We start from the raw sequence: 56,406 nt of genomic DNA, 5'->3' as shown, positions 1-56,406 counted from the left end.
CCGGCGCCCTGATCGGGACCTTCGCCCCGCGCGGTCGGGACGCCGGGCGGACCGTCCGGCTCTGGCCCCGCGGGGCGCCGCCAGACGATCGTGGTGGGGCGGCCGGCGAGCCGCGCGAGGAGGAAGGGGAGACCATGACCGAGAACGGCGCCCGGCAGGGTGTCATCGTCTGCGGGATCGACGGGTCGAGCGGCTCGCGACGCGCCCTGCAGGAGGCGATCCGGACCGCGATGCGCCGGGGCGACCGCGTGCGAGCGGTGGCCGTCTACGACCCGCCCGAGGTGTGGGCGGCGTGGAGCTACGGGGCCTCCGCGGGCATTCCGCTGCCCGACCCGGACGCGCTGCGCGAGGAGGAGTACACCGCGGCTCGGCAGATGGTGGACGAGGTCCTCGCCGAGACGGCCTGGGACGGGACGCCGCCGGAGGTCTCGGTCGAGGCCCTGCCCGGCCGGCCGGCCGAGGTGCTGGTCGACATCTCGCGGGAGGCCGACGAGCTCGTCGTGGGACACCGCGGACGCGGCGCGTTCGGCAGCGTCGTGCTCGGCTCGGTGGGCCTGGGCTGCGTCCTGCACGCGACGTGCCCGGTCACCGTGGTCCCCGAGCCCGTCGCGGCCTGAGGAGCCGAGGTGTCGGACACGACGACGCTGGAGGACGCCGTGCCCGCGATCGACCTCGACGCGCCGGTGGACACCGTCGCCCGGCCGGCGACCACGCTCGCCGAGTCGGCCCCGCTGCCGGAGGCCTGGGCGCGGCTGCACCAGGACCAGGACCACGTCGGGGTGGTCGTGCGCGACGGGAGGCCCCTCGCGGTCGTGACGGCCGGGGCGCTCGCCGAGCGCTGGCCGGCCGGTGGGCCCCTCGTCCAGCACCGCTGGACCGTGCACGACGTCCTGGACCGACCCTGTGGGGTCGACGTGCTCGCCGCCGACGACTCCCTGCGCCACGCGGGTCACCGGCTGCTCGGTACGGGACTGCCCGCCCTGCCGGTGCGGGCACGCCACGGCGCGCTGCTGCGGGTCGTGACCACCACCGGCCTGCTCGCGGCGCTCCTCTCGGGAGGGCCGCGGGCATGACCGCGGCGTCGGGCGTCGTCGTCGGCGTCGACGGATCGACGACGGCGGCCGGCGCACTGGTGGCGGCCGTCGAGGAGGCCGCCCGCCGCGGCGTGGGGGTCACGGCGATGCTGGCCTACGCCGCCCCGGGGTCGTGGGCGGAGGGGGACGGGGACGCCGACGTCCTCGAGCCGGACCGGATGGCGGCCGCGGTGCTCGAGCAGGCGCAGCGGTATGTCGCCGAGGCGACCCTGCACCTCTCGGAGGCCCTGCGCGGCGTCCCGCTCGAGGTCCGGGTCCGGGCGGGGTCGCCCGCGCCGGTGCTCGCCGACGCCGCGCGCGGGGCGGAGCTCCTGGTCGTCGGCCACCGCGGGCGCGGGATGGTCGGGCGCGCGGTGCTCGGCTCCACCGGCGTGCGCCTGCTCGCCCTGGCGCCGTGCCCGGTGCTGGTGGTGCGTCCCCGGGCGGCCGGGCCCGACGGCCCCGTCGTCGTCGGGATCGACCGGTCGGAGAACTCCGCGGCCGCCCTGCGCTACGCGCTGGCCGATGCGCTGCGCCGCCGGGTCGACGTCGTCGCGGTCACCGGAGCTGCGCCACCACCCTCGACGGTCGGGTTCCGCCCCCTCCCGGCGACGACGCTGACGGCCGTCCGCGAGAGCCTGCGACCGCGGGTCGAGCAGTTCGTCGGCGGGGTCGTGGGCGAGTACGGGCGCCGCCACCCCGTCCCGTCGATCGAGGTGGTGGTGCGGGCGGAGGACCCGACCCTGGCGGTGGTGGACGTCGCCGAGCAGATCGCGGCCCCGGTCGTCGTGGTCGGGCGTACGGGTCACGGGGCGTTCGCGCGGTGGCTGCTCGGCTCGGTCGCCCACGGCGCCGTGCTGCGCGCGCCGTGCCCGGTGGTCGTCGTCCCCGGCGACGCGACACCGGGCCACCCGGACGAGACGGAGGGATACGGAGATGACTGACCAACGACCGGTCGTGCTCGTGGGCGTGGACGGTTCGACCGACGCCGACGCCGCGCTGCGGTACGCCGTGGAGGAGGCGCGCCGGCGCGGTGGCCGGGTCCTGGCGATCGCGGCCGCCGAGCCCCCGGCGATCGGCGCCCTCGACGTCGAGTCGATGCCGGTGAATCCCGAGGCGGTGCGTCAGAGGACCGCCCGGGGGACCCGGGAGCACGTCGACGAGGTGCTGGCGGGCGTCGAGGGCGACCGGGTGTCGGTCGAGGTCCGGGCGCGGCTCGGCCGGCCGACCTCGGTGCTGGTGCACGCGGCCCGCGACGCCGACCTGCTGGTGGTCGGGCACCGCGGCCGCGGGCCCGTCGCCTCGGCCCTGCTCGGTTCGGTCGGCCTCGGCTGCGTCCTGCACGCGCCGTGCCCGGTGACGGTGGTGCGGGCGAGGCCGACCGCGGCGAGCGTCCTGCAGGACCGGGCGGCGACGGCGGCCGCCCCGTGAGCGGCGGCCCGGCGATCGTGGTCGGTGTCGACGGCTCCGACGGGTCCCGCGCCGCGCTGCACCACGCCCTCGCGGAGGCGGCGCGACGGCACGTGGGCGTCCGCGTCGTGGTCGCCTACGTGCCGACGGACTACTGGGCGGAGCTGTTCGCGCTCGAGCGGCGGCCGGCGCCGCCCGACCCGGGTCCCGGGGCGACGGCGCGCGCTCGCGGCCTGGTGGACGAGGTGGTCGCCGCCCGGCGCGCGGTGGCGGCCCCGGTGCCGGAGGCGGCGATCGAGGTCGTCGCGGTCGGGGGACCGCCGGTCGACGTGCTCGTGGACGCCGCCGAGGGCGCCGACCTCCTCGTCGTGGGGCACCGTGGCCGCGGCGCCGCCCACGGTCGCCTGACCGGTCCCGTCGCGATCGGCTGCGTCCTGCGGGGCCGCTGCCCGGTCACGGTCGTCCCCCCGGACCGCGCCCATCGCGCGGCAGTGCCCCGATCCACATCGGCGTAGATCCGATCGGCCCGCCGCCGTGGTGATGGCGGCTGTCGTGGGCCGGCTCGCGCGTCCTCGGTCGCGCCCCACGTGAGGAGGGGATCGTTATCGTTCTGTGATCCGGGCGGGGGTCTGGAGGGCCGCGCAGCGGCGGTCGGTGTCGGGGGGTGGGCCTAGCGTCATCGACATGGGTATCGATCAGCGCGTGCGGCCCGGCCCGGCGGCCGGGCTGGACGCGCTGTCGCCGGGCCCGGAGCTGGTCGCGGCGCTCGAGCGGCTGTCGCCGGCCGCGTTGACCGGAGAGGATCTGGCCGCCTATGTGCGGGGGTGCGCGCGGGTGCAGAACCGGGGCACCGCGCGGCTGCTCGAGGGGATGCACCACCTGGGGCGCGCGCAGGACGGGCGCACCGAGCGGCGCCCGGGGCTCGACGAGTTCTCCGGCGACGAGGTGTGCGCGGTGCTGGGGTGGTCGCGGGCGATGGCCGGCCGCAAGCTCGACCTGGCCGACGACCTGATCGACCGGCTGCCCGCGGTGGGCGAGGCGCTGTGGGAGGGCCGGCTCGACGAGCCCAAGGCGGTGCGGTTGTGTGAGTGGACCCGGGATCTGGCCGAGGACCACGCCCGCCACGTGTGTCAGGTGCTGCTGCCCGAGGCCCCGACGCTGCCGGTGGGGGAGCTGATCCGGCGCATCGAGCAGGTCGCGACCGCGCTGGATCCGCAATGGGCCGCGCGGCGGGCGCGGCGGGCGGAGAAGAACGCGCGGGTGATCCTGTCGCCCAAACCCGTCGGGCACCGCGACGCTGTCGGTCTGCGACGTCGCGGTCCCGACGGGGCTGGCCATGCGCGATCGGGTCGATGCCCTGACCGCGGCGGTGCGCCACCTCGGGGTGCTCACCCCGGTCGGCGCGCTGCGCGCCGCGGTCGCGGCTCGCCTGCTCGACGGCTCGGTGGCCGGGCTCGACGACCGCGCCGTCGCGGTGGTCCTGGCCACCGAGTACCACAACGCCGGGCACGAGAGCCCCGGGCCCGACCACGGGCCCGACGACCCACCCGCCGGCCCCACCGACCCCGACCCCGACGACGGGCCCGACGACGACCCGAACGGCGGGCCGGGCGGCGGGCCGGACGACGGGCCGGACGACGGGCCGGACGACGGGCCGGACGACGGGCCGGACGACGGGCCGGACGACGGGCCGGACGACGGGCCGGACGACGATGGCGGCCCCGGCGACGGGCCGGCCACCGGCTCGAGGCGCGGCGGCGGCGGTGACGGCGGCCGCGGGGACGCCGCGCCAGGTGACGGTGGCGCCGCCGGCGACGACCATCGCCCCGGCGAGACCGGGTACCACGACCCCGACCACGAGGAGAAGGACCCGGCCGAGCACGGGTCCGGCGATGACGCCGCGAACGACGACGCCGACGACGACGCGGCGGGCGACGACATGGCCGAGGCCGACACCGAGGCCGACACCGAGGCCGACATCGAGGCCGAGACCGACACAGAGACCGACACCGAGACCGACACCGAGACCGACACCGAGACGGACCCGGCGGTCGAGCAACAGGGAGTCCTGGACCTGCCCGGTCTTCCCGAGCCCGATCTTTCTGAGCCCGATCTGTCGGAGCCCGATCTTGCTGAGTCCGGTCTGCCGCCGATGATCGAGGGGCCCGATCCCCGCCCGGGGCGGATCCGCGACGGGACCTCGGAGCTGCGCCTGCGGCTGTCCACCGCGCTCGGGCTCGACCAGTACCCGGCCACCGTGCCCGGCTACGGCAACGTCCTGGCCCACCACGCCCGCACCATGCTCCACGCACGCCGCGACGGCGAGTGGCGCATCGTGCTCACCGACGACCACGGACGCCTCCACCACGTCCTGCTCGCCCACCGCCGACCCGGACCCCACCCACCCGGACCCCGCCGGCCCCGCCGAGACCGGCGCCCTCCCGACCGGGCCGGCCCACCGGACGCGCCGTGTCGTGCCATCGTCGAGCTCCAGGGCCCCACGACGCTGCTGGCCGCCCTCGACCCCGACGAGCACGGCCCGTGGGCTCCCCTGCTCACCGAGCTCCACCACCGACTCGCCGGCCTCGGAGCCCGCCTCGGCGCGCCGCCACCCGAGACCGCCGACGACCACGCCCGCCGGCGCCCACGCGCCGAGACCGACCGGTGGGTCCGGGTCCGCGATCGCCACTGCGTGGCGCCCGCCTGCCGGCGCCCCGCCCACCGCGCCGAGCTCGACCACACCCACGACCGCGCCCGCGGCGGCCCCACCGCGCACTGGAACCTCGGCGTGTTCGACCGCCACCACCACAAGGCCAAACACCACGGCGGCTGGCGGGTCCGCCAACCCCGACCCGGACACTTCCAGATCCGCACCCGCGCCGGGGTCAAGCACACCACCACTCCCAAGCCGATCATCGAACCGCTCCCCGCGCCCCGCCCCGCCGCCCACCCCCGGCCCCTGCCCGACGACGGCTGGGGCCCCGACACCCCCAGCGACCGAACCGACGGCACCACCGCAACCCGCTGGACCGACCCCGAGCGAGCCGAAACCGAGCGGGCCGCAGCCGAAGCCCCCGAACGGTGGCCCACCACCGCCACCGGCCGACCCAGACCACGCCCGAGCAACACCACCAGACGCCGACCCCCACCCCCCACCACCGACGACACCACCGACGACCCCCCGCCGTTCTGAGTGGAGGCGCGTCGACGCGACGCGCGGTCAGCCCGGTAGCCGCGGGTTGCTCACCGCGTGACCGGGCGGGCATCGCCCCGCACGATGGTCATGAGCTGCGGCGCTGCGCCGCCAGTTCCTCCCGCAGGCGCCCGAGCTCCTCCTCGAGGTGGGCGAGACGACGCTCCAGATCGCCCTCCGACCGGTCCCGGTCCGGCGGCGGGTACGGCGCGGCCGGGTAGACCGGCATCGGGTAGGCGTAGCCGTAGTGGTGCCACGGGCCGTGGCCGCACCAGCAGGACATGGTGGACCTCCTCACGTCTCGTCCCCCGCAGTCGAGGACCGGAGGCACGCGCCCGACAGGGTCGGAGGTCCCGGCGGGCCGCGGCGCACGATCGCGGCGCACCGATCCCCCGGGCCCGGTGGACGAGGGCCTGCGGCCGCTCCCGGGCCGGCAGTGGACCGTGTTTCGCTCGTCCGAGAGGACCCTGGAGCGGAGGCACGCGATGAACGAGCAGGAACACCCCGGCCCCATCGTCGTCGGGATCGACGGCTCCGTCCGCAGCGTGGAAGCCCTGCGCTGGGCGGCGGACATGGCCAGGCTCACCGGGGCCGAGGTGCACGCGGTGACCGCCTGGGAGGTCCCCGTCACGATCATGCTCGTACCCAGCTACACCGAGGCCGACTACGCCCGCGAGGCCCGCGCCGTCCTCGACCGCGCCGTCGCCGAGGTCCAGGAGTCCGCGGCCGACGTGAAGATCGAGAAGCATCTGGTGCAGCAACGCCCGGCGCTCGTCCTGGGTGAACGGGCCGAGAACGCGCAGATGCTCGTCCTCGGCAGCCACGGACGCGGCGACCTGCCCGGGATGCACCTCGGCTCGACGGCGTCCTACTGCGTCCACCACGCACCCTGCCCCGTGGTCGTCGTCCGCGGTCGCCCCGCCTGACGAGAGGGGCTGGCGCTGCCGTCGACCGGCAGCCTCACCCTCGCGTCCTGACGGGCGAGTGCGCTACCGGCGCCCCGCGCGCCGGGTCTCGCGGCGCAGGCGCCGGCCGGTCAGTCGCTCCGCCGGAAGCCGGAGCAGTACCAGCTCCCCGTCGGGGTCGGGCCACGGCTCGGGGCGAGCGGTGACCGTCGCCGGGGCGCCGTGCAGCGTCCCGACCGCCACCACCGACCAGCCGGTCCGCCGGACCGGGTCGATCTCGTCGACCTCGAACGCGACCGTCTGCCCGACCGCGGCCCGGGCCCCGCTGCCGGTGCCGACGGCGATGACGATCGCGGTGTCCTCAGCCGTGTCCTCCAAGGCGAACGCGAACGGCTCCACGGTGGGTCCGTGACCGTCGATGAACGCGAGCCGCCCGAACTCGGCGGTCATCAACAGCGCCCGCGCCTCGGCGGTGCCGAGCTGGTCGACGACCGCGTGCTCGACGGCGCTCACGACCGGCGCCCCTCGGTGTCGGGGACGACGACCGCGCGCCCGGTGATCGTGCCCTGCTCGAGCTCCCGGTAGGCGTCGAGTGCCCCCTCGAGCGGGAAGGTCGTGATCTCGGTGTGGATCAGGCCGCGCGCGGCCAGGTCGAGCACCTCGACCAGCTCGGGCCGAGTGCCCCAATAGGTCGTCTGCACCGAGAGCTCGTAGGGCACGCCGAAGAACCCCACGGGCAGCGTGCCGCCGGCGAGTCCGATGATCGTGAGGTCGCCGAGGGTCCGTCCCACCGCGGCCCCGAGGGCCAGGGTGGCGTCGGAACCGACACAGTCGAACACGGCGTCCGCACCCCGCCCGGAGGTGAAGCGCCGGATCGCGTCGGCGGTGTCCCCGTCGCCCAGCAGCGCCAGGTCGGCCCCTGCCGTCCGCGCCAGCTCCAAGGCCTCCGGTCGGGTGTCGACGGCGACCACGCGGGCCGCGGTGGTGGCCGCGAGGATCTGCAGCGCCATGTGCCCGAGGCCCCCGATCCCGATGACCAGGGCAGTGCTGCCGGGAGTCAGCTTCGGCCAGGAACGGCGGATGGAGTGGTAGGGGGTGAGGGCGGCGTCGGTGAGCGGCGCGGCCGCCGCGGGCTCGAGCCCGTCGGGCAGCGGGACGACGTGTCGCGCGGCCGGTACCAGCATGAACTCGGCCATCCCGCCGTCGAGCCCGAGCCCGCCCCCGCCGCCGGGGACCGGCGCGGAGGCGAGGTCCTCGCAGTAGGTCTCGGCGCCGGCGCGGCAGCGCTCGCACCGCCCGCAGCCCCACGGTCCGTAGACGGCCACCGGCCGGCCGGGCTCGAGGTCCACGCCGTCCCCCACGCCCGGGCCGAGCTCCTCGACCCACCCCGCCACCTCGTGGCCGAGGGTGAAGGGCGGCCCCCAGGGCAGGATGCCGGGGCCGAACTCGTGCATGAGGTGCAGGTCGGAGTGGCACGCCCCGGAGCCGCCGACGCGGACGAGCACCTCGCCGGTCGCGGGCCGTGGCCGCTCGACGTCGACGAGGACGGGGTCGGACTTCCAATCGTTCAGACGCCAGGCCTTCACGGCGTCCTCCTCTCGGGTGCGGGTGCGGGTGCGGGTGTCGAGGGGGGCGGGGAGGTGGGCGCGGAGGTAGCCGCGGAGGTGGGCGGGGAGGTGGGCGCGGAGGTGGGCGCGGACCGGCGGCGGCGCCACCGGTCGAGCTCGTCGACGCCCCAGACCACCGGGGCGCAGCACAGCAGCAGGGCGACCGTCGCCGCGTCGAGCGGAGCCGTGCCGACGATCTGCTGGCCCACCGGCAGGTAGACCACGGCGGCGGTCACGAGCAGTTCGAAGGCGATGCCCCACCACAGGAGCGGGTTGCTGCCCAGGCCGACCGACCGCAGCGAGGCGTGTTCGGTGCGGGCGGCGAGGGCGGTGCCGATCTGGCAGGCGACGATGCCGACGAACGTGGCGGTGGTCGCCTCGAGGTAGAGCGGGTGCAGGGCGGTGCCGGGACCGGTCGGCGCACCCGGCGTCCAGCCGCCGCGCAGGAGGACGAGCAGGAAGGCGCCGGTGGTCAGCACCGCGGAGGTGATGCCCAGCAGCCCCCACGCCCGCCAGAGCATGCGGGGGCGGATGACGCCTTCGGAGCGGGGCCGCGGGCGACGCTCCATCAGCCCGGGCTCGGCGGGCTCGCGGCCCAGCGCGAGCGCCGGGAGCGTCTCGGTGCCGAGGTCGATCGCGAGGATCTGCAGCACGGTCAGCCCGAGGGGGATCGCGCCCCCCGAGAGCGCGAAGAGCAGGAACGGCACGATCTCCGGCACGGCGTGGGCGAAGATGTAGACCACGAACTTGCGCACGTTCTCGTACACCCGCCGGCCCGCGGCCACGGCGCGCTCGATGGTCGCGAAGTCGTCGTCGGTGAGCACCATCGTGGCCGCCTCACGAGCGACGTCGGTGCCGGACGCGCCCATGGCCACGCCGATGTCGGCGCGGCGCAGGGCGGGCGCGTCGTTGACGCCGTCGCCGGTCACCGCGACCACCTCGCCGAGGTGCTCGAGCGCCTCGACGATGCGCAGCTTCTGCTCGGGGGCGACGCGGGCGAACACGATCTCGTCGCCGGCGGCGAGCAGGGCGTCGAGCTCGTTCTCGCGCAGGCCGGCCAGCTCCGCGCCGCCGACGACACGCAGGCCGCCGACCCCGATGCCCACCGAGCGGGCCACCGCCGCGGCGGTGACGGGGTGGTCGCCGGTGACGACGTGCACCGTGATCCCGGCGGCGTGACAGCGGGCGACCGCGGGGGCGACGGAGGCACGGGGCGGGTCGACGAGACCGACCAGCCCCTCGAGCACGAGGCCGGACTCGACCTCCTCGCGCGGTGCGGTGGGATCGGCCGCCGTCGCGGGCCGGGAGGCCAGGGCGAGGACCCGCAGCCCGTCGGCGGCCAGCTCGCCCGTGGCCGCCAGGACCTCACGGCGGCCGGCCGCGTCGAGCGGAGCCGCCGAGCCGGCGCGGCGCACCCTGGTGCAGCGGGGGAGGACCGCCTCGACGGCGCCCTTGGTGTGCACCGCGAGGCCCTCGGGCGTGTCGTCCACCGTCGACATACGGGTGAGCACCGGGTCGAAGGGGTGCATGGCGCGCCGGTCGCGCTGCCGGGTGCCGGCGCGGGTGTCCAGCCCGGCCGCGGCGGCGAGGGCGAGCAGCGCGAGCTCGGTCGGGTCTCCCGAGCCGGCGCCCCGCCCGGGGTCGGGCAGGTCGGCCTCGCTGCAGCGCTGCGCGACCCGGGCCAGCGCGGGGGAGAGCCCGGCGTCACCGAGAGGGTCGCGCCGCCCGCTCGCCGCGGTCCAGAACGCCTGCGGACGCATCCGGTTCTCGGTCAGCGTCCCGGTCTTGTCGGTGCAGATCACGGTCGTGGAGCCCAGCGTCTCGACCGCGGAGAGCCGCCGGACGACGGCGCCGTGACGGGCCAGCGAGCGCACCCCGGCGGCGAGGGCAAGCGTGATCGTCGGCAGCAGCCCCTCGGGCACGTTGGCCACGAGCAGCCCGATCGCGAAGACCAGCGCGGCCGTGAACGACAGCCCCGCGAGCAGCCCGATCGGCAGGAACGCCGCCCCCGTGCCGACGGCGACGGCGGCGATGAGCCACGCGACGCGTCGCACCTGCCGCTCGAGCGGGCTCTCGTGGTGGCCGACGTGCCCGGTGAGGGCGGCGATCCGCCCGATCTCGGTGTGGGCCCCGGTGCCGGTGACCACGGCGCGGGCGGAGCCGACGGTGCAGGTGGTGCCACGGAACACCAGGTCCGGGGCCTCGAGCAGCGGAGCGGGCGGGTGCGTCCCCGCGCGCCGGGGGACCGGCACCGACTCCCCGGTCAGCGCGCTCATGTCGACCTCGACCGCGCCGGTCACCAGACGCCCGTCGGCCGGGACGGCGGCGCCCTCGGTGAGGAGCACGACGTCCCCGCGCACCACCTCGGCTGCCGGGACCTCCCGCGCGACGCCGCCGCGCAGCACCCGGGTGCGTGCGGGGAGGTAGGCCTCGAGGGCGGCGACGGCGTGCTCGGCGTGCTGCTCCTGCCAGAATGCGAGCCCCGCGTTGAGCACGACCACGACGGCGACCGCCGCCGCGAGGACGGGGGTGCCGGCCAGCAGCGCCAGGCCCGCCGCGGCCCAGAGCAGCAGGGCCAGGGGGTGGACGAGCTGGCGGGCGAGCGCGCGCGGCCACGACGCCCGGCCGCGGGCGGGCAGGGCGTTCGGCCCCTGCACCTCGAGGCGTCGCGCGGCGTCGCGCTCGTCCAGGCCCTCGGGGCCCGAGCGCAGCTCGTGCCAGAGACGGTCGAGCGGGGCGTCGAGGTCGACCGCCTCGTCGAGCGGCCCCCCGTCGACCTCCGCGACGTGACGGCCCAGGTCCTTCACCAGGCCGACGACCGGACGGAGGTCACCGCGCGTACCCGGACGACGGGGGCCGGCCGAGGTCGCGTGCCGCCACGCGCAGGGCGGCGTCGAGGCGCACGTCGTCGTGCTCGCCGCCGTCGATCGCGCGCAGGACCCACGTCAGGGTGCGGCGCACGTCGCGGTGGGGCTCGTGGTGCAGCGACGTCCATGCCTGGTCCTGCGCGGCCAGCAGCGTCACCCGCGGCACCCCCCGGCGGCGGAGGGCGACGACCCGGGTCACGAGGTCGAAGGTCTCGGTGGGTCGACGCTCGGGCACGGTGTCCATGACGGCTCCTCTCCGGGCTCCAGCCCAGCGGGCGGAGCGGCCCCGCGGCGAGGGCCGGAGGTCACCCGCCTCGCGCCGGACGTCCCTCCCCGTCGGGGCCTGCGCCCCTGCCCCCGCGCGGCCCCGGAGGGCACGGTCGGAGCCGTTCCGGCCGGACGCGCGGAGGTGGGTCGTGACCCGTGGTGTGGTGGTCGTCGGGGTCGGGTTCGTGCCCGACGAGCGCGCGGTGCGCTGGGCCGCGACCGAGGCGCGGGACGGCGACCTCGGGCTGCGGCTGGTGCACGCCCTGGTGCTGCCGGTCGGTCACCACCCCGGGTGGGGGCTGACCGTCCCCCCGGCGTTGCGTGGCCGCGGCCGGGACGCGCTGCTCGCCGCGACGGCGATCGCGCGGGACGTCGCGCCGGACCTGGAGATCGAGACCCGGGTGATCCGCGGGAGCCCGGTGCCGGTGCTGCGGGCGCAGGCCCGGGACGCGGATCTGGTCGTCCTCGGCAGCGACGGGCTCGGCCGGGTGGGCGACCGCCTGCTCGGCGGCGTCGTCCGCGGGCTGACCGGTCACATCGACGTCCCCCTGGTCGTCGTGCCCGTCGACTACGACCCCTTCGGTCCCCACGGGGACCACGCGCCGGTGATCGTCGGCGATGACGGCACGCCCGGCTGCGAGGGCGCGTGGCGCTACGCCGCCGACCGCGCGCAGCGACGGGGCGTGGCGCTGGGCGCGGTCCGGGTCGTCGCTGAGGACCACGTCGACCGCGCGCTGGTCGACCGGGCCCGTGGGGCCGAGGTCCTCGTGCTCGGCGTCGACCACGCGTGGTTCCACCACCGGATCACCCCCGACGTGGTCCGCCACGCCGTGTGCCCCGTGGTGGTCGTGCCACCGATCCCGCTGGCCGGCGTCGGCGCCGAGCGGGCGGCCACGGCCCGGCGGGAGCACTGACGGTGGAGTCCATGGCGGTCGTCGAGCGCGCCGGCGCCACCGACCTCGCCTTCCTCGCGATGGACACGGGCCCGGTGCCCCAGCAGTTCGGCGTCGTCCTCGAGGTCGGCACCGCAGGCAGCACCCCCGTCGGCACCCCCGTCGGCACCCCGATCGGCACCGCGCTCGACACCGGAACGGTCCGCGAGCTGGTCGTCCGGCGCCTGCCCGCGGTGCCGCGGCTGCGGCAGCGCCTCCGGGCGGCCCCGCCGGGCTGCGGGACGCCGCTGTGGGTCGACGACCCCGCGTTCGACGTGCGTCGCCATGTCCAGGAGCTGACGTGCGCCCCGCCCGGCGACGAGGCCGCGGTGGTGGACACCGCCCTGTCCGCGATCATGACCCCCCTCCCACGCGACGCGCCCCTCTGGCGGGTCGTCGTCCTCCGGACGCCTGCCGGTGGCGGCGTCGGGCTCGTCGTCGTGCTGCACCACGCCCTCGCCGACGGTCTCGGCGGCCTCGGCCTGCTCGCGGCGCTGCTCGAGCCGGAGCCCGAGCTCGAGCCCGCCGAGCACGACGGCGGGTTCCCGCGACCGCGTCCCGCGGCCCCGCTGCTCCTCCGCGACGCGCTCGCGCGGCGCCTGCGGGGCGTCGGGCGGGTGGCGTCGGCCTGGCGGGCGCTGCGCACGGGTCTGGGCGCCGCCGGCGGGCTCCGACCGGCCCGCGCGGCCCCGTGCTCGTTGCTCGCCCCGACCGGCCGGCGGCGGGCCGTGGCGGTGGTGCGGGTCGAGCGCGAGCCGTTGCGCGCGCACGCCCACCGGCACGGGGCGACGACCAACGACGCCCTGCTGGCCGCCGTCGGCGGCGCCCTCGGCCGGGTCCTCACCGACCGCGGCGAGGCGGCGCCCGCCACCGTGCAGGTCGCGGTGCCCGTCTCCGCGCGCCGGTCGGCGGCGGGAGCGCCGGGCGGCAACGCCGTCAGCCCGATGGTCGTGGCCGTGCCGACAGCCGGCGACCCGGCCACCCGCCTGGCCGCCGTCGCGATGCGGAGCCGGGAGCTGCGGTCGGGCGCGGCCGCCGGACCACCGCCGATCGCGGTGCTCTCCGGCCTCTTCCGCCTGGTCGCGACCCTCGGGGGCTACCGTCGGTACCTCGCCCACCAGCACCGGATGCACACCCTGGTCACCCACGTCCGCGGGCCGGGGACGGCGGTCACCGTGGCGGGCGCGACGGTCCGCGCCGTGGTCCCGCTGGCGGTCGGGGAGAGCGGGAACGTCACCGTGTCCTTCGAGGCCCTGTCCTACGCCGGCACACTGACGGTCGCCGTCGTGGTCGACCCGGACGCCGTCGGCGACCCCGGGGGCCTCGCGGACGCCCTGCGCGGGGAGCTCCACCGGATGTCCGGTGTCCCGGTGTCGATCGTCGTGGGTAACCGGTGACCGTGGCGATGAGCGGCGACTGTGATTCCGACGACCTGACCCTGCTCGACGCGTGGTGGCGCGCGGCGAACTACCTGGCGGTGGGCCAGATCTACCTGCGCGACAACCCGTTGCTGCGCGAGCCCCTGGCGCCCGAGCACGTGAAGCCGCGGCTGCTGGGGCACTGGGGGACGACGCCCGGGCAGACCTTCCTGTGGGCCCACCTCAACCGTGTGGCCCGCCGCGGCGAGTTCGACCCGCTGTTCGTGTCGGGGCCGGGGCACGGCGGTCCGGCGGTGGTGGCCGCCGCCTACCTCGAGGGCACCTACACCGAGCGGTACTCCCACGTCACGGCGGACGCCGACGGGCTGCGGACGCTGTTCCGCCAGTTCTCCTACCCCGGCGGGATCCCCAGCCACGTCGCGCCGGAGACCCCCGGCTCGATCCACGAGGGCGGTGAGCTGGGCTACTCGCTGGCCCACGCCTACGGTGCCGTCTTCGACAACCCCGACCTGCTGGTGGCGTGCGTGGTCGGCGACGGCGAGGCCGAGACCGGGCCGCTCGCCACCGCGTGGCACGCGAACAAGTTCTGCCACCCGGTCCACGACGGCACCGTGCTGCCGGTCCTGCACCTCAACGGCTACAAGATCGCGAACCCGACGGTGCTGGCGCGGATCCCGGACGACGAGCTGCTCGCGCTGTTCACCGGCTACGGGTACCGGCCCTACGTCGTCGAGGCCGGCCTCGACTCCGACCACGCCGCGGTGCACCGGCGGATGGCCGACACCATGGACGAGATCGTCGACGAGATCGCCGCGCTGCGCCGCGAGGCCGCCGAGGCCGCCGAGGACGGGGCCGCGGGCCGTGCGGTGCCGCGCCCGCGCTGGCCGATGCTGATCCTGCGGACGCCGAAGGGCTGGACCGGGCCCCGCGAGGTCGACGGGCAGCAGGTGGAGGGCACCTACCGCGCGCACCAGGTGCCGCTGGCCGGCACCCGTGACAACGCGGAGCACCGGGCCCAGCTCGAGGAGTGGATGCGCTCCTACCGGCCCGAGGAGCTCTTCGACGACGGCGGCAAGCTGCGTCCCGACCTCGCGGCGCTGCACCCCGGGGGCGACCGGCGGATGAGCGCCACCCCCCACGCCAACGGCGGCGAGCTGCTGCGCGCCCTGCGGCTGCCCGACTTCCGCGACCACGCCGTCGCCGTCGACCGCCCCGGTGGACCCGTCGCGGAGGCCACCCGCGTGTTGGGTGGCTGGGTCCGGGAGGTGGTGCGGCAGAACCCCGACAACTTCCGCCTCTTCGGGCCCGACGAGATCGCCTCGAACCGGCTGCAGGACGTCTTCGCGGTGACCGACCGGCAGTTCGACGGGGAGATCGTCGACGGTGACGACCACCTGGCCCCGGCGGGCCGCGCCGTGGAGATGCTCTCGGAGCACATGTGCCAGGGCTGGCTGGAGGGCTACCTGCTCACCGGCCGGCACGGGCTGTTCACCTGCTACGAGGCGTTCATCCACATCGTCGACTCGATGCTCAACCAGCACGCCAAATGGCTCAAGGTCACCCGCGACATCCCGTGGCGGCGCCCGATCGGCTCGCTGAACTACCTGCTCACCTCGCACGTGTGGCGCCAGGACCACAACGGCTTCTCCCACCAGGACCCCGGCTTCATCGACCACGTCGTGAACAAGAAGGCCGAGCTGGTGCGGGTGTACCTGCCGCCGGACGCGAACACCCTGCTCTCCACCGCCGACCACTGCCTGCGCACCCGGGACTACGTCAACGTCATCGTCGCCGGCAAGCAGCCCGCGCCGCAGTGGCTGGGGATGGAGGAGGCGGTTGCGCACTGCACCCGCGGGCTCGGGGTGTGGGAGTGGGCCAGCAACGACGACTCCGCCGAGCCCGACGTCGTGCTGGCGTGCGCCGGGGACGTCCCGACGCTGGAGACCCTGGCCGCGGTCGACCTGCTGCGCCGCCACCTGCCCGACCTCAGGGTCCGCGTGGTCAACGTCGTGGACCTGATGCGGCTCGAGGACCCGACGGAGCACCCGCACGGGCTGCCGGACCGCGAGTTCGACGCCCTGTTCACGCCGGACAAGCCGATCATCTTCGCCTACCACGGCTACCCCTGGCTGATCCACCGGCTGACCTACCGGCGCACCGGCCACCCCAACCTGCACGTGCGCGGCTACAAGGAGGAGGGCACGACCACCACGCCCTTCGACATGGTGATGCTCAACGACCTCGACCGCTTCCACCTCGTGATGGACGTGATCGACCGTGTCCCGGGGCTGGGGGTGCGCCACGCCGGGCTGCGCCAGCGGATGGCCGACGAGCGGCTCGCCTGCCGCGAGTACACCCGGCGTCACGGGGAGGACCGGCCCGACGTGCGGGACTGGGTGTGGACCGACTCCGGGGAACCGGACGGGCGGGCGGGGCGGCCCGGCGCCGCCGCGGACACCGCCTCCGACTTCCCCGACGACGTGCGCACCGGGCCCGACCAGCACGACCCCATGGCCGACGTCCGCTGATGCGCGTCCTGGTCCTCAACGCGGGGTCCAGCAGCGTCAAGCTGCGGGTGGTGGAGCCCGACGACACGGTCGCCCACCGGGTGGACCTCGATGCACCGCGGGGCCGACCCGCCGCCGGGGAGCTGGAGGAGGCCGCGGCGCGGCTGGCCCACGAGGCCGGCGGGGTGGACGCGGTCGGCCACCGGGTGGTGCACGGGGGCGCCGACTTCACCGGTCCGGTGGTGGTCGGCGCCGACGTCGTGGGTCGGATCGACCGGCTCATCGTGCTCGCGCCGCTGCACCAGCCCCCGGCCGTCGCCGGCCTGCGGGCGATGACCGAGGCGCTGCCCGACGTGCCGTCGGTGGCCTGCTTCGACACCGCCTTCCACGCCACGATGCCGGCGGCGGCCAGCACCTATGCCGTACCGGCGCGGTGGCGCACCGAGTACGGCCTGCGCCGCTACGGCTTCCACGGGCTGGCGCACGCGTGGGCGTCGGCCCGCGCGGCGGAGATCGTCGGCCGGCCGCTCGAGGAGCTGCGGGTGGTCGTGGCCCACCTCGGCTCGGGCGCCTCGGCGTGCGCGGTGTCCGGCGGCCGGTCGGTGGACACGACGATGGGGTTCACGCCCACCGCCGGGCTGGTCATGGCGACCCGCTGCGGGGACCTCGACCCCTCCGCGGTGGCCTGGCTCAGCGTGCACGCGGGCGTGCCGCCCGCCGAGGTCGAGCACGCGCTGGACCACGCCTCGGGCCTGGCGGCGCTCGCCGGCGACCCCGACATGCGCCATGTGCTCGCGGCGGCCGACGCCGGCGACCCGGATGCGGTCCTCGCCGTCGACGTCTGGGTGCACCGGGCGTGCGCGCAGCTCGCCGCGATGGCCGCGGCGGCCGGCGGCGTGGACGTGCTCGCGTTCAGCGGCGGGGTGGGGGAGAACGCCCCGGCGCTGCGGCAGCGGGTCGTCGGGGGCCTGCGCTTCCTCGGGCTCGCGGTCGACCCGCACGCCGACGCGGCGGCGGTCGGCGGTGCCGAGGGCGACGTCTCCGCCCCCGACGCCGGCGCCCGCACCGTCGTCGTGCACGCCCGGGAGGACCTCGTCATCGCCCGTGAGGTGCGGGCGGTGCTGGGCTGAGCCCCTCGGACGGGCCGGACGGGGCCCAACGGGTCGGGCGCCGGGGTCTTCGGCCCCTCACGAGCGAGGGGCCCGCGCGGCGACGCTGCGTCCGCCCAGCTCGCAAGCCAGGAGGCAGCGCCATGGACGATCCCCGCCCGCCCGCCGTCGACGCGCCGGGCCCCGACGACGTGCGGACCGAGCAAGGGGGCGCAGCTCCTCGGGCCGCGGGCCCGTCACGGCTGGTCCGCAGCCGCCGGGACCGGATCGTCGGTGGCGTGTGCGGGGGCCTGGGGCGCTACCTCGGGGTCGACCCGGTCCTGGTCCGCATCGTCACGGTCGCGCTCATGCTCTCGGTCGGCGTCGGCGTGCTGGCCTACGTCGTCGCGTGGATCGTGATCCCCGAGGCGGACGAGGACGAGCCGCCCGTCACGGCCGCACCCACCGACCGGCACCGCGTGACGGTCGTCGCCGGGGCCGCCCTCGTCGCGCTCGGCGTGCTGCTGCTGGTCCGTGCGGTGATCCCCTGGTTCGACGGGGCGGTCTTCTGGCCGCTGGTCGTGATCGGCGTCGGCGTTCTCGTCGTCGTCTCGAGCCGGCGGTGAGCACGGTGACCCAGCTGGGTCCCGCGGCCTCCCCGACGACCACCCCGCCGGCCCGGGGGCCGCGGCTCGACCGGCTCGTCGCAGGCGCGCTCCTCGTCGCTGTCGGCGCCGCCTGGTTGCTCGACGCGGTGGGGGTGTCGGTGCCGTGGCGGCTGTTCCCCGCGATCGCGCTGGTCGTCGTCGGTGCGGTGCTCGTCGTGGCCGCCGCCGGCGGGTGGCCGCACCGCGGGCTGGTCGGGCTCGGCGCGCTCCTGCTCGTCGCGGCCGTCGCGGTCGGGGTGCACGTGGAGCGGTTCGCGGGCCCGGTCGGCGACCAGCTGGTCGCCCCGCCCCCGGGGGCGTGGCCGACGCATACCCGGCTCCTGGCCGGGACCGCGACCGTCGACCTCACCCGCCACCCGCTGCCGCCGGACGGTCACCTCGACGTCGCGGTCGGCGCCGGGCGTGTCGTGGTCGTCCTGCCGCCGGCGAGTCCGGCCGGCGTGGACGTGGAGGTCGTCGCGGGGGGCGTCCTCGTCGACGGGGTCCGGGTGGACGACGGGGTCCATGCCCGATGGGTCGAGCCGGCGTCCGACGGGCCCACCGTCGCGGTCGACGTCGCGCTCGGGGAGGTGGAGGTCCATCATGCGCGATGAGCACCACCGCACGGCGGTCGCCGTCGCGGCCGGCGTCGGCTACCTGCTGGCCGGGGTGGCGCTGCTGCTCCAGGAGCTCGAGGTGGTCGCGCTGTCGTGGGCGGTGGTGCTCCCGCTGCTCCTCGTCGCGGCCGGGACCGCGCTCCTGCTCACCGCCGGGGTGAACCGCGCGGGTCGCTCCGGTTGACCGCCGCGATGGGGGTGGCGGCCGTCGAGACGCCGGGCTCGGGTCGCGGCGCCGGCACCCCGGCGGGGGCCGCCGCGGTCCGGTACTGCTCGACCACGGCGTGCAGCTCGTCGCGGAACGCCGCCACCATCAGGCGCGCGTCGCCGACCCGGCGGTCGTCGGTGCCGAAGCCGATGCGGACGCGGCCGGCGTAGCTGACGATGCAGGCGGTCATCACCTGGTCGCCGCTGCACGGTGCCCAGCCGACGATGCCGGTGACCTCCGCGCCGGCCAGGGCCATCGCGCTGCGCGGTCCCGGGACATTGGTCAGCACGCCGACGGCCTTGCCGGCGAAGTAGTCGCTCAGGGTCGTGGCGAGCGGGTTCGGGGCGAGACCCAGGAGCTGTTGCAGGCCGCGGGTCAGCACCGGCTCCCAGCTGTGCCGCAGGCGCTCCACACGCGCGTGCACCTCGGCCACCCGGGCCCGGAACGGCCCGCGCAGCGGGAGCACCACGAGGACGAGCGCGAAGCGGTTGCCCAGCCGCTCCGGCGGTCCCGCCTCGAGCGGTTCCAGGTTGACCGGCACCATCCAGGCCAGGTCGGACGGGGTGGCGGCGCGCATCTCGGCGCGGTGGGCCCGGGCGAGCGCGCCGCCGAGCAGCGCGAGGCAGACGTCGTTGATGGTGGCGCCCTCGGCGTGGGCGAGGTCGGCGAGCAGGTCGAGCGGGACCGGGTCGCTCCAGGCCGCGCTCTTCCGCGTCCCCGGCGGGCCGGTCCAGGCGGTGGGCGGGTTGGTCCAGCCGAGCATCTGCAGGGTGTCGTACACGGTGTTGAGGCCGGAGGTCAGCACCCGCACCCCGGCGCCGAGAGCCCGCAGGGGGTGCCGGGGTGCGGCGAGCAGGTCCGCGAACGGGTCGTCCATGCCGTGGGTGCCGACGGGCCGGGCGGCGGCGCCCTCGCCGGGCAGCGGGTCGAGCAGCGCGAACAGGAGACGGGTCATGCGGACGCCGTCGGCCAGGGCGTGGTGCGTGCGCACGACCACGGCGCTGCCCCGGCCGTGCCCCTGCAGCAGGTGCACGCTCCACGGCGGGTGCTCCAGGTCGAGGCACGTGCTGCGCAGGTCGCCGACGCGCTGCTGCAGCGCCGCCTCGGGGTGCGCGTCCGGGAGGGACTCCACGAGCACGTGGCGGCCGAGGTCGAAGTCCGGGTCCTCCTCCCACGCGGCGCCGGGGAGCCACGCGCTCCGGGTCACGGGGCGGCACCGGAACACCGGGTAGCGGTCGACGATCCGCTCGGCCAGGAGCCGGCGCAGCGCAGTGGGGTCCACCGGCGTGGCCGTCCACAGCACCGACACCACGCCGAGCACGTTGTTCGGCCTGTCGAGCCGGAGCCACAGGCCGTCCTCACCCGTCATCGGGATGTCGCTCGCCATGCCGTCACGGTGCGCGTCCGCGAGCACCGCGGACCAGGTCCGTTGGGCCCGGACCCGTGGGCCCGGCGGTCGGCGCGCCGGTGCCGTGAGCCGGAGGCCGGTCAGGACCCGTCGTCGGCCGGCGGGACGATCGTGACCGGGCAGGGCGGGTCGGCCAGGCAGTGCAGGCCGACCGAGCCCAGCACCAAGCTGCTCACCGCGCCGCGGCCGCGGTGTCCCACGACCAACCGGTCCGCGCCGCGCGCGGCCTCGATCAGCACCCGCGCGGGGTTGCCCGGCACGGCCTGCACGTCGACCCGGGGCGTCGTCCGCAGCCGGCCGTCCAGCTCGCCGAGCACGTCGGCCACCATGCTCCGCGCCGTGTCGCGCGCGGCGTCGACGATGCGGTCGGGGTCGGGCAGGGGCATGGCCGGCCACGCTGCGCTGCCCCAGGCCCCGAGTTCGGTATCGGAGAGCGGGGCGGTGATGACCTGCACGGTGTCCCCGCGGAGATCGGCGGCGAGGATCGCGGCGCGCAGGGCCTCGCGCGAGCCGGACGAGCCGTCGACCCCGACGACGACACGCCCCGACGTCGACGGCGGCTCGTCGGGGCGTTCGGTGGCTGCGGCGGTGGTCATGGTGACACTCCTCCCCGGAGGCGGTCGGCGGACGGGACGTCTCGACGACGGCGCGGTCCGCGCTCCCCGGTCAGCCTCGCCAACCCCCCGGCCCGCGCGGTAGGGCCGAACAGCACCAGCGCGTCGTTACCGGGCCTGCTCCCGCGCTCCGGGCCCGGTCGGGAGCGGGACCATCGACCCCTGGCCTGGGCGGCGCCGCACCCCGAGGGCGAGGGGGTGGCCGCCCGGCTTCGAGGCGTTCGCGACGCCTTCGTCGCGAGGGCCTGCCGGGAGCTACGCACAAGATCGCAGCGAGACCGACAGCCTCGCGTCGGAGCGGGCGCCGCTCGCCCGCGCGAGGCGGCTCTTCGCACTCGGGGCCCTGGCAGCGAACGGCGCGTTCGCTGCGTGGGGTCAGCGAACGGCGCGTTCGCTGCGTGGGAAGCAGCGGACGGGGCGTTCGCTGCGTGGGAAGCAGCGGACGGCGCGTTCGCTGCAGAGGTGCGTGGGGTGCCTTCGCTGCCTGGGGTGCGGCGAGGGGCGCCTTCGCAGCCTGGGTGGAGCTCTGCGGCGGAGCAGCGAGCGGCCACCGGCGGCGGCCGCGAGCGTGTCGGTCTCGACGCGATCTTGTGCGTATATGCGGCCGGTAACCCCACGAGGCGCTGAGCGACGCGCCGGCCGCCCGGGCGTAGAGCACGGGAGCGCAACCGGTCGGGCTCGGTCCGCTGGGGGGCCGCTGCGGGGCCGCTGGGGGCCGCTCGTAGGCCGCTCAGTGGGGCGATGCGACCGCGGCCCGGGCTCCGGCCACGCCCGGGACGTCCGTGCGCCCCAGCTCCACCACCGGCAGCCCGGGGAACTCGCCGGGCCGGTGGGACACGACGAGCGCCGTGCGGCCGCGGCTCAGCGCCTCGATCTCCGTGGCCAGCGCGGTGGCGGTGGGCGCGTCCAGGTGGGCGGTGGGCTCGTCGAGGGTGAGCACCGGGCGGTCGGCGAGCAGCACACGGGCCACCGCGAGCCGCTGACGTTCGCCGCCGGAGACGGGGCCGCCGTGCTCGCCCAGCGGCGTGTCCAGGCCCTCGGGCAGAGAGGCGAGCCAGCCGCCGAGCCGCGCGTGGTCGAGGGCCTCGACGATCTCGTCGTCGGTCGCCTCCGGGCGGGCGAGGCGCAGGTTCTCGCGCAGCGTGCTGTCGAACAGGTGCGCCGCCGGGCCGCACGAGGCGATGCGGGAGCGCACGTCCTCGGCGGCCATCGTCGCGGTGTCGCGACCGTCGAGGGTCACCGCACCACGCGCGGCGGGCAGGGTGCGCAGGATCGCGGCGAGCACCGTGCTCTTGCCTGCCCCCGAGGGACCGGCGAGCACCATGCGCTCGCCGGGCGGGAGCGCGAAGGACACCCCGCTGACCGCCTCCTGCGTCGCGTCCGGCCAGCGCACGGCCAGCGACTCGACGGCCACGGTGGGGTCGGCGGGAACGGCGGCGGCCGGCACCGGGTCGGTCACCGGCGCCGGCGCCGCCTCGAGCTCGGCCAGCCGGCGGGTGGCCGGGACCGCCTCGGCGAGGCGCGCGGCGGCGTCCGGCAGCCCCGCGACGAGCTCGGCGGCGGCCAGCGGGGTCAGGGCGAGCACGGCCAGGGCGGTCGGCGCCAGTCGCCCGTCCGCGAGCGCCAGCACGCCGACGACGGTCGCGCCGACCATCGCCAGGCCGATCCCGAGCACCCCGAGACCCGCGCCGAGGCCCGCGCCGCCGGCCTGGGCGACCGTGCGGTCGGCCAGCTCGGTGTCGTGCGCGGCCAGCCGCCGCCGGCGTCGCCCGGCGGCGCCGAGCACGAGCAGGTCGGCGGCCCCCTCGAGCAGCTCGAGGGTGCCCGTGGCCACCGCGGCGCGGGCCGCGGCGGTCGTTCGCGCGGCCCGCCGGCCCGCGAGCACGCCGAGCAGCGGGGCGACGACGCCCGCGAGCAGCAGGCCGAGGGCGAGGACGATCGCGGCCTCGGGCAGCAGCACCGCGAAGAGGCCGACCAGCCCCGTCGCCACGAGCAGCGCGGACCCCGCCGGCACCAGACCGCGCACGAGGACGTCCTGCTGGGCGTCGACGTCGCCGGTGAGCCGGGAGAGCAGGTCCCCGCGGCGCTGCGCGGCCGTTGCCGCCGGGCCACGCCGGACCAGCGCCCGCCAGACCCGCACGCGCAGGTCGGCGCCGAGGCGCAGCGCGGCGTCGTGGGACGCGAGCCGCTCGAGGTAGCGCAGGACGCCCTTGGCCAGGCCGAACGCGCGCACCGCGACGATCGCCACGACGAGGGTCAGCAGCGGGGGCTGCAGCGCCGCCGCGGAGATCAGCCAGGCCGAGGTGGCCGTGAGCGCCACCGCGCTGCCCAGCGCGCCGGCCCCGAGCAGGACCGCGATCGTGAGGCCGACGGCCCGCGGACGGGCCGCCGCCGCGAACCACCGCAGCGCGCCCCCGGCGCGGCCGGGGACGGCCGGCTCCACCTCGCCGCCGGGGGAGCCCGGCGGGACGGGGGCCGCGGGAGCAGCCGAGCTCGAGGTCGGCGGGGACGCCGGAGGGGGAGCGGGGACCGCGTGCCGGCCGGGCAGGTCCACGACCCTGTCGCAGGCCGCGAGGACGCCGGGGCGGTGGCTCACGACGATCGCGCTGCGTCCGGCGAGCGCGAAGGGCAGCACCGCCAGCAGTGCCGACTCGGTCTCGGCGTCGACGCCCTCAGTGGGCTCGTCGAGCAGCAGCAGGGGGCGGTCGGCGACCAGCGCGCGGGCCAGCGCGACGCGGCGTTGCTGTCCGGTGGACAGGCCGGCGCCGCGCTCGCCGACCGGCACGTCGAGGTCGAGGTCGACCCGCGCGGCCCGCGCGGCCCGGCCGACCGCCCGGTCGGACGCGTCCGGCGCGCCGAGCCGGATGTTGTCGGCCACGGTGCCCGCGACCAGCACCGGCCGCTGCGGCACCCAGGCGATCCGCGCCCGCCAGGCCTCGGGGTCGAGGTCGTCCAGCCCGACGCCGCCGACGCTCACCCGTCCGCGGTCGGGACGGCGCAGCCCGGTGACGAGATCGAGCAGCGTGGACTTGCCTGCCCCGCTCGGACCGCGCAGCCCGACGATCTCGCCGGGGGCCACCGTCAGGTCGAGGTCGTCGAGCACCGCGCCCCCGCGGCCGTCGACGCCGACCCGCTCGAGGCGCACCGGCACGCGGGACGGGTCCGGCGCGGGCCGGCGGGCGCCCCCGGGGCCCGCCGGCCCCGCGTCCGCCGACGTCTCCAGCACCGCGAACACGTCGTCGGCCGCGGCCAGGCCCTCCATGCTGTCGTGGAAGCGGGCGCCGACCGCGCGCAGCGGCAGGTAGATCTCGGGCGCAAGCATGATCACGAGCAGCCCGGTGGCCAGGTCGAGCCGGCCCTCGGCCAGCCGCAGGCCCACCGACACCGCCACGAGGGCGACCGAGAGCGTGGCGAGCACCTCGAGCACCAGCGCGGAGAGGAACGCCACCCGCAGGGTGCGCATCGTGGTCCGCCGGTACTCGTCGGCGACGGCGCGCAGACGGCCGGCCTGGGCGCCCGCGCGGCCGAAGGCGACGAGGACGTCGAGCCCCGCCACGAGGTCGAGGAAGTGGTGGCCCAGGACCGCCAGGGCTCGCCAGCGCCGGGTGGTGTCGTCGCGGGTGCGCAGGCCGACGAGGACCATGAACAGCGGGATCAGCGGCACGGTGACGGCGACGATCACCGCGGCGAGCCAGTCGGCGGTGAGCAGGCGCACCCCGACCAGCAGCGGCACCGTCGTGGCCAGCAGCAGGGTCGGCAGGTAGCGGCGCAGGTAGCCGTCGAGAGCGTCGATCCCGCGGGTGGCCAGCACGCCGAGCTCGCCGGTCGAGGGCAGGCGGGGGTCGCGCGGGCCCAGGCGCAGGACGTGGTCGACGAGGTCGGCCCGCAGCTGCCCGATCACCCGGGCGCTCGCGCGCACCGCGGCCGCCTCCGTGGCCCAGGCCAGAGCGGCCCGGCCGGCGACGACGGCCACCAGCGCGGCCAGGAGCCCGGTCAGCACGGCGAGCGGTGCGCCGTCGAGGAAGGCCCGGGCGACCACCTGCGAGAGCAGGTCGGCCTGGGCCACGACGAGCGCGGCGGTGGCCACGCCCGCGCCGGCGGTGAGCACCACGAAGGTGCGCGCCGGGCGGACGTGGCGCAGCAGCCGCGGGTCGAGCGGCTTCACGCCCGGGGCCCGGGCGCCGTGGTGCCGTCGCCGTCGACCGACAGGGCCTCCACCGGCGTGTCGGGCACCGTCGTCCCGTCGACCGCCGTGACCCGCTCCCGGCGCGGGGGCAGCCCACCGGCCGGCGGGATGTCGTCACGGGTCAGGCGGCGGCGGAAGACCCAGTAGCTCCACGCCTGGTAGGCCAGGACGACCGGGGTCACCGCGAGCGCCACCCACGTCATGATCTGCAGCGTGTAGGGCGTCGAGGCGGCGTTCGTCGTGGTCAGCGTGCCCGCGGGGTCGGTCGAGGAGGGCAGCACGGCCGGGTAGAGCGAGCCGAAGAGCGTCACCGTGGTGGCGACGATCGTCACGGCGGTCAGGGTGAACGCCCAGCCCTCGCGCTCGCGTCCGGCGAGCAGGACGGCGCCGACCAGGGCGACCGCGGCGAGGCCGGCGCTGACGATCGTCCAGCCCGTGCCGTGCGCGAGCTGGGTCCAGGCGAGGAAGGCCGCCGCCACCGGCACGGCACCGAGCCCGAGCCGCAGGGCGAGCCGGTGGGCCCGCACCCGCAGGTCGCCGTCGGTCTTGAGGGCGACGAACACCGCCCCGTGGAGCAGGAACACCAGCAGGGTGGTCAGGCCACCGAGCAGGGCGTAGGGGTTGAGCAGGGTGAACAACGTGCCCGTGTACTCGTGGTCGGCGTCCAGCGGCACGCCCGCGACGATGTTGCCGAAGGCCACCCCCCACAGCAGGGCGGGCACGGCGGACGCCGAGATGATCACGAGGTCCCACCGGCGGCGCCAGGTCGGGTCGTCCACCTTGCCGCGGTACTCGAAGGCGACGCCCCGGCCGATGAGCGCGACCAGCATGATCAGCAGCGCGAGGTAGAACCCGGAGAACAGGCTCGCGTACCACTCCGGGAAGGCGGCGAACGTCGCGCCGCCGGCCACGAGCAGCCACACCTCGTTGCCGTCCCAGAGGGGACCGATGGTGTTGATGACGCGGCGGCGGTCGGTCTCGTCGCGGCCGAGCACGCCGAGCAGCGCGCCGACGCCGAAGTCGAAGCCCTCCAGGACGAAGTAGCCCGTCCAGAGCAGGGCGATGAGCAGGAACCAGATGTCGGTCAGCGCGAGGCCGAACACGATGTCCTCCTGGGCCGTGGCCGGATCAGTACGCGACCGCGAGCGGGCGCGGGGTGGACTCGCTCGGCGTCTCCTCGTCCGGAGGCGGCAGCGGGTCGGGGCCCTTGCGGGCGTAGCGGACGAGCAGGGTCACCTCGACGACGGCGAGCACGCCGTAGAGCAGGGTGAACACGACGAGCGAGGTCGCCACCGACACCGGCCCGACCGAGGGGCTGACGCCGTCGGCGGTGCGCAACGTGCCGTAGACGACCCACGGCTGGCGGCCCATCTCGGTGAAGATCCAGCCGACGGAGTTGGCCACCACCGGGAACCCGATGCCGGCCAGGGCCGCCCAGGTGTACCACCGGGAGCTGGGCACGCGCCCGCCGCGCTGCAGCCACAGGCCGGCCAGGGCGACGAGCAGGGCGAGGGCGCCGAAGCCGATCATGGCCCGGAAGGTCCAGTAGGCGATCGGCACGTTGGGCCGGTAGTCGCCCGGACCGAACTGCGCCTCGGACGCCCGCTGGACGTCGTTGATGCCCTCGACCGTGCCGTCGGGGTCGCCGGTGGCCATGAAGGAGAGCACCTTCGGCACCCGGACGCTCCAGACCTCCTGGGAGCCGTCCAGGCTGCCGATGGTGAACAGCGAGAACGAGGCCGGCGTGCTCGTGTCCCACAGCGCCTCGGCGGCCGCCATCTTCATCGGCTGCTGCTCGGTCATCAGCCGGGCCTGGACGTCGCCGGTGACCACCGTGCCGACACCGGCCACGAGCACGGTCACCAGCGCCAGGCGCAGCGACGAGCGGAACACCCGCGTCTCGTTCCGCCGCGCCAGGTGCCACGCGGAGATGCCCAGGATGAACATGCCGGCGGTGAGGAAGGCCGCCGTGATGGTGTGCGTGAACGCGCCGACCGCGGTGGAGTTGGTCAGCACCGCCCCGAAGTCGGTGAGCTCGGCGCGGCCGGTGACGGGGTTGACCCGGGAGCCCACGGGATGCTGCATCCACGAGTTGGCGGCGAGGATGAAGTAGGCCGAGAGCAGGGTGCCGATCGCGGCGGCCCAGATCGTCGCCAGGTGCACCCGCTTGGGCAGCCGGCCCCATCCGAAGATCCAGAGGCCGAGGAACGTCGACTCGAGGAAGAAGGCGAGCAGGCCCTCGATCGCCAGGGGAGCGCCGAAGACGTCGCCGACGAAGCGGCTGTAGTCGCTCCAGTTCATCCCGAACTGGAACTCCTGGACGATCCCCGTGACCACGCCCATGGCGAAGTTGATCAGGAAGAGCTTGCCCCAGAACTTCGTCATGCGCAGCCAGCGCTCGTCACCGGTGCGGACCCACGCGGTCTGCATGCCCGCGACCAGCAGCGACAGGCCGATGGTCAACGGGACGAACAGGAAGTGGTAGACGGTCGTCACGCCGAACTGCCAGCGCGCCAGGTCCAGCGCCATCGCGAAAGCCCTCCCGCTCCCACCCGCGCACGGTCTGCACGGTGACCGCCCACGACGATCCGTGCGCGGCCCCGGTCGTGATCAGGGCCCAAGGTCCCTCCGGTGGTCCCGTCGGCAGGGGTCCCTCGCCCGGTCGGAGGGGGCCCCGCGCCCGTGCCGGGGCGGGCGCCGCCCGTCCAGCGTCGTCCTCCCAGGACGAGGAGGCGGACGATGGGCACGACGGGAGCGGTGCAGCGGGCGTTCCGCCTGTTGGTGCCGAAGCGCTCCGAGCTGCGGCGGCGCAGCGACCGCATCGAGGTCGCGGCGCGGTGGGTCCTCCTGCTCCTCGGCCTGTTCCTCGTTCCCGTGGCGCTGGCGGTCGGGAGCCAGGTCACGGCGAACCTCGGCCCGCAGGTCGCCGAACAGCGCGCCGAGCGCCACCAGGTCACCGGCGTCGTGCTCGCCGAGCCCGGGCCGGCGGCCGCGTACGGCACCGAGGTCGCCAGCACCGAGGTGCGCGCACCCGTGCGGTGGATCGCGGCCGACGGCACCCCGCGGGTGGCCCTGGTCCGGGTGCCCGACACGGCCGAGGCCGGTGACCCGCGCACGCTCTGGGTGGACGCCGCCGACCGGCCCACGATCGCGCCGATGACGCCCGGCTACCCCGAGACCCAGGGCTTCCTGACGACCCTGGTGATCCTGCTCGGCGACCTGCTGGTCTCCCTGTTCCTGCTCGCCGGCCTGCGGTGGGTCCTCGACCGGATCCGGCTGCGGGAGTGGGAGGCGGCCTGGCGACGGTTCACCGGCCCCGACCACGAGAGCACGCACTGAGCCGGACGCCTACCGGGTTCCTCCTGGCCCCGGGTCGGCCGTGGACCCGCCGGCGGCCGCAGGGCGTCTCCCGGAGAGGATCGGGAGACGTCGGCCGAGCCAGAAGCAGGCCGTGATCCCGAGGGCGGCGACGAGTGGCGCCTTGAGCTCGGCCGGGAGGTCGAGCGGTCGCGCGGCGCTGGCGAGGACCATGAGCACGGGGCCCTGGATCACGAACGCGGCGAAGGCACCCCGCGCCCACCCCGCGGTCTCCGGCGCGCGGTCGCGCCACCGGCGTTCGGCCAGGCCCACCAGCCAGACCGACCCCGTGACGACCAGGATCCCTTCGATCCCTGCGGTGGCGAGCGACTCCCAGTGCCACCCGCCGAGGTAGGACGCGACGTCGCGGCTCAGGTCGCGCACCCCGCTGGCGAGGGCGAGCACCGGCAGGAGGACGAGGGTCACGAGCGCGACCGCGCCGCAGCGGCGGCGCAGCCGCCCCGGCACGTGCCAGTGCCAGCCGGAGCGGGCCGCCGCGATGCCGAGGACGAACAACCCGAGACACTGCGGCCACTGCCACAGGTGCAGATCACCGACCTGCCCGCTGCGGGCCGGGAACCAGAGGCGGACGACGAACGACGACAGCGCGACCAGGGCCACCGTCGCGGCGACGTGCCTCCCGGTCAGCGTCCGGGCGGGACGGCCGCGGCGGCCGACCGTCCACGGGCGTGCCAGCGCGAACGCCGCCGAGAACACCAGCAGCACCAGGGCGAACCAGAGCGCTCCGGAGTCGAGCAGCGGATCGCGGTGGGTGAGCACCCACCAGAAGGACACCTGCCGACCGGCCGCGACGTACGCCAGCCACACTGATGCCGGCCACACCAGGACCGCCGACACCAGCCACGGCAGGCCGAGCCGGACGACCCTCTCGCGGGTGTAGCGCGACCACCCGTGGCGCTCGACCGCCTGCTCCACGAGCAGGCCGGCGATGAAGAAGAGCACGCCGATGATGAACAGGCCCGACGGCCCGATGACCGCGACCAGCACGAGCTCGGTCGCCGGGGCGAAGGTGACCTCGTTGACCTCGTCGTACGCCCAGCCGCCGACGGCGGAGTACCCGACCAGCGCATGACCGCCGATGACCCAGGCGACGAGCACCGCCCTCAGGTGGTCCAGGTGCGGCAACCGGGGTCCGCGCGGCCGCCTCCCCCTGTCCGCCACACGTGCCACCGTCTCCCGCCGCGTCGCGGGATCCCAGGGCAGAAGGTCCCGCCTCCCGGGGGACGAGGAGCGCGGGTCCCGTGCGTGCTCAGCGCTCCGAGAGCACCGACAGCTCCGTCTCGACGGCGCGCGCGAGCACCTGGAGGTCCTCGGCCGCCTCGTCACCGGTGATGCCGATCGCCAGCCCGTCGCGGTAGGTCATGATCGACACCCCGACCTGCACGGCGCTGCCGATCGGGACGTAGGGGATGATCTCCAGGAGCTCCCGTCCGAGCCCGTACAGCGTCTCGCGGGGGCCCGGCACGTTGGTCGTGACGGTGACGACCGAGCGCTGCGTCCTCCGCGAGGCCCACCGGACGCCGCCCCCGAGGAGGGGGTACGGCTCGAAACGGGCCAGCCGGGTCAGCAGAGCGCCGGCCTCGGCCTCGTGCGCGGCCTTGCACCTGTCCAGCTCGGCGACCGTCGCCGCGAGCCGTTCCCGGGGGTCGTCGAGGTGGACGGGCAGGCGGGGCAGCAGCAGCGACACCTGGTTGCCGCGGGAGCCCTCGTCCCCGGGCGCCCGGACCGAGACCGGGACCAGGGTGCGGACGAGGTCGGGGGCGGGCTCCTCGCCCCTTGCGAGGAGCAGGGCACGGAAGCCGGCGGTGACCGCCGCGAGGACGACGTCGTTGAAGGTCCCGCCGAGTCGGTGGCGGATCGCCCGGACGTCCTCGACCCGCCCCCGGGCGAACGCGTAGCGGCGAGGCCGGTGCCGCGGCCCGGTCAGCGACGAGGGCGGGCCGGGGCGGAGGCTCGCGAGCAGCGCGGCACCGCCCCGCAGGCCCGCCGCGACCCGCCCCCATGCCTCGCGCGGCCGCGCCACCAGCGCCGCGGCCGCGCCGGCGGCGGCGAGCGGCAGCCGGAGGAGGCCGCCCGCAGCAGCGACGAGCAGCTCGGCCGACGACGGTTCGGGCCCGGGCACGTGCGCGTCGGGCGCCGGGGGCCGGGGGTCGGGTTCGGGATCGAGGACGATGCCGTAGAGGTCGGTGCCGGACACGCCGTCGACCATGCAGTGGTGGATCTGGGAGACGAGCGCCCAACGTCCGCCGGCCAGTCCCTCCACCAGCCAGTAGCGCCACAGCGGGCGGTCCCGGTCCAGCCGGGTGGCCATGATGCGCCCCATCAGCGCGGCCAGCTCGGCGTCGCCGCCCGGCGCGGGCAGCGCCACGCGGACGAGGTGGCGGTCGAGGTCGAACCCAGGATCGTCGACCCACACCGGGGCACCCAGGTCGAGAGGGACCCGGCGGACCTTCTGCCGGTAGCGGGGGATGAGTGGCAGCCGCCCCGCGAGGTGGGCGGCGAACTCGTCGGTGCCGGGCGACGGTCCCGCGAAGACCGCGATCGAGGCGATCGCCATCGAGACCTCGGGCTCGGCGTCCTCGACCTCGAGGAACGCCGCGTCGAGCGGGCCGAGGGGGACCGCGTTCACAGCGTCCGCTCGAGCGGCGACTCGCGCGGGATGACGGGCAGGTCGAGGCTCATCGTCGCCTCCTCGCGGTGGTGGGGTGATCGGCTGAGCGTGTGCGCGGGCCCGGCGGTCGGGGCAGGGGCGGAGGGCCCGGGCCACTTCCCCGCTGGACCCGCAGGTGCTTACGATCCGTGTGCGGGGGGCCACTCAGCGGAGGGGCCACATGGCGAGCGTGTTCCGTGACGAGCAGCCGACGTCGTGGCGGCCGGGGATGCCGGTCGCGTTCCGCCCGCCCGGGCCCGGGGAGCAGGGCCCGTCGTGGCCGCTGTTCGCCACCGACCTCGGCCGCGCCCTCGGCGGCTCCGGGATCACCGCGCTCGGCCGGTCGATCCTCCGGGCCGCGCCCACCGGCGACGGGCACCCCGTCCTCGTCCTGCCCGGGCTGAGCGCCGGCGACCGCTCGACCCGCACGCTGCGCGCCGTCCTGCGCGACCGCGGCTACCGGGCGCACGGCTGGCGGCTCGGCCGCAACCTCGGCCCCACCGCGGAGGTCGTGCGAGGGGTCCCGGCCCGGCTGGCGGAGCTGGCCGAGCGCTACGGCCGGCGGGTGAGCATCGTCGGGTGGAGCATGGGCGGCCTCTACGCCCGCGACGCGGCGCGCCGCCACCCCGACCTGGTCCGCGGCGTCGTCACGCTCGGCAGCCCCGTGCGCCTGACGCACCCGAGCCAGACGCGGGCCCTGTGGTTCTACCTGGCGGTCTCGGGCCGCCACGTCGCCCCGGAGGACCTGCCCGCGCCGGAGGCGGTCCTGCCGGCCCTGCCCGTGCCGTGCACGTCGGTCTACTCGCCGTGGGACGGCATCGTCGCCTGGCGCGCGTGCGTCGAACCCGCCGGCGAGCTGGCGGAGTCGATCGCGGTCCACGGCAGTCACTTCGGTCTCGGCGCGCACCCCGCGGTGCTGTGGGCGGTCGCCGATCGGCTCGCCCAGCCCGAGGGCCGGTGGCGGCCCTTCGCTCCGCCGCCGGCGCTGTGCTGGCTCTACCCACCGGTCGACGCGACCGGCACGGCGGCGCCGCGGCCGGCGGAGGCTCCGGTCGATCGGCTCGCCCCCGGCGCGTGAGCGACGGTCCCGGGCCCGACGGCTCGGGGTGCGCCGTCCACGGGTCCCGACGAGATCGGGACGTCCACCCCTGCCGTGCCACCCACGGGGCGATCACGATGGGCCCATGACCTCCGAGCATCCCCGGCGCCGGGAGCGGGGCCTGCTGCTGGCGGGCCTGCTCGTCGCCGGGCTCCTGCTGGTCGGCGGGTGCGCCGCCGTCGCCGACGACTCCGCCCGTCTGGCCGCCCCGCCGGTGGCCGGCTTCTGGCTGGGGCTCTGGCAGGGCCTGATCGTCCCGATCACGTTCATCGTCTCGCTGTTCAACGACGGTGTGGCGATCTACGAGGTGCACAACGACGGCGCCTGGTACGACTTCGGCTACGTGCTCGGCGTCGCACTGATCTTCTCCGGGCCTGCCCGCATCGGCGGCCCCCGCAGGGCGTCCACGTGATCGCCCGGCCCCCGTCGAGGAGGACCACATGATCGACCACTCGGTGTCGCCCGCCGGCGTCCTCGTCGGCGTCGACGGCAGCCCCGCCACCCACGGCGCCGTCGCCTGGGCGGCGAACGAGGCCGCACGGCGCCACCTGCCGCTCGACCTCGTCCAGGTGCTGCCTCCTTCCGAGCGGCCGCACGACGAGATGCGCAGCCCGTCCGGGCGCGCGCACGCGTTGCTCGACCAGGCCCGGCATGTCGCGCACCGGGAGGCACCCGACCTGCCGGTGCACCTGTCGGTGGTCGACGGCGTCGTCGGGCCGGCCCTCGTCGCGACGGCCGCGCAGGCGCGCCTGCTCGTCCTCGGGGCACGCCCGTCCGGTGGCGTCGCCGACGCCGGTGTCGGCCGCACCGTGGCCCACGCGATGGGCCACGCCGCCTGCCCCGTCGTGGTGGTCCCGGCGCGCTGGGAGCCGGGCGCCGACGAGGCGATGTCGGGGGTGGTCGTCGGCGTCGACGGCTCCGTCGAGTCGGAGGGCGCGGTCGCGTTCGGCGCCGACGTGGCCGACCGGACCGGCTCGTCGCTCACGGTGGTGACCGTCGCGGCGCGCTCGGGCGGGGAGACCGAGGAGGACGCTCGCCGCCACCTCGCCGAGGGCGTGGCGGGCATCGCCGGCGCCCACCCCGACATCCCCCTCCGCGAGGTGGTGCGCCGCGGCCAGGTCGCCGAGGAGCTCCTCGCCGAGGCCCGCGCCGGCGCGGCCCTGCTGGCGGTGGGCTCGCGCGGCCGCGGAGCGGTCAGCGGCGTACTGCTCGGCTCGACGAGCCAACGCGTCGTGCACGCCGCTCCCTGCCCGGTCGCGGTCCTGTCCCCGCGGGCGGCGGAGGCGTGGGCGCATCCCGAGCACTCCGAGGCCGGGGAGGCCTCGTGACCGTGACCTCGATGGGCGCGCGGGTGCCTCCGCGCACCCCGTCCGTGGTCGTCGGGGTGGGCGGCGGGCTGCTCCGGACACGCGTGCTCGATCGGGCCGTCGCCGAGGCCCGCCACCGGGACCGCACCGTGCGGATCGTCCACGCGCACGAGCCCGAAGCCGCCGCCGACACGGCCGACACGGCCGGCACGGCCGGCACGGCCGGCACGGCCGACACGGACGACGCCGGCGAGCGGGCCGAGCGCTACCTGCACCGCACCGCGCCCGACCTCGAGGTGCGGCGCACGTGCGCGGAGGAGGAGCCGGCGGCCGCGCTGGCCGCGGCCTGCGGGCCCGCGACGGTGCTCGTCGTCGGGGATCGGCGCCGCCGCCTGGGCAGCGACGCGGGCCGCACCACCGAGGGACTCGTCGCGATCGCGCCGTGCCCGGTGCTGGTGGTACCCGAGTACCGCGCTCCCTCGCCGGCGGGCACGCCGCAGCGTGCGGTGGTGGTCGTCGGGATCGACGACGCGCCGGGCGCCGCGGAGGTGCTGCTCCGGGCCCTGCGCGTCGCGGAGATGCACGGCGAGGCCGTCGAGGTGGTCCGGGCCGTCGGCGAGGTCGAGTACGGGGCCGACGGGATCGCGCGCCGGCCGGAGGACGGGAACGAGGCCGCGCCGGTCGAGGCGCTCGTCGCGGCGGCCCGCGCGCAGGTCCCCGGCGTGCCGGTGGAGGTCGTCGTCGCCGAGGACCGGGCGGCGCGGCTGCTGCTGGCGCGGGCCGCCGGCGCCGACCTGGTCGTCGTCGGGCACCGGGGCCGCACGGCCGGGGAGCTCGTGGGCGTCGGTTCCACCACACTCTCGCTGCTCCTGAGCGCGCCCTGTCCCGTCCTCGTGCTCGGTCCGGCGATCACCACGGGCCACACTGCCCCGAGAGGGGAGTGAGGACGCCGTCGGCCGACGTCAGGGTGCGTCGAGTCCGTCGCGGTGACCCGGCTCCGGGTGGTCCACACCGCCGGCCCGCGGGAGCTGCAGCCGTACCGTCTGCCCCGGCCACAGGTCACGGACCCCGTCCCCGGCCGCGACCCGTACGGGCGCCCCGGGGCCGGCGTCGGCCGACACCCACACCTCCCGGTCGGTCACCCGCACCGCCAGCGGACGGCCCCGGTAGTAGAGGGCCAGCTCGAGCACGCCGAAGCGGCCCGGCCAGTGCGGGTTGAACCACAGGACGCCGCAGCGGGTCTCCACGCCGGCGAAGCAGCGCTGCACCACGTCCACGGCTCCGGCCATCGCCCCGAGATGCACGCCCTCGGCGGTGGTGCCGCCCTGGAGGTCGGCGACGTCGCTGCGCACGACCCGGTCGAAGTGGGGGAGGGCCTCCTCCCGGTGTGCCCGGGCGAGCACCCAGGCGTGCACCAGCGCGCTGAGCGTGGAGCCGTGCGCGGTCCGGGCCAGGTAGTGGTCGATCGTGCGGGGGATCGCCTCGGGCGGCAGGGCGTAGCCGAGCCGGCCGAGCAGGTCACGGAGCTCGTCGGCGGAGAAGAGGTAGAACAGCATGAGCACGTCGGCCTGCTTGGAGGCCTGGTAGTCGTCCACCGAGCGGCCCTCGGCCTCGAGGATCCGGTCCAGGCGCTGCAGGTCGCCGTAGCGGCGCCGGTAGGCCTCCCAATCGAGCTCGGGGAGGTCGCGGTAGCCGGCGAACTGGCTGATCACGCCGTCGTGGTGGATCGGGACGGCCATGTGCTCGCTGACCTCGCGCCAGTGCTGGAGGTCGGCCGGGCCCAGGTCGAGGGTCTCCGTCAGGGCGTCGCGCCGGCGCGGCGGCAGGAGGTCGAGCAGGTCCCGGGCCCGTTGGAGGACCCACACGGTCAGCACGTTGGTGTAGGCGTTGTCGTCGATGCCGGGCTCGTCGGCGCCGGGATAGCGGGTCGTGTACTCGTCGGGCCCCATCACCCCGCGGATGTGGTATCGGCCGTCGACCGGGTCGTACTCGGCCAGGTCCGCGAAGAACCGGGCGACCTCGAGGAGCACCTCGGCACCGCCCTGCTCGGCCAGGAAGGCGAGGTCGCCGGTGGCCTGGAAGTACTGCCAGACGTTGTAGGCGACGGCGAGGCCGATGTGCCGCTGCCGGTCGCTGGTGTCGGGCAGCCACCGGCCCGAGAGTGGGTTCAGGTGCAGCCGCTGGCTCTCCTCGCGGCCGTCGCTGCCCGACTGCCACGGGTACATCGCTCCGCGGTGACCGGCTGCTCGCGCGGCCCGGCGGGCGGCGTCGAGCCGCCGGACCCGGTAGAGCAGCAGGCCGCGGGCCAGCGCCGGGAACCGCAGCAGGAGGACCGGGAGGACGAACAGCTCGTCCCAGAAGACGTGCCCGCGGTAGGCCTCGCCGTGCAGCCCGCGGGCGGGGATGCCGGCGTCGAGATCGAGGTCGTGCGCGGAGGCGGTCTGGAGCACGTGGAACCCGCTGAGCCGCAGGTTGCGCACGGTCTCCAGGGACGCCGGATGCGTGCCCTCGAGCAGCTCGATACGGCACCACCGCCACAGCCGGTCCCAGCTCCGCGTGTGCTCGGCGAGCAGCTCCTCGAATCCCGGGGCGTCAGCGAGCAGCTCGGTAGCGGTCAGGGCGGGCTCGGAGATGGCCACGTCCCGGGAGGTGACCACCGCGGCGATCTTCTCGATCTCCACCGTCTCCCCGGCACGGACCTCGACGGTTAGGCGCTGGCCGATCAGTCCCTCGCTACGGTCCGGCTCGCGGGTGACGGGGGCGTTCCCCGGGCGGGTGAGCCGCGTCCGGGCCCCCACCGCGACGCGGTGCCGGGACTGGGTGGTCCGGGCGGTCAGGAGGACGGTGTCGTCGCCGGTCTCCTCGGCCGCGAGGACGTCGAGGTGCCGCCCGGAGAGGTGGCGGTAGCGGCTCACCCCGCTGTTGGTCACCGTGCCGTCCACCCCCGACGCCACCGTCAACCGGCCGCTCCAGCCCTCGGCGACGAACGACGTGTGCAGACCCGCCAGGTGCCGCCGCCCCATGTGCACGAACCGGCGCTGGTGCAGCGAGCTGCGCCGCCCCGCGTCGTCGACGAAGCGGGTGGTGCGGTGCAGCACGCCCCGCGCCATGTCGAGCCGCTGGCGGTGCTCCAGGACGCGCACGGCGGACAGGTCGAGCCACGCGCCGTCCTCGACCGCGATCCGCAGGTCGAGCCAGTCGGGCAGGTTGACGAGGCTCTCGTTCTCGATCGCCACCCCGTCGATCTCGTCGGCGAGACGGTTGAACACGCCGGCGGCGTACGTGCCCGGGTAGTGCACGCCGTCCGCAGTGCTCTCCGGCAGCGCGCCGCGGGTGCCGAGGTAGCCGTTGCCGAGGGTGCACAGGGCCTCCCGGCGTCCCTCGTCGGCGGGGTCCCAGCCGCTGAACTCGACGGTCCAACCGTCCGGCTCGGTCATCGGGCGGCCTGCTCGTCGGGCGCGGCGGAGCGGTCGATCAGGACCGAGGCGAGGTCCCGGCGCGGGGTTCGCGGGGGTGGCGGTGCCTCCGGGACGGGCCGGCCGACGCGCAGGACGACGACCGGGTGGCCCCCGGCGACCTCGCTGACGCGCTCGCGGGTCTCGTCGACCTCGAGGACCTGGGTGACCGGTGTCGCGGCCAGGTCGTGCGCCGTCACCTCGAGGAGGACCGCGCTCATCGCCTCGCCCGCCCGCACGACCGAGGCCGTGTCATGGCCGTGGGCGGACAGGACGAGCAGGGTGGAGGCGTCCTCGTGGTCGGACCCGCCGTGGGGCTGGTCGAGGCCCCCACCGGGGAACCACCGCAGGACGAGGTCGTCGTAGAGGTGCGGTTCGCTCAGGCGGACGCCGTGGGGGAGCCCGTCGGCTCCACCCACGTAGCGGTGCGTCCACCGCTGCAGCTCCGCCGCGTACCCGGGCCGTTCGAGCTGGAGGAGCGCGGCGTCCCGCATGGCCTCGACCACGGTGCGGCGAGCACGGCCGGCGACGACGTGCACGGCGCCGTCGAAGGCCCGCGCGACCCGGGCGAGCTCGTCGAGGACGGCGGGGTCGACGGGATCGGCGCCGAAGCGGCGGCGGTCGGTGCGGCGGCGCTCGATCGCCGCGGCGTGCCGGCGCGCGTCGTCAGGGACGGTGTCGGCCGGCTCCCAGCCCACCTCCGCCACCCGGCGCTGCGGCGGGCCCTCCCGGTCGAGCCTGACCAGAGGGGTCCAGCCGCGGACGGCGAGGCCGATACGCAGGTGGTGCAGCGCGGCGCCGCAGGCGAGCAGCGCCCCCTCGCCGCGCTCGTCGGTGAACGGCAGCCGCCGGTGCGGGTCCACCGCCAGCTCGAGGCGGTCGGGCAGCAGCGTCCATCGCCAGGGCTGGGTGTTGTGCTCCGATGGTGCGCGCAGCGCGCCCTCGAGCGCGGCGAGGACCGCCTCCCGGGCGGCAGGGTCGCGGCTGACCGTCACCGAGGACCTCCTGTCGGGTGAGGGGCCTCCGGGTCGACCGCCGGCGAGCGGGCGCTCACGCGGCCGGGTTCCGGTCGAGGACGAGCCGGCGGCCCGTGACGCGCTCCCCGCAGACCTCGATCACGTGGATGCCGCGCCCGCGGACCCAGGGGCGGTGCTGGGGGTCGAGGACCGCGACGAGCCGGTCGACGTCGCCGACGACCGCGGCGTGCCCGACGACCAGCACGCTCCACCCCGTCCGGGACCCGGGATCGATGTGGTCGGCCTCGAACGCGACGACGTCGCCACGGCGGGCGGCGTCGAGCTTGGTGCCGGGACCGGTGCGGATGATGACGGACCGTCCGTGCACCAGGAAGTTCACGGGGTGCACCGCCGGGAGTGCCCTCTCGGTGAACACCAGCCGTCCCACCGGCACCGAAGCGAGCCGTGTCCAGCACTCGGTCACCGGCAGTGCCTCGGTCTCGCGGCACGTGTCCATGCCGGTCTCCTCGCTCCTCGTCATCTGCTCCCGACGATCCGCGCGCCGGGGCGGCGCCCGCCAGGCACGAAGTGCCCCTGGGGGGCGGGACGATCGGCCCGCCGCCGCGCGCCGGGTGGGTCGCTGGTCCGGTGACGGCGGAGGCCTCCTCGTCGCCGGCGCTGGTCGGGGCCGCCCGGTCGGTCCCGGCCTGCGGGTCCTTCGCCTCTCCGGCGAACCCTCGCCGCGGCACACCCTGGAGCTGAGGGCATCGGCTCCGTGCGATGACGAGCGCCCGGTCGGGAGGAAGGCTCTCATGGATCCGTTCGGCATCGAGTTCGGGAAGACCTTGGGGCAGTTGGTGGGGGAGGACCGCGTCGCATTCGCGTGGGTGGCGCTGTTCTGGCACCTGGCGGCCGTCGTCGTGGTCTACCTGGTCATCCGGTACGGCAACCGGTACCGCAGGTTGTTCGCGGCCTATTTCGCGCTCGACTACCTCTGGTTGGTCGGGTTCGTCGGCATCTGGGTCAGCGTCGAGCTCTACGAGCGGATGGGCGCCGTCGCCCTCGCGGTGTACGGCGCGACCCCGGTGTTCCTGCTGGTCATCGCCCTCCAATGGCTGCGGGAGCTCCGGGCGCCGACGTTGGACCTCGACTTCCGGCACATCGAGAAGTGGCGCCTGCTCGTCGCCGTCCCCCTGGCGGTCTGGGGGTTCTGGTACCCGCCGTACATCTATGGGGTCCGTCTCGTGTTCGACCCGGCCGAACTGCTGTTCGGCGCCTACGGGTTGATGGGGTGCCCGACGACGATGGTTGCGTTGAGCCTGCTCTTCCTCGTCTATCCCGCCGGCGGCCGTCAGCTGTTCCACCTGTTGACCGCCTACGCCGTGTTCGTCGGTGCCGCGATGGTCGCGCTGTTGTACGTGCCCGACATCCCCTTCTTCGCCCTGGGCGTGGCGTCGCTGGCGCTCGTCGGTTGGGTGAGGCACAGGGACCGCAGCGTCGAGCGGAACACCCGGCCGGCGACGCCGTCACCCACCGAGGAGAGCGCCGAGGACAGCCCGAAGCTGCGAGCCGACGCTTCGAAGGGCCGGCAGAACCGGTAGCGCGTCGGAGGGACCGCGGTGTCGCGCGGGTCGCCCGGCCCTGTGCCCGTTCGCCGCACCCGACGTAGACAGCGAGGGAGCGGCCGAGTCGTACGAAGAGGGCTCACCGAGAAGGGGCGCCGACCTCGACGTGAAGGCTGCAGACGTCCCCCGGGCCGAGGTCCGGGCGAAGCCCGCGCCTGGGCCCACGAGCTCGTCCGTACTCGGCGCCGGCTTCAGGCCCTGGTCGGTTGAGAACACAGCTCACCAGGGCCTTCTCTGCGGCTCCGTGCCTCGGACGAGCGCGCCGCCGGCTCGAACGGGCGGGGCCGCACCATCTCGTCGCCGCGAGCGCCCTGCCCAGAGGTCGCGGCGGTGCGGAGGCGGCGAACGCTTCGCCTCCTGCGTCAGCGCGTCGCGGCTCGGAGAAGCTGGCAGCGCTGCGCGCTGTGGTAACCAGCTCCGAACTCCCACGGCACTTCGAGGACCTGGTCGTCCATGAGGACGTCGGCCGAGATCAACGAAGTACCACACTCCGAGCACTTGGCTCGACGAGCCATGTGCCGTCTCACGACCTTCGTGATGCGGGCCCGGCACGGGACCTTGTGGCCGAGGCCGCCCCTGTCCTTTGGCCCTGGTGACCCTCCGCGCCGCGGCGCACGCTCACCTCTCCACCGGAGACTGGGGGATCCGTGTCCAAGCGACTCGTCACGCAGCTGTTCGTCGGGAGCCTCGTCGGCGCCGTCGGAGGGTTCGTGGTGCTGTTGGTCGCCGGCGGGCTGGCGTGGGGCGGCGGGGTCTTCGTCATGCGCGGACCTGACGTCGTCGGCGTGCGCTCCACGCCGGCGGCCTGGGTGGCCCTCGTCCTGACGGTGCTGGGCGCGCTGGTGCTGCTCGCCGCCGCATTGACGCAGTTCATCGCCTGGATCGGTGCGGTCCTCGACGCCGCCGGCCTGTCCAACACGGCGCTGCTGATCGTGCTGCTGGTGACCGGCCTGCTGAGCTTCGGCCTCGTCGGGATGATCGTCTACCTCGTGCTCGCCCCGGCCGACGATGCCCCGGAGCGCCGGAGCGATGAGCCGGGCGCCGGAAGAGGTGGGGTGCTGCCCGCACCGGAGCAGCCTGGGCAGCCGGCCCCGACCACGGCACGCTGACCATCGTCGGAGCGATCACGCCGGGTCGGCCGGGCCCAGCTCGAGGCGGCGCGTGGCGGCAGGAGGTCGAGCAGCGGATCACGCGGCGGAGGCTGGTTGCGGCGAGGTCAAGGGCGACGGGGACGGCGCGCGCAGGAGCGCGACGAGCGTGATCGCGGCACCCAGGGCGAGGACCGCGAACCCCCCGATCGGCCCGGCGACCTCGGCGGCCTCGAGCCGGACCCCGGACGCGAGCTGGGACGCGGTCTGCGCGGTGATCACCGGCGCCAGCGAGATCTCGAGCACCAGCAGCGGGACCGCGAGCAGGAGCGCCTGCGGTGCCCCCCGCAGCAGCAGGACGGCGGCCAGCGAGACCAGCGGCGTGATCACGGCCAGGTCGAGCCCGAGGGTGACCGGGGCCGCGGCCAGGTCGGTGCGGGCCGGGACGGTGCCGGTCGCGGCGGCCACGACCAGCGGCACGCCCCACACGACCACGGTCACCAGCGCACTGGCGAGCAGGAACAGGCCCGGCCCGCGTCGCGGTACGCCCGGCCGCAGGAGCGGCTCGTGCCGGGCGATCCCGGCGACGAGCACGGCGACGGCGGTGCCGGCGGTGGGCACGACGAGGACGGACACGACGTAGAGGGGGGTGTAGGCGATGGTGCCCGCGACGATGCTGCCGTGGACGTAGACCACGACGACGAGCAGGCCGACCAGCAGCAGCCTCGCCCGCACCGATCCGCGGCGCGCCGCCACGAGAGCGATCACCAGCAGGGGCACCACCAGCACGAGGACGACCAGGTCGGTGCCCCGCTGTCCGGCCGCGGCGAAGACACCGCTCCACCGGTACAGGCCGGTGCCGTCCAGCACCACGGGCACGCCGCGAGGTGTCACGACCACCTGCCGGCCCGGGCCGCCGCCCACGGCGAGCCCCGCGGTCGCGGCCCCGGCCGCGAGGGCGGCCGCGAGCAGGGTCAGCACAGTCACCGCCCGGCGGGCTCCGGGCGTCACGGGCGCCCCACCCCTCCCGGCGGCGCTGTCGCCGGGGGAGCCGGTCCGCCGGCGGGTGGCCCGTGCCGTCCCACGACCTCGCGGATGACCTCCCGGAAGCGGCCGAACTCCTCGAAGTGCGGGACGTGCCCGGAGCCCTCGAACGTGATCCACTGCTTCGCGGGGGCCTCCAGGCGGTCGAACCACTCCCGGGCGGCCCCGGAACGGGCCGTCAGTTCGTGCCCGCCGGCGACGACGTAGACCGGCACCTCCAGTCGCGGCACCTGGGTGCGGAAGTCGACCCCCTGCAGCTGCGGGTACATCACGGAGCCCATGTCGATCATGGCCTTGAGCTTGTTGACCTTGTCCAGCGGGCCGTACTCCTCGGCGCCGGTGCCGTCGATGCCGGCCGGGCCCTGGGTCAGGAAGTACTCGGTGCGGGGGTAGGGACCGATGGCGTCGTAGTAGTCGATGAGCATCGCGTTGACGTAGACGTCGCGATATGGCGGCGGGCCCGCGGCCCGCAGCCGCTCGGCGAGCGCGGTGTCGCCCGTGCGGGCGGCCAGGTCGAGCACCTGGCGGTAGATGATCCGGTCGGCCTCGAGCTGGCTGGCCATCTGCCCGGTGCCGACGTAGGCGGCGAACAGCTCGGGGTGACGCTGGACGGCCAGGACACCGAGGGTGCTGCCCCATGAGTTGCCGACCAGGTAGACCCTCTGCTGGCCGAACCGGTCACGCAGGTACGTCGCGAGCTCGACGGTGTCGGCCACCGCCCGGTCCAGCGTCCAGGTGGCCGTCGGGTCGAGGGCCGCGTAGGAGGTGCCGGTCCCGCGCTGGTCCCACACCGCGACCACGACGTCGTCCTCGAGCTCGGTCATGTAGGCCCGGGCGTAGCCCAGGTCGCTCTGCCCGGGACCGCCGGCCAGGTAGAGCACCACCGGAGCGGTGGCGTCGCGCCCGCGGATCATGACCGTCTGGTCGTGCCCGCCGAGGCGCACGGTCGCGAGCTCGGCGACGCTGCCCGAGACCTGCCGGCCGGCGGCGTCGACGATCGGCGCCGTCGTGCCGGGGCGGGTCAGCACCACGGCGAGGGCGACGAGCCCCACCGCCACCACCGCCGCGATCCCGCGACGCCCCCACTGCGCCGCCCGGCGCCACCCTCGGAGGGCGGACGCGCCGGAGCGCCCGCGTGCGAGCCCCACCCCCACCGCCACCCCGAGCACCATCGGCAGCAGCTGGACCAGCGCATGGAACCCGCGCCCGAGGACCAGGACGAGCACCCCGAAGAACGTCGAGACCTGCGGCCGGTCCACGGTCGGGCCCACGACCCCGACCCGGCCGAGCTCGACGGCCACGGCGAACGCCACCGGTGCGAGGAGCATCGCCCACCGCGACCGCAGCACGTAGCCGGCGGCCACGCCCACGGCGACACCGACGGCCATCGCCGCGACCGCGCCCACCGGCGTGATCGGTCCGCGCGGCATCGTCAGCGCCGTCAACCAGCCGGCGAGCGCGGCGAGGGCCACGACGGTCGCGACTCGGGCTCCGGGCCGTACCGGGACGTCGGCGGCGCGCCGATCGGGGCCCGTGAGCACCGGGGTGCCCGTCACGGCGCGGTCGCGGGCGCGCGGTGCTGCGCCCGGCGCACGAGGGCCGGCGCGAGCGCGGTCCAGATCGGCACGAGGATCCAGATGCGCCCGGCGGTCAGGTCGTAGTCGGCGAGCATCGTCGACCACGGCAGGCCCGCGACGAGCCCGCCCCAGCCGAACTCGAAGGCCAGGGTCATCGCCACCCATGCCGCCCCGATCGCCCACGCCTGCCGCGCGGTCGGGATCGGGCGCCGCCGGTGCAGCCACCACACCAGGGCTGTGAGCGCCGCGAGCAGGATCACGGTCGCGAGCGCCCGCGCGACGGTTTCGCCCAGCCGGGGCTGGATCACCAACGCCCGCAGCGTGCCGTTGGCCAGCGCCAGCACGAGCAGGCCGCACCAGCCCAGCAGCCACGGACCCCACACCGAGCCCGTCGATTCCCTCCGCATGTCCCCAGGATCTCGCCGGCGAGGCCCGCGGAGTCAGGGTCCAACCGCCCCCACCAGCGGTCCGGAGGCCCTGAGGAGGAGGACGCCCCTGATCCGGGTATCTGGCAGGGTCGGGCGAGGCAGCGGAGGGTCGAGCGAGGAGGCAGCGGACATGACCGAGGACGCGGCGCGGCGCGTGGTGGTCTGTGGCGTCGACGGCTCGACGGGCTCGCGGTACGCCCTGCAGGAGGCGATCCGGTCGGCGGTGCGCCGTGGTGCCCGCGTGCAGGCGGTGGCCGCCTACGAGCCGCCGGAGATGTGGGCGGCCATGAGCTGGGGCGCTGCCGGGGACCTGCCGATCCCCGACGCCGCGACCCTGCACCGGGAGGCGCTGAAGCTCGCGCAGGGCCTGGTCGACGAGGTGGCCTCGGGAATGGCCGCCGAACTCACGCTGCCCGAGATCACCGTCGAGGCCCGACCAGGGCGGGCGGCGGAGGAGCTGGTCGACATCGCCCGCCGCGCCGACGAGCTTGTCGTCGGGCACCGCGGACGCGGGGCATTCGGCAGCGTCGTCCTCGGATCGGTGGGTCTGGGCTGCGTGCTGCACGCGACCTGCCCGATCACGGTGGTCCCCGAGCCGACCGTCACCGGGACGTGATCCTCGTCGCTCGGGAGCCGGAGGGGTCGCGCTACAGGGAGGCCACCGGGAGACGCTGGGAGGATGACGGTAGGACACGGCACCGAAGTCGGCGCGAGGACGGCACCGACCGGCGGCGGTGCGCCCGATCCGGGCGTTCAGCACCCCACCTCCGGCCCGGGGCGGGTCGTGTGCGGGGTCAACGGCTCCACCAGCTCACGCCACGCTCTCGCCGAGGCCCTGCGCCGGGCCTCCCCGACGGGCGGGCGGGTCACCGTCGTCACGGCCGTGGACGACGTGGGCCACTACTGGGGTGCACTCGCCGCGTTGCCCGGCGGTGAGCTGCTCCCGGTGCCGCACCGCCGCGAGGGCCTGGCCGCCGAGGAGGCAGTCGTCCGCGAGTTCGTCGACGAGGTGCTCTCCGACGACCGACTGGTGCCGGCCGCCGCTCGCGGGTCGGTCGGGATCGATATCCGGGTCGTGCCCGGACTGCCCGTCGACGTGCTCGTACGGGAATCGGCCGGCGCCACCGCCCTGGTCGTGGGGCACAGCGAGGACGAGGACCCGCTGACGTCGGTGGCCCTCGGGTGCTCCCGCCGCGCGCGGTGCCCGGTGGTCGTCGTCCCCCTCGGGGACGCGCCGGACGACGTCCGGAGCTGAGCGGCTCCTGACCGGACTCCGATCAGCGCGCGCAGCGACGGTGACCGTGGTCGCCGTCGACGACCCAGCGGCTCTCGGGGCCGCGGCCATCGGCAGAGGACCGTGCGCTCAGGCTTCCCCCGCGGCGCCTCGGACCTCGAGCGCGACCACGGCACCGATCAGCGCCATCACGGGAAGCGCCCACGCCCACAGGCCCATCGCCAGCAGCCCCAGGTGGAACAGCGCGATACCCGCCAGCCCCAGGAACCGCAGCCGCCGACGAGGCAGCAGGGCCAACACGCCGACGAGCAGCTCGTAGGCGATGCCGACTCCTGGCACCCAGAGCAGGGGATGCTCGCCGAGGGTGGCGTCCCACAGCTGGTGCAGTGCGTCCGGTGCCGGCAGCCAGTCCCCGAGCTCGGCGTACACGGCAGGTCGCGTGCTGAGCAGGAAGACGTTGGTCGCCGACCCGGCGACCATGAGGGCTCCGAGCGCTGCGGACCCGATACGGCCCCACCGCGCGGCGCGACGGCTCGGACGGACTCCTGTGAGGGGGTGCACCGCAGCTCCTTCGAGAAGATGTGGTCGCCAGGACGAGCGGCGTCGGGGTCGGCCGACCTGAGTGGATCATCCCCTCGACGTACCTCGGCAGGGCCCGGAGGCACGACCGACCAGGGCTGGACGGCTCCCGCGGGTACCACCGCGTGGTGTACAGCACGGGCAAGCGCACTCGGGACGACTGCCCCACCACCCCCGCCGATCACCGCGTGATTCGTTAGCTCGCGGGCTCCATCGGAAAGTCCCGAGGACGAGGTCAGGTCTCGGCTGCGCCGCTGGGTCCCCCTCGCCCCACCCACGAACGAGAGGAGCACACCGTGACCACTGTCTTCCTGGTGGACGACCACGAGGTGGTGCGGCGGGGTGTCGCCGATCTCCTCGACGGTGACGACGACCTCGAGGTGATCGGCGAGGCCGGCTCCGTGGCCGAGGCGCTCGCCCGCATCCCTGCGCTGAGTCCCGACGTGGCGGTCCTCGATGTGCGGCTACCCGATGGCACGGGGATCGAGCTGTGTCGCGACTTGCGCTCCCGCATGCCGGAGTTGGCGTGCCTGATGCTGACCTCGTTCACCGACGAGCAGGCGATGTTCGACGCGGTGCTCGCCGGCGCCAGCGGCTACGTCATCAAGGACGTACGCGGCAACGACATCGTGAACGCGGTCCGTGAGGTCGGGGCGGGGCGCTCCCTGCTCGACGGGCGCGCGGCCGGCGCCTTGATGAATCGGGTGCGCACGCGCAGCGAGGCGCCGGACCCGCTGGCCGAGCTGACCGGCAAGGAGCGGGAGGTCCTGGGCTACATCGGGGAAGGCCTGACGAACCGGGAGATCGGACAACGCATGTTCCTGGCCGAGAAGACGGTGAAGAACTACGTCTCGGCGGTGCTGGCCAAGCTGGGGATGCACCGCCGGGTGCAGGCCGCTGTGCTGGCGAACGAGGTCCGGGCCGAGAAGCAGTGACCAGGTTCTGGACGTCGAGGGCCGTCATCATGACCACGAGAATGGGCGAGGGAGCGCCGGACGATGGCGAGGATCCGTGCTCGTGCTCTGCCCGCGTGAGTCCACTCCGAGTCCACGGGCGGTGGTCCGGATGACGCCACATCCTCCCGACGACCGCTACCTGTCGGTGTCGACTCTGCACGAGGCGTCCGCGGTCCTGCACGGCCTGGCCCGGGTACTCGCCGGGATCGAGGGAGTGTTTGCGGACGATGCGGCGGACGATGCGGCCCGGCTCCGGGATCTCGCCGATGCCCTCGCGGGATGGTGGCCGTTGCCCGCGGGCGCGCGGGACGGCGCGGACACGGGTCCGATGAGCGGGCAGGAGTGGGCGGAACTGTTGGCGGTCTACTTCGCTCGCGAGCTCCGCGAGGCATGAAGCGCTGGGCGACCGCGGCGCGCGGGCTCCGACAGCCCGTCGAGGTCCCTCAGCGGGGGAAGACGGTGTCGCGGACCGCGCGGGTGACGTCGTCGAGCTCGGCGACCTGGGCGAGGAGCTGGTGGCGCAGCGCCGGGTCCGCGCCGGAGGCGCTGCTGGTGAGCGCCAGCCCGACCCGCTGAATCCGCGCGAGCACCTGCTCGGAGAGCGCGAGCACGAGCCGCTCGCGCGCCTCGAGGTCGCGCACGGCCTCGCGGTCGCGTCGCCCGCGGGCCAGCTCGATGGCCGTCGTCGCATGGGCGGCGAAGCCGAGCAGCATCTCCGCCTCGAGGGCGCCGAAGACCTCCTCGCCCGCCGGACGGGTCAGGGTGAGCACCGACCGGGTCCCGGGACCCCCGGGCGACGTGGACAGCGGCACGGCGAGCACGGACCGCACCTCCGGAGCCCGCATGACGACCGTGGTGGTCCGGGGATCGGCGGCGGCGTCGGCCACGAGGACCGGGCCGTCCGCGTCCAGGGCGGCCTGGGTGATCGACCCGTCGGTGCCCGCCGAGCGCCCGGCCCACTCGGCCACGCCGCCGGCGGCGGCGCTGACGTGGGCGATCGTCGGGTCGGCGTCGGGCACTTCGGTGATCGCCGCCCCGTGGGCGCGGGCCACCTCCACCGCGGTGTCCAGCAGGTGCTGCAGCTCCGCCTCGGGCGCCATCTCGCCCGAGAGCAGGCTCCGGGCCAGCTCGGCCGACGCGGCCTGCCAGCGCTCACGGCGGCGCGCGTTCTCGAGCAGGAGCGCGTTCTCCACGGCGATCCCGGCGGCCCCGGCCAGCGCCGTCAGGAGCTGCTCGTCGTCGGCGGTGAAGCCGTCCTCGTGCGCGCTCTCGGTGACGTAGAGGTTGCCGTAGACGGTGCCGCCGGCGAGCAGGGGCACGCCCAGGAACGAGCGCATCGGCGGGTGCTCGGCGGGGAAGCCCACCGATGCGGGGTGGGTGGCGAGGTCGTCCAGGCGCAGCGGCTTCGGGTCGTCGATGAGGCTGCCCAGCACACCTTTGCCCTGCGGGAGCTCGCCGATACGCCTCACGGTCTCCGGGTCCATGCCGACGTGCACGAAGCGGATGAGGCGTCCGTCGCGGACGACGCCCAGCGCCGCGTAGCGCGCCCCCACCAGCGCCCGCGTGCTCTCGACGATGCGCTGCACGAGGTCGTCGAGCTCCAGGCCCGCGGTGATGTGGTGGGTGGCGTCGAGCAGCCCGCGCAGCCGGCCCTGGGTGAGCTTGACCTCGGTGGCGCGGGCGATGAGCTGGTCGAGCAGCTCGTCGAGCTCGAGCCGGGCGACCGAGGAGAAGGCGAGCCCCTTGGACGGGGTCGCGGGCTCGGAACGGTCGGGCACAACACCTCATCACACGCGCCTGCTGGACGTGGCCCCATCGTGCTCTGGCCGGATCACGTGTCAAGTGAACTGAGGGCGCATTCACCGTGTGAGGACGGGCCCCACGCGGACGCGCGCGTCGACGAGCCGGCAGGCGTCCGGCGTGCACACCACGGGATTGAGGTCCATCTCCGCGATCTGGGGCACCAGCTCGGCGAGCCGGGCGACGCGGGCGATCACGACGGCGAGGAGGTCGCGGTCGACCAGCCGGGCCGCGATCCCGCGGTCCAGCGGCAGCTCGTCGAGGAACTCGTCGAGATCGACGGTCGTCATCGGGACGAGGCGGTGCCAACGGCGGTCGGCGACGTCGGTGCCGGTGCCGCCGACACCGGCCGTGACCAGGGCGCCGAAGTCGGGGTCACCGGCCACGCCGACGAGCATCTCCACGCCCGGCGGGGCCATCGGCTGGACGACCGTGCCGCGCCAGGCCTCGCCGAAGCGGGCGGCGAAGCCCTCGACCGTCTCGCGCACCGCGGCGTCACCCCGCACCCCGAGGGCGACGCCGCCCTGCTCGGACTTGTGCAGCACACCGTCGGCCACCACCTTGAGCGCGACCGGCCCGCCCGTGTCCCGGGCCGCCGTGACCGCCTCCTCCACCGTGCGGGTGGTCCGGCCCGCCAGCAGGTCGAGGCCGGCGGCGCCCAGGAGGGCGGCGCACGCGTCGGGATCCAGCCAGCCGCCCTCGGGCGAGCGGTCGAGGGCGGCCGTCACCGCGGCTCGGGCGGCCGCGAGGTCCACCGGGTGGTCCTCCGCGGACAGCGGCCGGCCGGGGTCGCGGGCGACGTCCGCCCCGCGGCGCACGAGGTGGGCGAGCGCCTGGGCGGCGTCGGCGGGGTCGGCGAACGATGCGGCGCGGGGGAGCCCGGCCGGGTCGCTCACCGCCGCGGTCCGCGGCCGCTGGTCGAGGGCCACCGCCACCACGGGCACGGCGCGCCGGGCCGGCCGGGCGAGCACCCGGACCAGCCCCGTTCCGGGATCGCCGAGGGCGGTCGGGCAGGAGACGGCGAGCACGGCGTCGACCTCCTCGGCGTCGCGCAGCACCGCGAGGCAGGCGCCGAAGGTCTCCGCGTCGACCGCCGCGGTGGTGTCGACGGGCCCGGCCGTGGCCGCCGTGGCGGGCAGCAGGGCGTCGAGCCGCTCCCGGGTGGACCGGGTGAGCGGGGGCACCCGGAGCCCCGCGGCGACCAGGGCGTCGGCCGCGAGGACGTTGGTGCCGCCGGCGTTGCCGAGCACCGCGACCCGGTCGCCGGGCGCGGGCGGGCTCCAGGCCAGGGCGGCGAGGGCGCCGGCGAGCTCGCCGAGGTCGTCCACCGGCTGCACGCCGGCCTGGCGATAGAGGGCGTCGCGGCGGACCGCGGGGGTGGCCGACGCGGCGGTGTGCGACGCGGCGGCCCGCGCCCCGACCTCGCTGTTGGCCGCCCGCACCGCCAGCACGGGCACGCGGGCGGACAGGCGGCGCGCCAGCCGGGAGAAGGCGCGGGGGTTGCCGAACGACTCCACGTGCAGGACCGCGAACTCCGTCGCGGTGTCCTCGGACCACCACGCCAGCAGGTCGTTGCTGCTCACGTCGTAGCGGTCGCCGACCGAGACGAGGGTGGAGACGCCCAGCCCGAGGCCGCGCAGCGCCTCGAGCACCGCGATGGCCACGCCGCCCGACTGCGCGACCACGCCCACCGGCCCGCGCGGCGCCCTGCTCGGGGCGAACGTCGCGTCGAGGCGGACGTCCGCCTCGGTGTTGACCGCCCCGAGGCAGTTCGGCCCGACCATGCGCATCCCGTGCCGGCGCACGGCGTCGAGGACGGCCCCGTCGACGCCCGCGGCCGCGAGCCCGGAGGTGAGGACCAGCACCGCCCGCGTCCCGCGCCGGCCAGAGGCCTCCACGAGCTCGGGCAGGGTGTCCGGCGGCGTCGCGAGCACGACGAGGTCCGGAGCGGCGGGCAGGAGGTCGACCGAGGACACGGCGGGGACGCCGGCGATCACGGAGGCGTGCGGGTGCACGACGTGCAGCGCTCCGGCGTAGTGGCCCGCGACCAGCGCGTCGAGGACGGCGCGTCCCACGGAGCCGAGCCGACGGCTCGCCCCGATCACGGCGATCGACCGGGGCCGCAGCACCGGTGCGAGCCCCGCTCGCGCGGCGTGCGCGGTGCGGGCGAGCGCGGCCGTCGCGAACGCCTCGCCGGCGTCGTCGGCGTCGGGCAGGGTCGCGGTCAGGTGCACCACGGGGCCGTCCAGGTGGCGGGAGACGGGCAGCCCGAGGTCGGCGAAGACGCGCAGCATCGGGGCGTTCTCGGTCAGGACCTCGGCGGTCCACCGCCGGACCCCGCGCCGCGCCGACTCCCGCGCCGCCCGCTCCAGCAGGGCCGTGCCCACCCCGTGCGCCTGCATCCGGTGGCTGACGGTCACCCCGACCTCGGCCTCCTCGGGATCGTCGCCGACCGGCGCGAGGTGGACCGCGCCGACCAGCTCGGCGCCGACGTAGGCGCCCCACACCTGCTGAGCCGACACGGCGCCGGCCGCGTAGTCCTCCAGGCCCTGCGGGGCGACGGTCGCGAACCGCAGCCAGCGGTCGTGCGCCGGCAGGTCACGGTGCAGTCGCGTGAGCGCCGCGGCGTCCGCGGCGTCCAGCGGGCGGACGTCGACGGGACTGCCGTCGGCGAGCAGGACCCGCTGGTCGAGTGCGTGCGTGGACCGGTCGCGGACGCTCATGGCCCCATTCCATGCGGTGCGGTCCCGCGTGCGGCAGGGTCGTCGGCCCGTGGTTCGTGGGACCACGGTGGCTCCCGACGGGACGGACGGGGATGCTCGACGTGCCGTCGTCGGGACATTGGTCCCTGGTGTCTCGGCCCCGACGGCGCAACGATGGGGGCGCGGACTTCGTCCGCGGAGGGAGGACGCCTTGGCGGTCACCGACAGCGACACGGGCCAAGGGCCCGGAACGGGGGGCGCGGTCCGCGCCGCGAGCCCGGAGCAGATCGCGGCGCTGTTCTCGTCGATGACGTCGATCGCCGAGGGCCTCGACCTCGACGCCACGCTGTACCGCATCGTGGAGGCGGCGACCACGCTCGTCGACGCCCGCTACGGCGCGCTCGGGGTGCTCGACGAGGAGGGCGTCGGGCTCGCCCGCTTCGTCTACACGGGGCTCGACGACGACGCCCGGCGCCGCATCGGCGACCTGCCGCGTGGCCACGGCCTGCTCGGCGAGCTGATCCGTCATCCCGAGCCCCTGCGCCTGGCCGACCTGCACGAGCACGTCTCCTCGAGCGGCTTCCCGCCCCACCATCCACCGATGCGGACGTTCCTCGGCGTCCCCGTCCGGGTGCGGGGCACGGTGTTCGGCAACCTCTACCTCACCGAGAAGCGGGACGGCGAGTTCACGGCCGAGGACGAGGCCGTGATGGTCGCACTGGCCGCGGCCGCGGCGGTTGCCGTCGACAATGCCCGGTTGCACCAGGACACCCAGCGGCTGGTCGCGGAGGCGCAACGCCGCCAGCGCTGGCTCGAGGCGTCGAGCGAGATCACCACCCAGGTCCTCGCCGGGGCCGACCCCTCCGAGGCCCTCGTGCTCGCCGCCGAGCGCGCCGCCGAGCTCACCGACGCGCTCGGAGCCGTCATCACCACCCCGCCTGCCACCGTCGCCGACGGCGACGTCGCCCCACCGGTGCGGGTGACGGTCAGCGTGGGTGTGGAGGACCGGCTGCCGACCGGCGCCCGGATCGCGCTCGAGGGCTCACCCCTCACCACCGTCGCCCGGACCCGGGTGCCCCGGGTCGAGGACGACCTCGTGCTCGCCGTGGACGGGGAGGAGCGGCGCCTCGGCCCGGCGCTGCTCGTGCCCCTCGACGGCACCGACGTGATCACCGGGGTGCTGGTGGTCGTCCGCCGGCCCGGCGCGGGCGGGGTCGACGTCGAGGGCCTGTCCACCGTGGCGTCGTTCGCCGACCAGGCGGCGCTGGTGCTGCGGCTGGCCGAGTCGCAGCGGGCCCGCCGCCAGCTCGACGTCGCGACCGACCGCGAGCGCATCGCCGCCGACCTGCACGACCACGTGCTGCAGCGGCTGTTCGCCCTCGGCCTCGGGCTGCAGGCCACCCAGGCCCGGCTCCGGGCGCACCCGGAGGCGGCCCACCGGGTGAACGACGCGGTGGACCAGATCGACGGCATCGTGCGCGACATCCGGACGAGCATCTTCGACCTGCACGCGGTCGGGGACGCCCCGGGCCTGGGCGGCCGGCTGCGGGGTGCGGTCGCGGAGATGTCCGCGCACGTGGCCACCGAGCCCGTGGTCCGTCTGTCCGGCGCCGTCGACACCGTGCCCGAGAAGCTCGCGGTGCAGGTCGAGGCCGTGGTCCGCGAGGGCGTCTCCAACGCAGTGCGTCACGGCGCCGCCGGCTCGGTCGTGGTCACCGTGTCCGTGGACGACGTGCTCGCCGTGGACGTAACCGACGACGGCGTCGGTATCCCCGACCACGTCGCCCGCAGCGGTCTGGTGAACCTCGCGGCGCGGGCACGCGCCCTCGGCGGGGACGCGAGCGTCGGCCGACGGGCGACCGGATCCGGCACCCGGCTGACGTGGTGGATCCCCCTGGACCCGGCGCCCGCGGGCGCGAGTGGCGCGCCCTGACGGTCAGTCGCCGGTGTCGGCGCGCCGCGGGGTGGGGTGCACCGAGCGGCCCCGCCCCAGGCGGAGCACCATCTGCGGCCACAGCACCCCGCCGAGCAGGGCCCGCACCTGGACCCGCGTCGTCGCGACCTCCAGCGGCGACGCGACGAACGACGACGCCAATCCGCGGGCCGTGGCGGTGAGCAGGACCTGCTCCATGGCCTGACCGGCCTGGACGTGCGCGAGCCGGGTGTCGTCGTAGCTGGCCACCACGGCGATGGTGGGCTCGTCCTCCACCGGGTCCTCGCCGGGGAACCGCTCGTCGGCCGCGATCGTCCCGGCGAAGTCCCGGAGTCGCCAGGCGTCGTCCGGCCGGGGCTCGTGCCGGGCCCGGGGGTGGGGGAGCCCGTCGTCGACGCGGTCGGAATGCCCGATCCACCGCTCCCACTCGGCGACGAAGGCCGGGTCGGCCCGCTGCCGGCGGTGCGCCTCCGCGGTGAGCTCGCGCAGCTGCCGGCGCTGCTCGGACCCGTCCACGAGCACGAGCCGGCACCGCTCACGCCACGCGGCCCGGCCGAGCTGCTCGCGCAGCGCCGCCGAGATCGGTCGGCCGCTGAACGGGTGGCGGTCGGTGTGCCGGCGCGGGATGGCCGCGGCCAGCTCCACCTCCCAGCCGGTCGGGGGTAGCGCGGCGCCGGGTCGGACCCGTCCGAAGAACCAGGGCTCCTCGGGCTCGGGCAGGAGCTGGACGTGGGCGCGCCGGCCCTGGGCGCGGACCGTCAGGCGCACGTTGGCCAGCGCCGCGCCGCAGGCCATCCGCAGTTCGCGGCCGTCGGGGTCGGCGGCGGCGAGGGCACGGTCGGGGTCGCCGTGCACCTCGACGGCCCCGTCGTGCCAGCGCAGACGCCACGGCTGGGTGTTGTGGCTCGACGGCGCCGCCGCCCCCGCCGCCAGCAGCTGGGCGATCTCCGCGGCGTCCGGGGGCGAACCGCTCCCCGTCGTCGCGTCCGTGTCCTGGCGCATGGCGCTCCCCCTTCTCGGTCGACCGAGCCTCGTGCGCGGGGCGGGCGGCTCACCAGGGACCGATGACCCGGCGCGGCGGGACCGTCCGCCTCCGGTGCCGGGACCGTGGGCGCCGGGAGGCTGAGCAGGCGACGTGAGGACAGTGAGGACGCCGACGGGCAGGAGCGGGACATGGACGCAGCGGGGACCGAGCGGGGACGGATCGTGGTGGGGATCGACGGCTCGACCCACGCCGACGACGCCCTGCGGTGGGCGGTGGGGGAGGCCGCGCGCCGCGGTCTGGCCGTGCGGGCCGTGGTCGCCCACGAGCCGCCCGACGCGTGGATGTCGCCCTACGGCGTGCCCCTCCTCGCCGACAGCGACGAGATCCGTCAGGCCGTGGAGGACTCCGCCCGCACTCGCGTCGAGGCGGTCCGCCGGGAGCTGGACGAAGCGCTGCGCGCCGTCCCGGTCGACGTCGTGGCCGTCACTGGCCCCGTCGGGTGGGTGCTGGAGCAGGAGGCCCGGGGAGCCGAGCTGCTGGTCGTGGGCCACCGGGGGCGCGGTGCCCTGCGCAGCACCCTGCTCGGCTCGGTCGGACTCTCGGTCGTCCTCCGGGCGCCGTGCCCAGTGACCGTGGTGCCCGCGCCGCGGCGCGCGGCCGAGGTGGCGGCGGACGAGGAGGTGGCCCTCGCCGGCCCCCTGCCCGTCGGGCCCATCGCGTGACAGCGACAACAGCGACGCCGCCCCGGCACCGTGCAGGTGCCGGGGCGGTGGTGTTCCCGGGGGTTCAGGGGGCGGGGACGGCCGCCGCGTCCTCCCCGGCGCGTTCCCCGGTCTCCTCGGGCCGCACGGGCACCACGGCGACGACCGGGCACCACGCGCGGCTGACCAGCTGCGCGGTCACCGACCCTCCGGGCGGCCCGCCGACGCCGTCGACGTGGCGGCTGCCCACCACGACTAGCCGGGCGCCCTCGCTGGCGCGCACCAGCACCCGCGCCGGGCGGCCCTCGCGCACGTCGAGGGTCAGCTCCTCCCGCTCCGTCGCGTCCTCGCCGAGCGCCCGCCGCACGGTCTCCTCGATTTCACGTCGCGCCGCGCGGACCTGGTCGCTGGAGGTCCCGTACAGGTCGGGCGGGCCGGAGGCGATGACGGCGTGGAGCGGTGCCCCCGCCGCCCGGGCGGCGCGGGCGCCCCAGCGCAGCGCGTGCACGGACCCCTCGGACCCGTCGACCCCGACGACCACCGGTGCGCCCGGACCGGCGGCCCGTTCCCCGTGGGCGACCAGCTCGCCGCGGGCGACCCGGCGCAGCACGTCCCGGCGGCTCACGATGCCCACCGGGACCTCCTCCCGGACGACGGGGATCGCACGGCTCCCCTCGACGAGGTGGTCGACGAGCTCGTCGATCGGGGTGTCGGGATCGGCGAGCGGCACGCGGGTCATGAGCTCGGCGGCGGGTGCCTCGTCGTCGGCCCCGACGAGGTGGCGCTCGTCGACCACACCGAGGATGCGGCCCCGGGCGTCGACGACGGGGGCCGAGGCGATCCCGTGGGACACCAGCAGCGCGGCGACGGCCTCGCGCGGTGCGTCGGGGGGCACGGTGAGGACCGGGCTGGTCATCAGGTCGCGGGCTCGGCGCGGGCCCGGGTCGGTGTTCATGCCGGGCATCGTCCGCGGGGCCGCGCCCCGGGAGCAGGGCCACCGGACCGTCCGGTGGGGGCACGGAGGACCCGACGTGGGTGACGTCCGGCCCTGGGGGCGGAGCACCGGGCGGCGCAGGCTCCCGCCATGAGCACGACCCGCACCTCGTCCACCGCGACCGAACGGTGGACACCCACCGAGGTCGCCGCCCTGCTGGCGGCGCTCGAGCCCCTGGCCGAGCCGCGGGCCCCGGGGTGTGCGGTGTCGGTGCACGACCGGCGGGTCGAGTTCGCGCTCGACCCGTCGGCCGAGCCCGCGCCGCACCGGTCGCTGGTGCACGCCGGCCGCCTCGTCGGCGCCGTCGAGAACGCCCTGCGGTCGTTCGGCTGGGCGCCCCGCACCGTCGTCGCCACCCACGCCGACGCCCGGCCTCTCGCCACGATCTCGGCGACGCGACGCCGCCCGGCGACCCCGATGGACCTGGCCCGCCGCCGGCTCGACCGTGGCCCGGGTGGGGGCGCCTCGCCGCGCTACGCCGCGCCCGCCGACCTGGCCCGCGTCGTGGACGTCGCCCACGCGGCCGCGTCCCGCGGCGCTTGGCTGCACCTGCTGAACGGGCCCACCCGCGACGGTGCGCCGGCCTGGCGGACCCCCGCCCCGGTGCCGGCGGAGACGCTTACGCTGGACCTGCCGTGGCGCCGGGATCCCGTCCTGGCGGTGTGCACCCACACCGATGGGGTCCGGGAGTCCGTGGTGGCCGGCATCGTGGTCGAGCGGGCCACCGTCGAGGCGGCGCTGCGCGGGCTGCGCGTCGAGGTGCACACCGACGCGTTCGACGACCCGGCGATCCGGGCCGCGGCCCTGGCGGCGGCCGAGCACGAGACCGGCGTCGGCCACGCGGCGCTGCACCTCCACCCCTGAGCGTCCAGGGAGCACGGAGCGCTCGGCCGCGCTGGCTGAGAGCGTTCTCAGTTGATCTTCTGGTGGTGTCGGGGGGTGGGTCTAGCGTCGGGTTCGTGAGCATCGATCAGGGCTTTCGGTCCGGCCTGGCGGCCGAGCTGGAG

At 76.2% G+C, this 56,406-nt stretch carries 51 protein-coding genes and 1 pseudogene; 29 read left to right on the top strand and 23 right to left on the bottom strand.

Going from position 1 to position 56,406, the window contains the following annotated elements; all coding sequences use genetic code 11:
• Positions 1–134 precede the first annotated feature (134 nt).
• The 7 genes and pseudogenes from C8D89_RS20920 (at position 135) to C8D89_RS30445 (ending at position 5,676) form a co-directional block, all read left to right on the top strand.
• On the top strand, positions 135–617 hold the full coding sequence (locus C8D89_RS20920; protein ID WP_116710072.1) for a universal stress protein: 483 nt from the start codon (positions 135–137) through the stop codon (positions 615–617).
• A 9-nt stretch (positions 618–626) separates the two neighbouring features.
• Positions 627–1,073 (top strand): CBS domain-containing protein, encoded by a 447-nt coding sequence (locus C8D89_RS20915; RefSeq protein ID WP_116710071.1) that lies wholly within the window; start codon positions 627–629, stop codon positions 1,071–1,073.
• On the top strand, positions 1,070–2,017 hold the full coding sequence (locus C8D89_RS20910; RefSeq protein WP_116710070.1) for a universal stress protein: 948 nt from the start codon (positions 1,070–1,072) through the stop codon (positions 2,015–2,017). Before C8D89_RS20915 ends, C8D89_RS20910 begins: the two co-directional genes overlap by 4 nt.
• Positions 2,010–2,504 carry a universal stress protein gene (locus tag C8D89_RS20905; RefSeq protein WP_116710069.1) on the top strand — a complete coding sequence of 165 codons (495 nt, stop codon included), beginning with the start codon at positions 2,010–2,012 and terminating at the stop codon, positions 2,502–2,504. The genes C8D89_RS20910 and C8D89_RS20905 overlap by 8 nt, the downstream gene beginning before the upstream one ends.
• Positions 2,501–2,998: a universal stress protein gene (locus tag C8D89_RS20900; RefSeq protein ID WP_165825846.1), complete on the top strand. Its 498-nt coding sequence runs from the start codon at positions 2,501–2,503 to the stop codon at positions 2,996–2,998. The genes C8D89_RS20905 and C8D89_RS20900 overlap by 4 nt, the downstream gene beginning before the upstream one ends.
• A gap of 169 nt (positions 2,999–3,167) precedes the next feature.
• A pseudogene (locus tag C8D89_RS31195) lies at positions 3,168–3,731 on the top strand (DUF222 domain-containing protein); the annotation flags it as partial.
• Positions 3,732–3,819: 88 nt separating this feature from the next.
• Positions 3,820–5,676 carry a hypothetical protein gene (locus tag C8D89_RS30445; protein ID WP_243418275.1) on the top strand — a complete coding sequence of 619 codons (1,857 nt, stop codon included), beginning with the start codon at positions 3,820–3,822 and terminating at the stop codon, positions 5,674–5,676.
• An 88-nt stretch (positions 5,677–5,764) separates the two neighbouring features.
• Here C8D89_RS30445 and C8D89_RS20885 read toward each other — a convergent pair whose 3' ends face one another.
• Positions 5,765–5,974 (bottom strand): hypothetical protein, encoded by a 210-nt coding sequence (locus C8D89_RS20885; RefSeq protein ID WP_133251996.1) that lies wholly within the window; start codon positions 5,972–5,974, stop codon positions 5,765–5,767.
• 187 nt (positions 5,975–6,161) lie between these two features.
• Between C8D89_RS20885 and C8D89_RS20880 the strand changes: the two genes are divergently transcribed.
• The gene (locus C8D89_RS20880) at positions 6,162–6,602 is read left to right on the top strand and encodes a universal stress protein (protein WP_116710163.1); all 441 of its coding nucleotides are present in this window, start codon (positions 6,162–6,164) and stop codon (positions 6,600–6,602) included.
• A 63-nt stretch (positions 6,603–6,665) separates the two neighbouring features.
• On the opposite strand, the gene C8D89_RS20875 is transcribed toward C8D89_RS20880, so the two are convergent.
• Genes C8D89_RS20875 through C8D89_RS20860 form a run of 4 tightly spaced genes read right to left on the bottom strand, consistent with a single transcriptional unit; the run spans position 6,666 to position 11,299 of the window.
• Complete coding sequence (locus C8D89_RS20875; RefSeq protein ID WP_116710065.1) at positions 6,666–7,094, bottom strand: pyridoxamine 5'-phosphate oxidase family protein; 429 nt, start codon at positions 7,092–7,094, stop codon at positions 6,666–6,668.
• Positions 7,091–8,167: an NAD(P)-dependent alcohol dehydrogenase gene (locus C8D89_RS20870; RefSeq protein WP_116710162.1), complete on the bottom strand. Its 1,077-nt coding sequence runs from the start codon at positions 8,165–8,167 to the stop codon at positions 7,091–7,093. Before C8D89_RS20870 ends, C8D89_RS20875 begins: the two co-directional genes overlap by 4 nt.
• Entirely contained in the window at positions 8,164–10,995 is a 2,832-nt protein-coding gene (locus C8D89_RS20865) for a cation-translocating P-type ATPase (protein WP_243418274.1), read from the bottom strand. Before C8D89_RS20865 ends, C8D89_RS20870 begins: the two co-directional genes overlap by 4 nt.
• Before the next feature lie 22 nt (positions 10,996–11,017).
• Positions 11,018–11,299: a hypothetical protein gene (locus C8D89_RS20860; RefSeq protein WP_116710064.1), complete on the bottom strand. Its 282-nt coding sequence runs from the start codon at positions 11,297–11,299 to the stop codon at positions 11,018–11,020.
• A 172-nt stretch (positions 11,300–11,471) separates the two neighbouring features.
• Here C8D89_RS20860 and C8D89_RS20855 point away from each other — a divergent pair, with 172 nt between their 5' ends.
• The 7 genes from C8D89_RS20855 to C8D89_RS20825 all read left to right on the top strand — a co-directional run bounded on the left by C8D89_RS20855 (position 11,472) and on the right by C8D89_RS20825 (position 18,676).
• Entirely contained in the window at positions 11,472–12,236 is a 765-nt protein-coding gene (locus tag C8D89_RS20855; protein ID WP_165825845.1) for a universal stress protein, read from the top strand.
• An 11-nt stretch (positions 12,237–12,247) separates the two neighbouring features.
• Positions 12,248–13,651, top strand: coding sequence for a wax ester/triacylglycerol synthase domain-containing protein (locus C8D89_RS20850; RefSeq protein WP_133251995.1), 1,404 nt, complete (start codon positions 12,248–12,250; stop codon positions 13,649–13,651).
• An 8-nt stretch (positions 13,652–13,659) separates the two neighbouring features.
• On the top strand, positions 13,660–16,161 hold the full coding sequence (locus tag C8D89_RS20845) for a phosphoketolase family protein (RefSeq protein WP_116710160.1): 2,502 nt from the start codon (positions 13,660–13,662) through the stop codon (positions 16,159–16,161).
• Positions 16,161–17,270 (top strand): acetate/propionate family kinase, encoded by a 1,110-nt coding sequence (locus C8D89_RS20840; protein ID WP_116710061.1) that lies wholly within the window; start codon positions 16,161–16,163, stop codon positions 17,268–17,270. Before C8D89_RS20845 ends, C8D89_RS20840 begins: the two co-directional genes overlap by 1 nt.
• A gap of 122 nt (positions 17,271–17,392) precedes the next feature.
• Positions 17,393–17,854: a PspC domain-containing protein gene (locus C8D89_RS20835; RefSeq protein ID WP_116710060.1), complete on the top strand. Its 462-nt coding sequence runs from the start codon at positions 17,393–17,395 to the stop codon at positions 17,852–17,854.
• Positions 17,855–17,859: 5 nt separating this feature from the next.
• Positions 17,860–18,489 (top strand): hypothetical protein, encoded by a 630-nt coding sequence (locus tag C8D89_RS20830; RefSeq protein WP_133251994.1) that lies wholly within the window; start codon positions 17,860–17,862, stop codon positions 18,487–18,489.
• Positions 18,479–18,676, top strand: coding sequence for a hypothetical protein (locus C8D89_RS20825; RefSeq protein WP_116710058.1), 198 nt, complete (start codon positions 18,479–18,481; stop codon positions 18,674–18,676). Before C8D89_RS20830 ends, C8D89_RS20825 begins: the two co-directional genes overlap by 11 nt.
• Here the strand turns inward: C8D89_RS20825 and C8D89_RS20820 are convergent.
• The 5 genes from C8D89_RS20820 to C8D89_RS20800 all read right to left on the bottom strand — a co-directional run bounded on the left by C8D89_RS20820 (position 18,639) and on the right by C8D89_RS20800 (position 27,437).
• Complete coding sequence (locus tag C8D89_RS20820; protein ID WP_133251993.1) at positions 18,639–20,087, bottom strand: wax ester/triacylglycerol synthase domain-containing protein; 1,449 nt, start codon at positions 20,085–20,087, stop codon at positions 18,639–18,641. The two genes, C8D89_RS20825 and C8D89_RS20820, sit on opposite strands and share 38 nt — an antisense overlap.
• Before the next feature lie 101 nt (positions 20,088–20,188).
• Positions 20,189–20,704: a universal stress protein gene (locus C8D89_RS20815; protein ID WP_116710056.1), complete on the bottom strand. Its 516-nt coding sequence runs from the start codon at positions 20,702–20,704 to the stop codon at positions 20,189–20,191.
• Positions 20,705–21,452: 748 nt separating this feature from the next.
• Positions 21,453–24,887, bottom strand: a complete 3,435-nt coding sequence (gene cydD / locus C8D89_RS20810) for a thiol reductant ABC exporter subunit CydD (protein WP_116710055.1) — start codon at positions 24,885–24,887, stop codon at positions 21,453–21,455.
• Complete coding sequence (gene cydB / locus C8D89_RS20805) at positions 24,884–26,011, bottom strand: cytochrome d ubiquinol oxidase subunit II (RefSeq protein WP_116710054.1); 1,128 nt, start codon at positions 26,009–26,011, stop codon at positions 24,884–24,886. The genes cydD and cydB overlap by 4 nt, the downstream gene beginning before the upstream one ends.
• Before the next feature lie 25 nt (positions 26,012–26,036).
• Entirely contained in the window at positions 26,037–27,437 is a 1,401-nt protein-coding gene (locus tag C8D89_RS20800; protein ID WP_116710053.1) for a cytochrome ubiquinol oxidase subunit I, read from the bottom strand.
• Positions 27,438–27,647: 210 nt separating this feature from the next.
• Between C8D89_RS20800 and C8D89_RS20795 the strand changes: the two genes are divergently transcribed.
• Positions 27,648–28,247, top strand: a complete 600-nt coding sequence (locus C8D89_RS20795) for an Rv1733c family protein (RefSeq protein WP_116710052.1) — start codon at positions 27,648–27,650, stop codon at positions 28,245–28,247.
• A gap of 9 nt (positions 28,248–28,256) precedes the next feature.
• On the opposite strand, the gene C8D89_RS20790 is transcribed toward C8D89_RS20795, so the two are convergent.
• Both C8D89_RS20790 and C8D89_RS20785 read right to left on the bottom strand, forming a co-directional pair.
• Positions 28,257–29,411 carry an acyltransferase family protein gene (locus C8D89_RS20790; protein ID WP_165825844.1) on the bottom strand — a complete coding sequence of 385 codons (1,155 nt, stop codon included), beginning with the start codon at positions 29,409–29,411 and terminating at the stop codon, positions 28,257–28,259.
• Between the two features lie 124 nt (positions 29,412–29,535).
• The gene (locus tag C8D89_RS20785; RefSeq protein WP_165825843.1) at positions 29,536–30,915 is read right to left on the bottom strand and encodes a wax ester/triacylglycerol synthase family O-acyltransferase; all 1,380 of its coding nucleotides are present in this window, start codon (positions 30,913–30,915) and stop codon (positions 29,536–29,538) included.
• A gap of 202 nt (positions 30,916–31,117) precedes the next feature.
• Here C8D89_RS20785 and C8D89_RS20780 point away from each other — a divergent pair, with 202 nt between their 5' ends.
• The 4 genes from C8D89_RS20780 (at position 31,118) to C8D89_RS20765 (ending at position 34,286) form a co-directional block, all read left to right on the top strand.
• Positions 31,118–32,014, top strand: coding sequence for an esterase/lipase family protein (locus C8D89_RS20780; RefSeq protein ID WP_116710049.1), 897 nt, complete (start codon positions 31,118–31,120; stop codon positions 32,012–32,014).
• A gap of 106 nt (positions 32,015–32,120) precedes the next feature.
• Positions 32,121–32,447, top strand: coding sequence for a hypothetical protein (locus tag C8D89_RS20775; RefSeq protein ID WP_116710048.1), 327 nt, complete (start codon positions 32,121–32,123; stop codon positions 32,445–32,447).
• A 28-nt stretch (positions 32,448–32,475) separates the two neighbouring features.
• Positions 32,476–33,363 (top strand): universal stress protein, encoded by an 888-nt coding sequence (locus C8D89_RS20770; protein ID WP_116710047.1) that lies wholly within the window; start codon positions 32,476–32,478, stop codon positions 33,361–33,363.
• Positions 33,360–34,286 carry a universal stress protein gene (locus C8D89_RS20765; RefSeq protein WP_116710046.1) on the top strand — a complete coding sequence of 309 codons (927 nt, stop codon included), beginning with the start codon at positions 33,360–33,362 and terminating at the stop codon, positions 34,284–34,286. The genes C8D89_RS20770 and C8D89_RS20765 overlap by 4 nt, the downstream gene beginning before the upstream one ends.
• Before the next feature lie 18 nt (positions 34,287–34,304).
• Here the strand turns inward: C8D89_RS20765 and C8D89_RS20760 are convergent, their stop codons facing one another.
• The 3 genes from C8D89_RS20760 to C8D89_RS20750 are packed head-to-tail and all read right to left on the bottom strand — an operon-like array spanning position 34,305 to position 38,294.
• The gene (locus C8D89_RS20760; protein ID WP_116710045.1) at positions 34,305–36,779 is read right to left on the bottom strand and encodes a glycoside hydrolase family 65 protein; all 2,475 of its coding nucleotides are present in this window, start codon (positions 36,777–36,779) and stop codon (positions 34,305–34,307) included.
• Positions 36,776–37,792 (bottom strand): Acg family FMN-binding oxidoreductase, encoded by a 1,017-nt coding sequence (locus C8D89_RS20755; protein ID WP_116710044.1) that lies wholly within the window; start codon positions 37,790–37,792, stop codon positions 36,776–36,778. The genes C8D89_RS20760 and C8D89_RS20755 overlap by 4 nt, the downstream gene beginning before the upstream one ends.
• 55 nt (positions 37,793–37,847) lie before the next feature.
• Positions 37,848–38,294: a pyridoxamine 5'-phosphate oxidase family protein gene (locus C8D89_RS20750; RefSeq protein WP_243418273.1), complete on the bottom strand. Its 447-nt coding sequence runs from the start codon at positions 38,292–38,294 to the stop codon at positions 37,848–37,850.
• Between the two features lie 271 nt (positions 38,295–38,565).
• On the opposite strand from C8D89_RS20750, the gene C8D89_RS20745 reads away from it, so the two are divergent.
• Positions 38,566–39,354: a hypothetical protein gene (locus C8D89_RS20745; protein ID WP_116710042.1), complete on the top strand. Its 789-nt coding sequence runs from the start codon at positions 38,566–38,568 to the stop codon at positions 39,352–39,354.
• A gap of 671 nt (positions 39,355–40,025) precedes the next feature.
• Complete coding sequence (locus tag C8D89_RS20740) at positions 40,026–40,487, top strand: hypothetical protein (protein ID WP_116710041.1); 462 nt, start codon at positions 40,026–40,028, stop codon at positions 40,485–40,487.
• Between the two features lie 78 nt (positions 40,488–40,565).
• On the opposite strand, the gene C8D89_RS20735 is transcribed toward C8D89_RS20740, so the two are convergent.
• The 3 genes from C8D89_RS20735 to C8D89_RS20725 are packed head-to-tail and all read right to left on the bottom strand — an operon-like array spanning position 40,566 to position 43,494.
• The gene (locus C8D89_RS20735) at positions 40,566–41,477 is read right to left on the bottom strand and encodes a hypothetical protein (RefSeq protein ID WP_116710040.1); all 912 of its coding nucleotides are present in this window, start codon (positions 41,475–41,477) and stop codon (positions 40,566–40,568) included.
• Positions 41,474–43,066 carry an alpha/beta fold hydrolase gene (locus tag C8D89_RS20730; protein WP_116710039.1) on the bottom strand — a complete coding sequence of 531 codons (1,593 nt, stop codon included), beginning with the start codon at positions 43,064–43,066 and terminating at the stop codon, positions 41,474–41,476. Before C8D89_RS20730 ends, C8D89_RS20735 begins: the two co-directional genes overlap by 4 nt.
• Positions 43,063–43,494, bottom strand: coding sequence for a hypothetical protein (locus C8D89_RS20725; protein ID WP_133251991.1), 432 nt, complete (start codon positions 43,492–43,494; stop codon positions 43,063–43,065). Before C8D89_RS20725 ends, C8D89_RS20730 begins: the two co-directional genes overlap by 4 nt.
• A gap of 151 nt (positions 43,495–43,645) precedes the next feature.
• Between C8D89_RS20725 and C8D89_RS20720 the strand changes: the two genes are divergently transcribed.
• A complete protein-coding gene (locus C8D89_RS20720; protein WP_165825842.1) occupies positions 43,646–44,131 on the top strand; it encodes a universal stress protein in 486 nt (161 codons plus the stop codon).
• A 63-nt stretch (positions 44,132–44,194) separates the two neighbouring features.
• Positions 44,195–44,770 carry a universal stress protein gene (locus C8D89_RS20715; protein ID WP_116710036.1) on the top strand — a complete coding sequence of 192 codons (576 nt, stop codon included), beginning with the start codon at positions 44,195–44,197 and terminating at the stop codon, positions 44,768–44,770.
• A 108-nt stretch (positions 44,771–44,878) separates the two neighbouring features.
• On the opposite strand, the gene C8D89_RS20710 is transcribed toward C8D89_RS20715, so the two are convergent.
• Entirely contained in the window at positions 44,879–45,229 is a 351-nt protein-coding gene (locus C8D89_RS20710; protein WP_116710035.1) for a hypothetical protein, read from the bottom strand.
• 395 nt (positions 45,230–45,624) lie between these two features.
• On the opposite strand from C8D89_RS20710, the gene C8D89_RS20705 reads away from it, so the two are divergent.
• Complete coding sequence (locus tag C8D89_RS20705) at positions 45,625–46,263, top strand: response regulator transcription factor (RefSeq protein ID WP_116710034.1); 639 nt, start codon at positions 45,625–45,627, stop codon at positions 46,261–46,263.
• Between the two features lie 130 nt (positions 46,264–46,393).
• Entirely contained in the window at positions 46,394–46,678 is a 285-nt protein-coding gene (locus tag C8D89_RS20700) for a hypothetical protein (protein WP_133251990.1), read from the top strand.
• Between the two features lie 49 nt (positions 46,679–46,727).
• Here the strand turns inward: C8D89_RS20700 and C8D89_RS20695 are convergent, their stop codons facing one another.
• Positions 46,728–48,062, bottom strand: a complete 1,335-nt coding sequence (locus C8D89_RS20695) for a GAF domain-containing protein (protein WP_116710032.1) — start codon at positions 48,060–48,062, stop codon at positions 46,728–46,730.
• Positions 48,063–48,143: 81 nt separating this feature from the next.
• Complete coding sequence (locus C8D89_RS20690) at positions 48,144–50,807, bottom strand: bifunctional GNAT family N-acetyltransferase/acetate--CoA ligase family protein (protein WP_116710031.1); 2,664 nt, start codon at positions 50,805–50,807, stop codon at positions 48,144–48,146.
• 190 nt (positions 50,808–50,997) lie between these two features.
• Here C8D89_RS20690 and C8D89_RS20685 point away from each other — a divergent pair, with 190 nt between their 5' ends.
• Positions 50,998–52,719 carry a GAF domain-containing sensor histidine kinase gene (locus tag C8D89_RS20685; protein ID WP_243418272.1) on the top strand — a complete coding sequence of 574 codons (1,722 nt, stop codon included), beginning with the start codon at positions 50,998–51,000 and terminating at the stop codon, positions 52,717–52,719.
• A gap of 3 nt (positions 52,720–52,722) precedes the next feature.
• Here C8D89_RS20685 and C8D89_RS20680 read toward each other — a convergent pair whose 3' ends face one another.
• Positions 52,723–53,721: an Acg family FMN-binding oxidoreductase gene (locus C8D89_RS20680; protein ID WP_116710029.1), complete on the bottom strand. Its 999-nt coding sequence runs from the start codon at positions 53,719–53,721 to the stop codon at positions 52,723–52,725.
• A gap of 171 nt (positions 53,722–53,892) precedes the next feature.
• On the opposite strand from C8D89_RS20680, the gene C8D89_RS20675 reads away from it, so the two are divergent.
• On the top strand, positions 53,893–54,426 hold the full coding sequence (locus C8D89_RS20675) for a universal stress protein (protein WP_116710028.1): 534 nt from the start codon (positions 53,893–53,895) through the stop codon (positions 54,424–54,426).
• A gap of 64 nt (positions 54,427–54,490) precedes the next feature.
• Here C8D89_RS20675 and C8D89_RS20670 read toward each other — a convergent pair whose 3' ends face one another.
• The gene (locus tag C8D89_RS20670; protein ID WP_165825840.1) at positions 54,491–55,360 is read right to left on the bottom strand and encodes a CBS domain-containing protein; all 870 of its coding nucleotides are present in this window, start codon (positions 55,358–55,360) and stop codon (positions 54,491–54,493) included.
• 129 nt (positions 55,361–55,489) lie between these two features.
• On the opposite strand from C8D89_RS20670, the gene C8D89_RS20665 reads away from it, so the two are divergent.
• Positions 55,490–56,263, top strand: coding sequence for a hypothetical protein (locus C8D89_RS20665; RefSeq protein ID WP_116710026.1), 774 nt, complete (start codon positions 55,490–55,492; stop codon positions 56,261–56,263).
• Positions 56,264–56,406: the final 143 nt, after the last annotated feature.

This window comes from Actinomycetospora cinnamomea (assembly GCF_003096675.1).
Lineage (GTDB): Bacteria > Actinomycetota > Actinomycetes > Mycobacteriales > Pseudonocardiaceae > Actinomycetospora > Actinomycetospora cinnamomea.
Note: the sequence above shows the minus strand (reverse complement) of the source record. Positions and strands in the feature narration are given on the sequence as shown.

Coding starts and splice junctions, on each gene's coding strand:
- C8D89_RS20920 (WP_116710072.1), top strand. CDS start 135: ATGACCGAGAACGGCGCCCGGCAGGGTGTCATCGTCTGCGGGATCGAC.
- C8D89_RS20910 (WP_116710070.1), top strand. CDS start 1,070: ATGACCGCGGCGTCGGGCGTCGTCGTCGGCGTCGACGGATCGACGACG.
- C8D89_RS20905 (WP_116710069.1), top strand. CDS start 2,010: ATGACTGACCAACGACCGGTCGTGCTCGTGGGCGTGGACGGTTCGACC.
- C8D89_RS30445 (WP_243418275.1), top strand. CDS start 3,820: ATGCGCGATCGGGTCGATGCCCTGACCGCGGCGGTGCGCCACCTCGGG.
- C8D89_RS20880 (WP_116710163.1), top strand. CDS start 6,162: ATGAACGAGCAGGAACACCCCGGCCCCATCGTCGTCGGGATCGACGGC.
- C8D89_RS20860 (WP_116710064.1), bottom strand. CDS start 11,299: ATGGACACCGTGCCCGAGCGTCGACCCACCGAGACCTTCGACCTCGTG.
- C8D89_RS20850 (WP_133251995.1), top strand. CDS start 12,248: ATGGCGGTCGTCGAGCGCGCCGGCGCCACCGACCTCGCCTTCCTCGCG.
- C8D89_RS20845 (WP_116710160.1), top strand. CDS start 13,660: ATGAGCGGCGACTGTGATTCCGACGACCTGACCCTGCTCGACGCGTGG.
- C8D89_RS20840 (WP_116710061.1), top strand. CDS start 16,161: ATGCGCGTCCTGGTCCTCAACGCGGGGTCCAGCAGCGTCAAGCTGCGG.
- C8D89_RS20835 (WP_116710060.1), top strand. CDS start 17,393: ATGGACGATCCCCGCCCGCCCGCCGTCGACGCGCCGGGCCCCGACGAC.
- C8D89_RS20825 (WP_116710058.1), top strand. CDS start 18,479: ATGCGCGATGAGCACCACCGCACGGCGGTCGCCGTCGCGGCCGGCGTC.
- C8D89_RS20820 (WP_133251993.1), bottom strand. CDS start 20,087: ATGGCGAGCGACATCCCGATGACGGGTGAGGACGGCCTGTGGCTCCGG.
- C8D89_RS20815 (WP_116710056.1), bottom strand. CDS start 20,704: ATGACCACCGCCGCAGCCACCGAACGCCCCGACGAGCCGCCGTCGACG.
- C8D89_RS20800 (WP_116710053.1), bottom strand. CDS start 27,437: ATGGCGCTGGACCTGGCGCGCTGGCAGTTCGGCGTGACGACCGTCTAC.
- C8D89_RS20795 (WP_116710052.1), top strand. CDS start 27,648: ATGGGCACGACGGGAGCGGTGCAGCGGGCGTTCCGCCTGTTGGTGCCG.
- C8D89_RS20780 (WP_116710049.1), top strand. CDS start 31,118: ATGGCGAGCGTGTTCCGTGACGAGCAGCCGACGTCGTGGCGGCCGGGG.
- C8D89_RS20775 (WP_116710048.1), top strand. CDS start 32,121: ATGACCTCCGAGCATCCCCGGCGCCGGGAGCGGGGCCTGCTGCTGGCG.
- C8D89_RS20770 (WP_116710047.1), top strand. CDS start 32,476: ATGATCGACCACTCGGTGTCGCCCGCCGGCGTCCTCGTCGGCGTCGAC.
- C8D89_RS20760 (WP_116710045.1), bottom strand. CDS start 36,779: ATGACCGAGCCGGACGGTTGGACCGTCGAGTTCAGCGGCTGGGACCCC.
- C8D89_RS20750 (WP_243418273.1), bottom strand. CDS start 38,294: ATGACGAGGAGCGAGGAGACCGGCATGGACACGTGCCGCGAGACCGAG.
- C8D89_RS20745 (WP_116710042.1), top strand. CDS start 38,566: ATGGATCCGTTCGGCATCGAGTTCGGGAAGACCTTGGGGCAGTTGGTG.
- C8D89_RS20725 (WP_133251991.1), bottom strand. CDS start 43,494: ATGCGGAGGGAATCGACGGGCTCGGTGTGGGGTCCGTGGCTGCTGGGC.
- C8D89_RS20720 (WP_165825842.1), top strand. CDS start 43,646: ATGACCGAGGACGCGGCGCGGCGCGTGGTGGTCTGTGGCGTCGACGGC.
- C8D89_RS20715 (WP_116710036.1), top strand. CDS start 44,195: ATGACGGTAGGACACGGCACCGAAGTCGGCGCGAGGACGGCACCGACC.
- C8D89_RS20710 (WP_116710035.1), bottom strand. CDS start 45,229: ATGGTCGCCGGGTCGGCGACCAACGTCTTCCTGCTCAGCACGCGACCT.
- C8D89_RS20700 (WP_133251990.1), top strand. CDS start 46,394: ATGACGCCACATCCTCCCGACGACCGCTACCTGTCGGTGTCGACTCTG.
- C8D89_RS20690 (WP_116710031.1), bottom strand. CDS start 50,807: ATGAGCGTCCGCGACCGGTCCACGCACGCACTCGACCAGCGGGTCCTG.
- C8D89_RS20680 (WP_116710029.1), bottom strand. CDS start 53,721: ATGCGCCAGGACACGGACGCGACGACGGGGAGCGGTTCGCCCCCGGAC.
- C8D89_RS20675 (WP_116710028.1), top strand. CDS start 53,893: ATGGACGCAGCGGGGACCGAGCGGGGACGGATCGTGGTGGGGATCGAC.
- C8D89_RS20670 (WP_165825840.1), bottom strand. CDS start 55,360: ATGAACACCGACCCGGGCCCGCGCCGAGCCCGCGACCTGATGACCAGC.
- C8D89_RS20665 (WP_116710026.1), top strand. CDS start 55,490: ATGAGCACGACCCGCACCTCGTCCACCGCGACCGAACGGTGGACACCC.